Annotated in this window: 52 protein-coding genes and 1 pseudogene (1 of these 53 only partly in view); 29 read left to right on the top strand and 24 right to left on the bottom strand. The window is 57.3% G+C overall.

The window, feature by feature from the left end; all coding sequences use genetic code 11:
- On the top strand, positions 1-414 hold the 3' portion of the coding sequence (locus tag HRQ60_RS12205) for an MMPL family transporter (protein WP_172196107.1). The gene continues 2,013 nt to the left of window position 1, outside the view; 414 of the gene's 2,427 nt are visible here — the last part of the coding sequence; its start codon lies off the left edge, out of view; the stop codon is at positions 412-414.
- Between the two features lie 329 nt (positions 415-743).
- Here HRQ60_RS12205 and HRQ60_RS12200 read toward each other — a convergent pair whose 3' ends face one another.
- From HRQ60_RS12200 to HRQ60_RS12180, 5 genes are all read right to left on the bottom strand, one after another.
- The gene (locus HRQ60_RS12200) at positions 744-1,232 is read right to left on the bottom strand and encodes a hypothetical protein (protein WP_172196106.1); all 489 of its coding nucleotides are present in this window, start codon (positions 1,230-1,232) and stop codon (positions 744-746) included.
- Positions 1,229-1,534 carry a hypothetical protein gene (locus tag HRQ60_RS12195; protein WP_172196105.1) on the bottom strand — a complete coding sequence of 102 codons (306 nt, stop codon included), beginning with the start codon at positions 1,532-1,534 and terminating at the stop codon, positions 1,229-1,231. Before HRQ60_RS12195 ends, HRQ60_RS12200 begins: the two co-directional genes overlap by 4 nt.
- 23 nt (positions 1,535-1,557) lie before the next feature.
- Positions 1,558-2,475, bottom strand: coding sequence for an NAD(P)-dependent alcohol dehydrogenase (locus HRQ60_RS12190; RefSeq protein ID WP_172196104.1), 918 nt, complete (start codon positions 2,473-2,475; stop codon positions 1,558-1,560).
- 94 nt (positions 2,476-2,569) lie between these two features.
- Positions 2,570-3,187 (bottom strand): PH domain-containing protein, encoded by a 618-nt coding sequence (locus HRQ60_RS12185; protein ID WP_172196103.1) that lies wholly within the window; start codon positions 3,185-3,187, stop codon positions 2,570-2,572.
- A 154-nt stretch (positions 3,188-3,341) separates the two neighbouring features.
- Entirely contained in the window at positions 3,342-4,121 is a 780-nt protein-coding gene (locus HRQ60_RS12180) for an SDR family oxidoreductase (protein WP_172196102.1), read from the bottom strand.
- A gap of 223 nt (positions 4,122-4,344) precedes the next feature.
- Here HRQ60_RS12180 and HRQ60_RS12175 point away from each other — a divergent pair, with 223 nt between their 5' ends.
- Entirely contained in the window at positions 4,345-5,610 is a 1,266-nt protein-coding gene (locus HRQ60_RS12175; RefSeq protein ID WP_172196101.1) for an FAD-binding protein, read from the top strand.
- Positions 5,611-5,631: 21 nt separating this feature from the next.
- On the opposite strand, the gene HRQ60_RS12170 is transcribed toward HRQ60_RS12175, so the two are convergent.
- Positions 5,632-6,519, bottom strand: coding sequence for an AraC family transcriptional regulator (locus HRQ60_RS12170; RefSeq protein ID WP_172196100.1), 888 nt, complete (start codon positions 6,517-6,519; stop codon positions 5,632-5,634).
- A gap of 169 nt (positions 6,520-6,688) precedes the next feature.
- Between HRQ60_RS12170 and HRQ60_RS12165 the strand changes: the two genes are divergently transcribed.
- The 4 genes from HRQ60_RS12165 (at position 6,689) to HRQ60_RS12150 (ending at position 9,889) form a co-directional block, all read left to right on the top strand.
- Complete coding sequence (locus HRQ60_RS12165; protein WP_172196099.1) at positions 6,689-7,138, top strand: SRPBCC family protein; 450 nt, start codon at positions 6,689-6,691, stop codon at positions 7,136-7,138.
- A 214-nt stretch (positions 7,139-7,352) separates the two neighbouring features.
- Positions 7,353-8,075: an SDR family oxidoreductase gene (locus tag HRQ60_RS12160; protein ID WP_172196098.1), complete on the top strand. Its 723-nt coding sequence runs from the start codon at positions 7,353-7,355 to the stop codon at positions 8,073-8,075.
- Positions 8,076-8,086: 11 nt separating this feature from the next.
- Positions 8,087-8,509, top strand: coding sequence for a MerR family transcriptional regulator (locus HRQ60_RS12155; protein ID WP_172196097.1), 423 nt, complete (start codon positions 8,087-8,089; stop codon positions 8,507-8,509).
- 219 nt (positions 8,510-8,728) lie between these two features.
- Complete coding sequence (locus HRQ60_RS12150; protein ID WP_172196096.1) at positions 8,729-9,889, top strand: AbrB family transcriptional regulator; 1,161 nt, start codon at positions 8,729-8,731, stop codon at positions 9,887-9,889.
- Positions 9,890-10,023: 134 nt separating this feature from the next.
- Here HRQ60_RS12150 and HRQ60_RS12145 read toward each other — a convergent pair whose 3' ends face one another.
- From HRQ60_RS12145 to HRQ60_RS12125, 5 genes are all read right to left on the bottom strand, one after another.
- Positions 10,024-10,509 (bottom strand): DMT family transporter, encoded by a 486-nt coding sequence (locus tag HRQ60_RS12145; protein ID WP_172196095.1) that lies wholly within the window; start codon positions 10,507-10,509, stop codon positions 10,024-10,026.
- A gap of 37 nt (positions 10,510-10,546) precedes the next feature.
- Complete coding sequence (locus HRQ60_RS12140) at positions 10,547-10,975, bottom strand: DMT family transporter (protein ID WP_172196094.1); 429 nt, start codon at positions 10,973-10,975, stop codon at positions 10,547-10,549.
- Between the two features lie 81 nt (positions 10,976-11,056).
- Positions 11,057-11,371, bottom strand: coding sequence for an ArsR/SmtB family transcription factor (locus HRQ60_RS12135; protein ID WP_172196093.1), 315 nt, complete (start codon positions 11,369-11,371; stop codon positions 11,057-11,059).
- Positions 11,372-11,485: 114 nt separating this feature from the next.
- Entirely contained in the window at positions 11,486-12,562 is a 1,077-nt protein-coding gene (locus HRQ60_RS12130) for an anthranilate phosphoribosyltransferase (protein WP_172196092.1), read from the bottom strand.
- A gap of 83 nt (positions 12,563-12,645) precedes the next feature.
- The gene (locus HRQ60_RS12125; protein ID WP_172196091.1) at positions 12,646-13,230 is read right to left on the bottom strand and encodes an ANTAR domain-containing response regulator; all 585 of its coding nucleotides are present in this window, start codon (positions 13,228-13,230) and stop codon (positions 12,646-12,648) included.
- 331 nt (positions 13,231-13,561) lie between these two features.
- Here HRQ60_RS12125 and nirB point away from each other — a divergent pair, with 331 nt between their 5' ends.
- The 5 genes from nirB to HRQ60_RS12100 all read left to right on the top strand — a co-directional run bounded on the left by nirB (position 13,562) and on the right by HRQ60_RS12100 (position 18,852).
- Positions 13,562-16,042 carry a nitrite reductase large subunit NirB gene (nirB, locus tag HRQ60_RS12120; RefSeq protein WP_172196090.1) on the top strand — a complete coding sequence of 827 codons (2,481 nt, stop codon included), beginning with the start codon at positions 13,562-13,564 and terminating at the stop codon, positions 16,040-16,042.
- Positions 16,039-16,410: a nitrite reductase small subunit NirD gene (gene nirD, locus HRQ60_RS12115; RefSeq protein WP_172196089.1), complete on the top strand. Its 372-nt coding sequence runs from the start codon at positions 16,039-16,041 to the stop codon at positions 16,408-16,410. The genes nirB and nirD overlap by 4 nt, the downstream gene beginning before the upstream one ends.
- A gap of 26 nt (positions 16,411-16,436) precedes the next feature.
- Positions 16,437-17,375, top strand: coding sequence for a formate/nitrite transporter family protein (locus HRQ60_RS12110; protein ID WP_172196088.1), 939 nt, complete (start codon positions 16,437-16,439; stop codon positions 17,373-17,375).
- Positions 17,372-18,136: a uroporphyrinogen-III C-methyltransferase gene (gene cobA / locus HRQ60_RS12105; protein WP_172196087.1), complete on the top strand. Its 765-nt coding sequence runs from the start codon at positions 17,372-17,374 to the stop codon at positions 18,134-18,136. Before HRQ60_RS12110 ends, cobA begins: the two co-directional genes overlap by 4 nt.
- 227 nt (positions 18,137-18,363) lie before the next feature.
- Positions 18,364-18,852 carry a DinB family protein gene (locus tag HRQ60_RS12100; protein WP_172196086.1) on the top strand — a complete coding sequence of 163 codons (489 nt, stop codon included), beginning with the start codon at positions 18,364-18,366 and terminating at the stop codon, positions 18,850-18,852.
- A 127-nt stretch (positions 18,853-18,979) separates the two neighbouring features.
- On the opposite strand, the gene HRQ60_RS12095 is transcribed toward HRQ60_RS12100, so the two are convergent.
- The gene (locus HRQ60_RS12095; protein WP_172196085.1) at positions 18,980-20,704 is read right to left on the bottom strand and encodes a DEAD/DEAH box helicase; all 1,725 of its coding nucleotides are present in this window, start codon (positions 20,702-20,704) and stop codon (positions 18,980-18,982) included.
- A gap of 318 nt (positions 20,705-21,022) precedes the next feature.
- On the opposite strand from HRQ60_RS12095, the pseudogene HRQ60_RS12090 reads away from it, so the two are divergent.
- The 3 genes and pseudogenes from HRQ60_RS12090 to HRQ60_RS12085 form a co-directional block, all read left to right on the top strand.
- Positions 21,023-22,018: pseudogene (locus HRQ60_RS12090) on the top strand (PAS domain-containing protein); the annotation flags it as partial.
- 12 nt (positions 22,019-22,030) lie between these two features.
- Positions 22,031-22,537 carry a methyl-accepting chemotaxis protein gene (locus tag HRQ60_RS24125; RefSeq protein WP_425501671.1) on the top strand — a complete coding sequence of 169 codons (507 nt, stop codon included), beginning with the start codon at positions 22,031-22,033 and terminating at the stop codon, positions 22,535-22,537.
- Between the two features lie 225 nt (positions 22,538-22,762).
- Positions 22,763-24,409: an ATP-binding protein gene (locus tag HRQ60_RS12085; RefSeq protein ID WP_172196083.1), complete on the top strand. Its 1,647-nt coding sequence runs from the start codon at positions 22,763-22,765 to the stop codon at positions 24,407-24,409.
- A gap of 76 nt (positions 24,410-24,485) precedes the next feature.
- On the opposite strand, the gene HRQ60_RS12080 is transcribed toward HRQ60_RS12085, so the two are convergent.
- The gene (locus HRQ60_RS12080; RefSeq protein ID WP_172196082.1) at positions 24,486-25,802 is read right to left on the bottom strand and encodes an N-acetylmuramoyl-L-alanine amidase family protein; all 1,317 of its coding nucleotides are present in this window, start codon (positions 25,800-25,802) and stop codon (positions 24,486-24,488) included.
- A 520-nt stretch (positions 25,803-26,322) separates the two neighbouring features.
- Here HRQ60_RS12080 and HRQ60_RS12075 point away from each other — a divergent pair.
- A complete protein-coding gene (locus HRQ60_RS12075; RefSeq protein WP_172196081.1) occupies positions 26,323-26,658 on the top strand; it encodes a hypothetical protein in 336 nt (111 codons plus the stop codon).
- Between the two features lie 131 nt (positions 26,659-26,789).
- Here HRQ60_RS12075 and pyk read toward each other — a convergent pair whose 3' ends face one another.
- Positions 26,790-28,205, bottom strand: coding sequence for a pyruvate kinase (pyk, locus tag HRQ60_RS12070; protein ID WP_172196080.1), 1,416 nt, complete (start codon positions 28,203-28,205; stop codon positions 26,790-26,792).
- Between the two features lie 287 nt (positions 28,206-28,492).
- Between pyk and HRQ60_RS12065 the strand changes: the two genes are divergently transcribed.
- Positions 28,493-29,281 (top strand): helix-turn-helix domain-containing protein, encoded by a 789-nt coding sequence (locus tag HRQ60_RS12065; RefSeq protein ID WP_172196079.1) that lies wholly within the window; start codon positions 28,493-28,495, stop codon positions 29,279-29,281.
- A 203-nt stretch (positions 29,282-29,484) separates the two neighbouring features.
- Here HRQ60_RS12065 and HRQ60_RS12060 read toward each other — a convergent pair whose 3' ends face one another.
- The gene (locus tag HRQ60_RS12060) at positions 29,485-30,324 is read right to left on the bottom strand and encodes an AraC family transcriptional regulator (RefSeq protein WP_172196078.1); all 840 of its coding nucleotides are present in this window, start codon (positions 30,322-30,324) and stop codon (positions 29,485-29,487) included.
- A 701-nt stretch (positions 30,325-31,025) separates the two neighbouring features.
- On the opposite strand from HRQ60_RS12060, the gene melA reads away from it, so the two are divergent.
- The 7 genes from melA to kdgT all read left to right on the top strand — a co-directional run bounded on the left by melA (position 31,026) and on the right by kdgT (position 38,355).
- Positions 31,026-32,357 carry an alpha-glucosidase/alpha-galactosidase gene (gene melA / locus HRQ60_RS12055; RefSeq protein ID WP_172196077.1) on the top strand — a complete coding sequence of 444 codons (1,332 nt, stop codon included), beginning with the start codon at positions 31,026-31,028 and terminating at the stop codon, positions 32,355-32,357.
- 178 nt (positions 32,358-32,535) lie between these two features.
- A complete protein-coding gene (locus tag HRQ60_RS12050; protein WP_172196076.1) occupies positions 32,536-33,576 on the top strand; it encodes a C40 family peptidase in 1,041 nt (346 codons plus the stop codon).
- Between the two features lie 91 nt (positions 33,577-33,667).
- A complete protein-coding gene (locus HRQ60_RS12045) occupies positions 33,668-34,000 on the top strand; it encodes a hypothetical protein (protein WP_172196075.1) in 333 nt (110 codons plus the stop codon).
- A 316-nt stretch (positions 34,001-34,316) separates the two neighbouring features.
- On the top strand, positions 34,317-35,360 hold the full coding sequence (locus tag HRQ60_RS12040) for a cache domain-containing protein (RefSeq protein WP_172196074.1): 1,044 nt from the start codon (positions 34,317-34,319) through the stop codon (positions 35,358-35,360).
- Complete coding sequence (locus HRQ60_RS24010; RefSeq protein WP_172196073.1) at positions 35,296-36,150, top strand: helix-turn-helix domain-containing protein; 855 nt, start codon at positions 35,296-35,298, stop codon at positions 36,148-36,150. The genes HRQ60_RS12040 and HRQ60_RS24010 overlap by 65 nt, the downstream gene beginning before the upstream one ends.
- Positions 36,151-36,281: 131 nt before the next feature.
- Positions 36,282-37,295: a tripartite tricarboxylate transporter substrate binding protein gene (locus HRQ60_RS12030; protein WP_172196072.1), complete on the top strand. Its 1,014-nt coding sequence runs from the start codon at positions 36,282-36,284 to the stop codon at positions 37,293-37,295.
- Between the two features lie 40 nt (positions 37,296-37,335).
- Positions 37,336-38,355 carry a 2-keto-3-deoxygluconate transporter gene (gene kdgT, locus HRQ60_RS12025; RefSeq protein WP_172196071.1) on the top strand — a complete coding sequence of 340 codons (1,020 nt, stop codon included), beginning with the start codon at positions 37,336-37,338 and terminating at the stop codon, positions 38,353-38,355.
- Positions 38,356-38,464: 109 nt separating this feature from the next.
- Here kdgT and HRQ60_RS12020 read toward each other — a convergent pair whose 3' ends face one another.
- From HRQ60_RS12020 to HRQ60_RS12010, 3 genes are all read right to left on the bottom strand, one after another.
- Positions 38,465-38,758, bottom strand: a complete 294-nt coding sequence (locus HRQ60_RS12020; protein ID WP_172196070.1) for a putative quinol monooxygenase — start codon at positions 38,756-38,758, stop codon at positions 38,465-38,467.
- 35 nt (positions 38,759-38,793) lie between these two features.
- Positions 38,794-39,432, bottom strand: a complete 639-nt coding sequence (locus HRQ60_RS12015; RefSeq protein WP_172196069.1) for a nitroreductase family protein — start codon at positions 39,430-39,432, stop codon at positions 38,794-38,796.
- Between the two features lie 122 nt (positions 39,433-39,554).
- On the bottom strand, positions 39,555-39,980 hold the full coding sequence (locus tag HRQ60_RS12010; RefSeq protein ID WP_172196068.1) for a MarR family winged helix-turn-helix transcriptional regulator: 426 nt from the start codon (positions 39,978-39,980) through the stop codon (positions 39,555-39,557).
- A 223-nt stretch (positions 39,981-40,203) separates the two neighbouring features.
- Here HRQ60_RS12010 and HRQ60_RS12005 point away from each other — a divergent pair, with 223 nt between their 5' ends.
- Both HRQ60_RS12005 and HRQ60_RS12000 read left to right on the top strand, forming a co-directional pair.
- Positions 40,204-40,545 carry a magnetosome magnetite crystal formation protein family gene (locus HRQ60_RS12005; RefSeq protein ID WP_172196067.1) on the top strand — a complete coding sequence of 114 codons (342 nt, stop codon included), beginning with the start codon at positions 40,204-40,206 and terminating at the stop codon, positions 40,543-40,545.
- Positions 40,546-40,634: 89 nt separating this feature from the next.
- Positions 40,635-40,892, top strand: a complete 258-nt coding sequence (locus HRQ60_RS12000; RefSeq protein WP_172196066.1) for a DUF6953 family protein — start codon at positions 40,635-40,637, stop codon at positions 40,890-40,892.
- A 109-nt stretch (positions 40,893-41,001) separates the two neighbouring features.
- Here the strand turns inward: HRQ60_RS12000 and HRQ60_RS11995 are convergent, their stop codons facing one another.
- Both HRQ60_RS11995 and HRQ60_RS11990 read right to left on the bottom strand, forming a co-directional pair.
- Positions 41,002-42,354: a glucoamylase family protein gene (locus HRQ60_RS11995; protein ID WP_172196065.1), complete on the bottom strand. Its 1,353-nt coding sequence runs from the start codon at positions 42,352-42,354 to the stop codon at positions 41,002-41,004.
- A gap of 161 nt (positions 42,355-42,515) precedes the next feature.
- Positions 42,516-44,117 (bottom strand): ATP-binding protein, encoded by a 1,602-nt coding sequence (locus HRQ60_RS11990; RefSeq protein ID WP_172196064.1) that lies wholly within the window; start codon positions 44,115-44,117, stop codon positions 42,516-42,518.
- Between the two features lie 347 nt (positions 44,118-44,464).
- Between HRQ60_RS11990 and HRQ60_RS11985 the strand changes: the two genes are divergently transcribed.
- Together HRQ60_RS11985 and HRQ60_RS11980 are read left to right on the top strand one after the other, a co-directional pair.
- Positions 44,465-47,104: a YhgE/Pip domain-containing protein gene (locus HRQ60_RS11985; protein WP_172196063.1), complete on the top strand. Its 2,640-nt coding sequence runs from the start codon at positions 44,465-44,467 to the stop codon at positions 47,102-47,104.
- A gap of 163 nt (positions 47,105-47,267) precedes the next feature.
- The gene (locus HRQ60_RS11980) at positions 47,268-47,822 is read left to right on the top strand and encodes a TetR/AcrR family transcriptional regulator (protein WP_172196062.1); all 555 of its coding nucleotides are present in this window, start codon (positions 47,268-47,270) and stop codon (positions 47,820-47,822) included.
- 56 nt (positions 47,823-47,878) lie between these two features.
- On the opposite strand, the gene HRQ60_RS11975 is transcribed toward HRQ60_RS11980, so the two are convergent.
- From HRQ60_RS11975 to HRQ60_RS11960, 4 genes are all read right to left on the bottom strand, one after another.
- The gene (locus HRQ60_RS11975) at positions 47,879-49,399 is read right to left on the bottom strand and encodes an HD domain-containing phosphohydrolase (protein ID WP_172196061.1); all 1,521 of its coding nucleotides are present in this window, start codon (positions 49,397-49,399) and stop codon (positions 47,879-47,881) included.
- A gap of 150 nt (positions 49,400-49,549) precedes the next feature.
- Complete coding sequence (locus HRQ60_RS11970) at positions 49,550-49,987, bottom strand: MarR family winged helix-turn-helix transcriptional regulator (protein WP_246281291.1); 438 nt, start codon at positions 49,985-49,987, stop codon at positions 49,550-49,552.
- 244 nt (positions 49,988-50,231) lie between these two features.
- Entirely contained in the window at positions 50,232-50,783 is a 552-nt protein-coding gene (locus HRQ60_RS11965; protein ID WP_172196060.1) for a hypothetical protein, read from the bottom strand.
- A gap of 188 nt (positions 50,784-50,971) precedes the next feature.
- Positions 50,972-51,679 (bottom strand): hypothetical protein, encoded by a 708-nt coding sequence (locus HRQ60_RS11960; protein ID WP_172196059.1) that lies wholly within the window; start codon positions 51,677-51,679, stop codon positions 50,972-50,974.
- Positions 51,680-51,871: 192 nt separating this feature from the next.
- Between HRQ60_RS11960 and HRQ60_RS11955 the strand changes: the two genes are divergently transcribed.
- Both HRQ60_RS11955 and HRQ60_RS11950 read left to right on the top strand, forming a co-directional pair.
- Positions 51,872-53,113, top strand: coding sequence for a DUF445 domain-containing protein (locus tag HRQ60_RS11955; RefSeq protein WP_172196058.1), 1,242 nt, complete (start codon positions 51,872-51,874; stop codon positions 53,111-53,113).
- A 263-nt stretch (positions 53,114-53,376) separates the two neighbouring features.
- Complete coding sequence (locus tag HRQ60_RS11950) at positions 53,377-56,058, top strand: copper amine oxidase N-terminal domain-containing protein (protein ID WP_172196057.1); 2,682 nt, start codon at positions 53,377-53,379, stop codon at positions 56,056-56,058.
- Positions 56,059-56,250 lie beyond the last annotated feature (192 nt).

Here is a 56,250-nt window from a genome sequence, read left to right as displayed (position 1 = left end):
ACCGGTATCCTGTACGGTTTGGCGATGGACTATCAGGTCTTCCTCGTCTCGTCCATGCGTGAATCCTACGTGCACGGGCGCCGGGGCAGCGACAGCGTCATCCACGGCTACGGCCAGGCGAGCCGCGTCGTCGTGGCGGCCGCGATCATCATGGTCGCCGTATTCGCCGGCTTCATCTTCACGCACGACATCATGATCAAGCAGATCGGCTTCGCTCTTGCGGTCGGCATCCTGATCGATGCGTTCGTGATCCGGATGACGCTCGTTCCGGCCGTCATGTCGCTGTTCGGCGACAAAGCGTGGGCGCTGCCGAAATGGCTCGACCGCATCCTGCCGAACCTCGACGTCGAAGGCGACAAGCTGCTCGAAGAGCTGAAGGCCCGGGAAGCGGCGGAAGCCGCGAGAGGACGTTAAGCGAACTTGACCGAACCGTTATAGCGGGAAAAGAACACAAAAAGAGGCCCCGGCACATAAGCCGGGGCCTTCAACGTGTCGAGAAAGTCTGATTCCGAGAGAAGCGAGGAGACGGAGGGAGAAATTCAGTGAAGGAACGATAGTGTTCGCCTTTGAAATCGGGAAAATTCCATTGAAATTTGATCGTTTTTCCCGATTTCAACACGCGGCCGAAACGAATTTCTCCCGCAGCCGACAAGTTTTTCATACGAATGGGACTTTCTCAACGGCCTGAGGCCCCGGCACATAAGCCGGGGCCTCTTTTTGCCTACAACGAAGTGTATTCCAAACTATTCTTCCGTTCTCAACTGTTCAATCATGGGCGATTCGAGGATTTGCTCATGCTCTTTGCCGTCGACCGTGTATTTGATCTTCATTCGGCGGTTGGGGTCGGGCTGTACATGTTCTAACGAAATTTCCAGCACCAACCGACTTTCACCTTCGACTTCGAATCCCCGGATCTCGTCCAGATCGCCCAGGTCTTCCCGGGCGTAGACGCCTACCCCTTTGCTTGGATCGGCCCCATGAAACGTGTAATGGACCTGACCGTCCTCTGTGTCAATCGGCGCCTCGCCCTGCGCAACCAACTCCACGGATTCGATCACTGCCGGCTCTTTGCCCATCCATTCAAACGGAGCCACGATGAAATAGTTCTCTTGATTTTCGAACTCCGAGATCGAGAGATCTCCCCATTTAAATGTGTTGGAATGATTCCCGCCTGCCCCGGAGCATCCCGCCAACAGAAGGATCAAGGCAGTGAACAGGCTGGCTTTTTTCATCTCTCATCCTCCGGTTCCGCGACCTTGAATCCCAGCACCTTCGAAGCTTCTGTCTTAAAAAGCCCGATCCAGGACTGCCAGCTCTCCTCGTCCATCCGCGCCTCCATGCACAATCCGCTCGGTTCGACCGAAGCCGTGATCCGGATCCCGTCTTCTTCTTGACCGAACCAATGCGGGATGCCCTGTACGTATCCGATCCATCCCGGCATCCGCTCGTAAAGTTCGCCGACGGTCTCCCAGACGGCATCGGGCAGATCGTACCGAATATTCAAGCTGCAGTAGTAGGCGTTGATGCTGCGCATGATCGTCTCCCCGGTGTCTTTTTTTATCCCAGCGTCAGGGCTACATTGCCTTTTTTGCGTCCGGTATCCACGTATCGGTGGGCTTCGACAATGTCTTCCAGCCGATAAGTCCGATCGATGACCGGCTTCAATTTGTGTTCTTCGAGCAGGCCTTTGACAAACAGCAGATCGGCTTCTTCCATTTTCGACAGTCGGCTGTTATTAACGAACACGCCGTTCGGCTTCAGGATCTGTCGGCACTGCGCCGGTTTGGCTTTGATGACCGCATCGTACACGATGTCGTAACGGGTGTCCGAAGCCGTGAAATCTTCCGCCGTATAATCGATCACCCGGTCCGCTCCCAGCGACCGGACGAGTTCGATGTTGCTTCGACTGCACACCGCCGTGACTTCCGCTCCGTAATCCTTCGCAAGCTGGATAGCATACGTTCCCAGGCTGCCGGAGGCTCCGTAGATCAGAATATGCTGGCCCGCCTGAATCTGCGCTTTTTGCAAATTTTTCAAAGCAGTCAAGGCTCCCGACGGAACGACGGCCGCTTCTTCGTGGGAGAAGTGGGCGGGCTTTCGGGCAATCATGCCTTTCTTCTGTCCGGTTCCCGGTTCCACGGTTCCGGGCAGGCAGATGTATTCCGCATAACCTCCGCTGAATCCCGTAAGTCCGAATACTTCGTCGCCCGCTTTGAACTGCTGCACGTCTTTCCCTACCGCTTCGATGACACCGGAGATTTCCAGCCCCAGGATCAGGTTTTTGCGGGGATTGAGCATGCCGAACACGATCCTGACCAGAAACGGGTCGGCTCTGCGGATTCGGGTATCGCCGATATGCGCGGTGGCCGCCAAGACTTTGATTAAGACTTCATGATCTTTGGGTATCGGCTTTTCCAGTTCTTTGATCTGCAGGACTTCCGGCGGTCCATAGCGGGTGCAAATCACGGCTCTCATAGAAACCCTCCTAATTGTTTGACAGGATACGGCTTACAGCCAACGGTCAGTCGCTCCGGTTAGGGGAAAAGCAGTATGTAAGGGAGGGTTCTTTTCAGGACAGATACAGTTCAAAAGCCGCGTCGTATTCCTGGGGATGGTATTTGTCGTAGGCGGCGAGCAGCTCTGACTGGGCATGCTGGAGAATGGACCGATATTCCGAACTTGCACTGCCCGTGCCCGAGAGACGGCCTACGGCATCGCGGCTGTGCTCGAAACTGCGTTCGACCAACGCCCAGTGGCGCGCATACTCCGTTTTGGTCATGCCGATCAGGGTGAGGATTTTGTAGAGGGCAATCAGCGGTTCCAGATGGGCTTTGACCACGTCGATCGAGAATACCGGACCCATGGCGAACTTGATCTCCACATCCAAATCCGCCGTGCCCGCCGTTTCCAAGATGACATTCGTAGGCGTATGTTCGAAATAATTGTAGCGCAGAATCTGCCGCTTGCTGCTGATCGCTTTCTCTCCGTCGACATGGATCAGGCCGATGTTGGTGAAGGCGTATTCGTCCTTGGCCGACTTGAGCAGGAAGTAGAGCTTCTCGTTCATTTCGGTAAAAATGTAGGCTTGAGCCTGACAGGTTGCAAAATCGGACGGAGGGATAACCTTACACTTGTCGGACATCCCCGAGAGGTCCGAAGTCACACGTGAGAAAATGTTGCGGGACAAAAGAATTCCACCTTTCGATTTGGGTGCGTTTGGAAACTATTCTAACCGATGCGCCTCAAGATGGAAAGAAAAAGCCGCACCTCCGGTATCGCGTCAGGGTCAACAGACCCGACCCACGAAGAAAGTGCGGTTGGATAATTCTATGGAGGCTTGATTACAGCGCGGAACCGCCGCTTGCGTCTACAAGCTGGCCGGTTATCCATCCGCTGTCCGAAGAGGCCAGGAAAGCGGCGATATCGGCGATGTCTTCGGGCTCGCCCCAGCGGCCAAGCGCGGACATCGCCGCCACACTGGCATTCGTCGCAGGGTCGTTGACTGCGGAAGCGTTCATCTCCGTATTCGTATAGCCGGGCATGATGGCATTGACCGTGATGCCGCGTGCTCCCAACTGCTGGGCCAATGCAACCGTAAACGTGTTGACCGCGCCTTTGGACAAACTGTAAGCCATAGCGGACGGCGATGCGGAGCGGGTGACGAACGAGGAAATATTGATGATCCGGCCGCCGCCTTGCAGTCGGGTTAACGCTTCGCGCGTGACGAAGAACAGGGCTTTCACGTTGATCGACAGTATTTCTTCCAAGATTTCTTCTGTTGTTTCTTCGAAAGGGAGAGCCCGCCCGATCCCTGCATTGTTCACCAAAATATCGAAGGTCTTGGCGCCGGTGTGCTCCTGCAGTTTTTTGTCCAGCATCGTATACAGACGGTGAATTTCGCCCATATGGCTTAACTCGGCCCCAAGTGCAAAAGCCCGGCCGCCTTGTTGGGTAATGAGGTTCACCGTTTCTTGGGCTTCCCGCGTGCTGCGGCCGTAATGGACCGCCACAAGCGCACCTTCCGAAGCCAAACGCAGTGCAATGGCGCGGCCGATTCCTCGGCTGGCGCCTGTAACCAAAGCCGTTTTCCCGCTTAATTTCCCGGTTTCTCCATTGGGCATCCTGGTTGTTCCTTTCGCGGATCGAGTAGGGGTGGCCACCCTGTTTACTTTATACCATGGGGGGCGCTCCTGATTGTTGCCCTTTTACTCGGGTGTCCTCCCGACGACAAGCCGATTCGGCATACGTTTCGTCAGGGTCGGCAAACTTTTATGCGAAAGCCGCCCAATCTTTTTCATCCGTATGCTAACCTGAAACTAGAATATTTCTTAAGGAGGGCATGGAATGGGTTATCAAAACTGGGCCGGCAACTTTACGTACGGCGCAACCGAACGGATCTATCCGGAGAGCATGGAACATCTGCAGCAGCTGGTCAGAGAACACCGTCACATCAAGATTTCGGGCAGCGGGCATACTTTTAATTCAATCACGGACACGCACGGCGTATTTATTTCGCTGCGGCATTGGAACCGTATGCTGGAATTGAACGAGGAGCGCGGGACGGTCACGGTCGAAGGGGGAATCGCGTACGGGGAACTGTGTGCGGCGCTCAGCGAAACCTCTTATGCCCTTCATAACTTGGCCTCGCTGCCCCATATCACGGTCGCGGGCGCTGCAGCCACGGCGACGCACGGTTCGGGCAGCGGCAACGCGAGCCTGGCGGCCGCGGTGGAAGCGATCGAACTGATGGACGCGGACGGAGAGCTGCACACCTTCAGTCGCGGCGACCGGGAGTTTGCCGGCGTCGTCGTGAATCTCGGAGCGCTCGGCATTGTGACGAAGCTGACGTTGAAAGTCGTGCCGGCTTATACCATGAGACAGTTTGTCTACGAAAACCTGCCTTTTTCGCAGCTGGCCGTACACGCGGAAAGCATCTTCTCGGGCGCATACAGCGTCAGCCTGTTCACGGATTGGCAGCAGCCGGGATTTCACCAGGTATGGACAAAATGCCGGGAAGAAGACGGCGCAAGCTATGAAGGCCATGCGGATTATTACGGGGCGGTGCCAGCGTCGGCTCCCCTGCATCCGCTGCCGGACATGCAGACGGAAAACTGCACGGAGCAGCTCGGCAGGCCGGGGATGTGGCATGAACGGCTCGCGCATTTCCGCATGGAGTTTACGCCGAGTGCGGGCCAGGAGCTGCAGAGCGAATACTTGATGCCGCGTGAGCACGTGTACGAAGCGGTTCTTGCCGTTCACGGGCTGCGGGAACATCTTGCGCCGCTTCTGTTTGTCAGCGAGGTACGCACGATCGCCGCGGACGATTTGTGGCTGAGTCCTTTTTACAATCAGCCTTCGGCAGCGCTCCACTTCACGTGGCGGGACGACTGGCAGGCGGTTGAGCGTGTGCTGCCGCTTCTTGAAGAAGCGCTGGCGCCGTTTAACGCCCGTCCGCATTGGGGCAAGCTGTTTACGGTACCGGAAGCTACCCTGCAGGGTCAGTTTGAGAAGCTGCCGCAATTTCGGGAATTGATCGACAAATACGATCCCGACGGAAAGTTCGGCAATGAATTTCTGGATACTTATATTCGCGCGGCTCAAAAACCGTAAAATACATCGAAGCGGGGGCATTCAGCGCTTCATTCCCTGCGCGTACATCTCCGGCGTCACCCCGACCACCGTCTTGAAGTCTTTGCCGAAATGGGTCTGGTCATGGTAGCCGAGTTCGTGCGACAGATGCAGCAGGGTAGGCCGGGAGCCGGCTTGGACGCCCCGATCCAGCGTTTCCGCAGCTTCCTGCAGGCGGTGCAGCCGGATGACCCACTTGGGACTCAGACCGACGCGGCGGTTGAACAAACGCTGAAGCGTACGTTTCTCGATACCGAACCGTTCGCACAGCTGATCGACCTTCGTCAGCTCCCGGTCTCCGGCAATATCGGCCGTGATCCGGTGCAGCAGCTCCGTTTCGGCGTCGGCGCGGGGATTTGCGGCGAGCAGCAGCCTGTCCAGCAGCAGCACCATTTCTTCGCTGCTCCGCAGCCGCAGTTCTTCTTCCAACTCCGTGCCGGTGGCGGCAATGATCCGTTCGACGGGAATCGGCAGGCCGGCGAGCGGCGAGAGCGGTTCTTGCAGCAGCGGATAGAAACCGCCGGGCCGGAATTTGACGCCGAACACTTTGCCTTGTCCCGACAAAGGTTTGGCGAATCTCTCGGTCGAAGGCGTGAAGCAGAACGTGTGCCCCGGCTCGATCACCAGATTGACGCACGGATTGGGCACGACTTCCTGCACATAAGACCGAACGTCCGTTAGATCCCACTCCACCGTCCAGTAATGGCGCACGAACAGAGCCAGTTCCGGGGCGGGATCGTAGCGGAGCAGTCTGAAATGCCGGCATCCGGCCGAAGGATTCAGCACGCCGAGTCCCGGTTCGGACGAATCGTAAAAAGGCGAGCGCACGGACGCCCCGGCGGGCGTGGGAGCGGGGAGGCCGGCTGCGTTGAATGCGTGTGTATCCGTCATTTTGCACCTCCTGGGCAGCTTGGGAAAGTCCGTTCGGGCACCTGTCGTGTTTTTACTAGGCGAATGTTTGTTCCTCATTGTAGACTGATTGTATCACGGCGGACAGGGCGGGCGCGAGAGTCGGAATGCCGGTCCATCTGCCTAACAAACCTGCGGGAGGAATGTGGAAATGAAGCTGGAATATGTGACTTACGTAAACGCATCGCCGGAAAAAGTATGGGAAGCGCTGACGTCGCCGGAAGGCACGAAAGCCGCCTTTTTCGGATCGGAACTCAAGTCGTCGTTCGAGGTGGGCGCTCCGTTCGAATACGTGGGACCCGGCAGTGAAGGAGAGTCGACGCTGCATGTGTACGGAGAAATTCTGGCGTTCGAACCAGGACGCAGACTGAGTTATTCCGAACATCCCGGACCTTCCTATTACGATAACCATGCCGAACTGCTCACCCGGATCACCTTCGAACTGGAACCGTCCGGCGGCTGCACCAAACTGACGCTGGTCAACGACGAATGGAGCGAGAACCATCCGGGGTTTGCCAATTCCAATGGAGCCTGGCCGATGGTGCTCAGCTCGGTCAAGACGTGGTGCGAGACCGGGCAAACGCTCGATTTCGGCTTTTAGAAAAATCAAAATCAAAACATTTCGAAAAAAGGTCCGGGGCGTACATCCCGGGCTTTTTCTGGCTGGTCCGGCCGTTTATGGCTTTCTACCGGGCAGGCGGGCGGAGCGATTCGAATTTTTTGCGAAAAAAAACCTTGACCTGGAGTTTACTCCAAGTAATAGTCTTGGGTGGAGCGGAAGCTTAGAGAAACCTGTGAGGGAGAGATCAACGAATATGCAGAAGCAGACGGTATTGATTACGGGAGCGAACAAAGGCATCGGGTACGAAACGGCCAGACAGCTTGGCAAACAGGGCTATTTCGTATTCCTGGGCGCACGCGACGAACATAAAGGCAGCGAAGCGGTGCGCCGCCTGCGCGAAGAAGGCATCGAAGCCGCCTATATCCGCATCGATGCCGCCGACGCGGCGACAATCGTATCGGCGGCGGAACAAATCGGTGCGCAGACGTCTTCGCTTGATGTGCTGATCAACAATGCGGGTATCGGCGCGGGCGGCAATGTGCCAAGTCAGCAGACGATCGAAGAGATCCGCAGCGTGTACGAGGTCAACGTATTCGGACCGATCCAGATCATCCAGGCCATGCTTCCCCTGCTCCAAAAAGCACCGCTCGGCCGAATCGTGAACGTATCGAGCGGCCTCGGTTCCCTGACGTTCAATAGCGATCCGACCCATGAACATTACGGGGCGAACCCGCTGGACTACAACAGTTCCAAAACGGCGCTGAATGCGGTCACCGTCCTGTTCGCCAAAGAATTCGCCGGCACTTCGCTCAAGATCAACGCCGTGGACCCCGGTTATACGGCGACCGATCTGAACAACAACAGCGGCACCCGGACGGTCGAACACTCCGCCGGTACCGTAGCGCGGCTGGCCCTGATCGGCGAAGACGGACCTTCGGGCGGATTCTTTGACGAGAACGGCGCGATTCCCTGGTAAGCGGTGATCCCATGATCGAAATTCCCGATAAGCCGATGACTATCCGCGAGGCGGCGGAATTGACCGGTCTGACCGAAGATACGCTGCGCTACTACGAGCGTATCGATCTGCTTCCTCCGGCGGAGCGCCGGCCGAATGGACACCGTTTCTATACGGCCGAGCAGGTGCAGAGTATCGTCTTCCTGATGAAGCTCAAATCGATCGGCATGACGCTTGCGCAGATGCAGCAGTTCCGGAAGCTGTCCGACGAAGGAGAGAGTACCCTGTCCGAACGCAAAGCGATCATCGAGGCCTGCTACCGGCAGGTCAACGAAGAGATCGAACATCTGCGGAGCGTGCAGAAGGTATTGGAGTACAAATTAGGCCGCTACGACGAACTGTTGTCGAACCCTTCGCCGGATGACAAAGGCTGCGATCTGTCGACTTACGAATAAGCCTGTCACAAGGCAGTGCCTTCGATCTTCGACGGAAGAAGGCGGTACCTGAACCAAACGCCCGGGCTGTTGCCCGGGCGTTTTTGGCATGCGCATGTAGAGGAAGCGGAAGAGAAAGAAAGCGGCGGAAGAAAAGGGGCAGCGCCGAAGGGTATAATAGAAGGAATGGGTTCACCCGAATAAACCGCGAATTCTGCCGTATGGAAATGAGGAATACGAATGAACACCCTGAAACTCCCCGCAGCAGGTCTATGGCCGCGGTTGGCCGCCGCCCTGCTGATCTCGCTGGCGGGGGCGCTGCTGTTCGAGCGGCTGAGTCTGCCGGTCCCGTGGCTGCTCGGTCCGATGTTCGCGGCGCTGATCGGCTCGAACCTGCTCAAGACGCGCTACGCATGGCCGCCGCCGATCCGCAATGGCGCGCTGATCGTGATCGGCTACACGATCGGTCTTGCGCTGACCGGGCAGGCGCTGCGCGCGATGGGCTCGCAGGTGCCGTACATGATCCTGATGACGTTCCTGCTTCTGCTGCTGTGCGCCGGCATCGCCTACGTCATCGGCCGGCTGTCGGGCACCGACTTCAAGACGTCGCTGCTCGGCAGCGTCCCCGGTGGGCTGTCGCAGATCGTCGTGCTGGCGGAAGAGACCAAAGGCGTCGATCTGACGCTCGTCACGGTTAACCAAGTCGTGCGCCTGCTGCTGATCGTCGTCAGTATTCCGCTGCTGATCTACAGCCCGCTGTTCGGCGAGCAGGCCGGCGATGCCGCGCAGGCCGCCGTTCGGTCGGACGCTTCGTGGAGCGCCCTGTTCCCGAACGCGCTGGCGTACGCTCCGCTCTGCGTGATCCTGGCACTGCTCGGCAAAAAGGTCCGGTTCCCGACCGCCTTCCTGCTCTGCCCGGCGTTCGGGACTGCACTGCTCCAGGCGACCGGCTTCCAGGCGCCGGAGCTGCCGCATGCCCTGACGGCCGCCGCGCAGCTGGCGCTCGGCACTTACGTCGGCACGCTGCTGAAGCCTGCGCAGATGCAGCATAAAGTACGGACGCTGTCGCTGTGTCTGCTCAGCGGCCTGATGTTGATCGCCGGTTCATTCGGCCTGACCGTGCTGCTGACGAAGCTGCAGCCGGTGACGCCGTCAACCGCGCTGCTCAGCCTGGCGCCGGGCGGGATGGACCAGATGGGCGTCATCGCCCATTCGATCGGGGCGGAACTTTCGACCGTGACCGGCTATCAGCTGTTTCGCACGTTCTTTATCTTCTTCGCCATTCCGCCGCTGCTGCGGATGCTGTTCCGGTATACGGATCGCAGAAGCGGAGCAGCCGGCGGGCCACCTGCGCCGGAACCAGTAACGGCGCGCCGTGTAAGACAGGAGTTCGACGATTGAACGCCAAAAAGCACCTTCGGATTTTGAAGGTGCTTTTTATTGTCGAATCGGGCGGCGAATCGCCGATTGCGGGCTGTCGCCCACTCATCGTCGCCAACGGCCGAGCGTCATCTGTCCATTGCCTGCCGCCGATTTCAGGCGGGGTTCGTCCGCGAACGAAGTTCTTTTTCCGCCGCCGAGCGCTTATTGCCCCGGTAGATCAGGTACAAGGCCAGGACCATGAAGAATAGCGCCAGTATTCTTTTGCCGTCGAGATGAATCTCCAGGCTGTTGAACCAGCCGAAATGGTCGATCAGCATGCCTGCGAGCAGCTGGCCGGCGATGCCGGAAATGTTGGCCGCGATGACGCCGATCTTTGGCACGGCCATGACGGTCAGCAGCAGGTAGAGCGTGCCCAGAAAAGCGGCGCTCAGCTGCCATTTCGGCGCGTTCAGCAGGGCGAGCAGATGTCCCTGCCCGAAGAACAGGATGAAGATCGCGAGAAACAGCGTGCCGGTAATGAACGTAAGCAAAGTCGTCTCCAGGGTGCCCGCTTTGCGGCTGAGCGCCCCGTTGATCGAAGACTGCGCGCTCAGCGTGATGCCGCCGAGCAGCGTGAACAAAATCATGAATATTCCCATATGTGGATCCTCCCGGAATTCGTGTTGGTCGACGTTCTTATTGAATGAGCAGCAGCGAGACGGTCATGGCGAGCACGGCGAAGACTTTCTCTTTGTTGACGCGCGTCGGTTCGCTGCCGAGCCAGCCGTAATGTTCGATGACCATGCTCATGATGAGCTGGCCGATAATGACCGCGACCATCGTGACGCCGACGCCGACGAACGGGACGCTGACGACGATCGAAGTGAGGTAGACGACGCCGAGCAGACCGCCGAGCAGCGACCATTTGGGCGCGCGGCGCACATGGGTAATATCGCCTTTTCCGAAAAAGAGCCACAGCAGGCCGACGATGATCGTGCCCATCGCAAAGTTGTAAAAGCTCGTTTCGACCTGTCCGATCGATTTGCCGAGTTCGGCGTAGATCGCCCCTTCAAAGCTGAGGGCCGCGCCGGCGAGAAGAGCCAGCAGATAGTAAATGGGGCGCATAGTAGTTCTCCTTTTTCCAATAATTAAATATCTAGAAAATTCGATATACGAGGTCCGAAAAAAGAACGGACTCTTCGCGGCTCAGAGCTCCGTTCTGATCTGTTCGGCGAACTCCCGGATAAACGGTTCGTTGCGCCGGTAATACGTCCACTGCCCGTAGCGGAACGACTCCAGCAGACCCGCCTTCTGCATCATGTTCAGATAGCTGGACACGGTGGACTGCGACAGTCCGGCCTTTTCCTGAATATCGCCGACACAGACGCCGCCTACGAAATGGATGCCTTTGGGAATATGGGCGCCCTGCGCGGGAAAATGTTTCTCCGGTTCTTTCAGCCAATGAAGCATGCTCAGCCGGGTCTCGTTGGATAAAGCTTTGAAAATATCGATAGTTTTCATACCGCGAATTATATATCGAGATTTCGCGATAAGTCAAGTTCGACGGCCGGGCACGGACCTGCAGCCGCGGCAAAACCGCCGGGAAGCGGCGGTCCGCCCGGCGGTCCGGTAGTGTCAGCCTTTGCGGGCTTCGGCTTGGCGCAGCGGGGAAGAACCGGCCGGGGAAGCTTCCTGCAGCGCCGTTTGCCACGCCGTATACGCCTGCCAAGCCGAACCGTCGTCGAGCAGCGGCTTGGCCGTGTACAAGCCTTCTTCGACCGAGCCGACGGCTCCGGCCAGATGCAGGCGCACCGCGGTGTTCAGCAGCGTCTGATTGTAGTGCGCCATATGTCCGCCGCCCTGAAGCACGGCTTCGAGCGTATCCAGCTGTTTGCGTGCCGTCCAGGCCGCTTCTTCTTCGGGCATCTGCGTATCGAGTCCGTACGTCTCCGGATCGAGCAGATCCAGTTCGCACCGGCCTTCCTCGACCGTATGAATCCGCGTCGGGCGGTGGATGAAGACATCTTCGGAACCTTCGACGCCCTGGACGATCAGCGCTTTGCGGTAGCCGAGCCGGCTGACAAGCCGGGCCAGACGGTCGATGACCGTATTATGGAAGACGCTCAGGATCAGATAAGGGGAGCAGGCGTAATCGACCAGTTTCTCCGCCGTATTCAGCAGCGTGCGCATGCCGAGTTCCTCGCGGATCCCGTGCAGCTGACCGAGCGGCGGACACCATTTGGCGGAATCGGCGAACAGGACGCCGCTCCGGTCTGCGGCCGCAATCGCGTCCGTCCGGCTCAGACGCAGGGGATCGATGCCCGCCGCGCGCAGGATATCGTGAAGGACGACACCGTATTTGGGAGGCAGCGGCGTGGAGCCGTGCAGCGTAACCGGCACGCCTGCGGCCGCCGTGACGAACGCGGTCGGCAGCGACGCCCAGAACGTTTTTTGCCGACCGTCGTACGGACCCGCAAAGTCGATACCGGGCTTCCGGCATTCCCGATAGGCTTGTCCGCGCAGCACGGATACGAAAGCTTCCAGTTCTTCGGCACTTTCGAGCTTGAGCCGCTGGGCGATCAGGAAAGCGCCGGTCTGGGCCGGGGTCGACCGGCCGCCAAGTATCGCTTCGGCAGCTTCCAGCGATTCCCCGTAATTCAGGTCGCGTGCGCCGCGTTTGCCGCGGGCCACTTCTTTGAGCAGATCGATCATTCATGCCGCCTCCTAAGTGCGCTGTCTCCGAGTCCGTGCGAGGGATGCCGCTCCGCGGTCGCGGACGGCCCGAGACGACGGTCTCAGGATTGTTCATGCAGCAGTTGATAGACTTTGACGATGGATGTGGCCACATCCACCATCCGTTTGCGTTCGTTCATGGCCTGTTTGCGCAGCAGATCGTAAGCTTCGGATTCGGAAATGTTTTTGGCTTTGGACAGGATGCCTTTTGCCATATCGATCCATTTGCGTTCATCGAGCCGGGCGAGCAGCTTTTCCCGCTCTTTTTCCCACTGCAGCCTCTCATAGCAGCGCCTGGCGCTGAAATGCAGAATCCAGTGGATCTCGGACGGCTTCATATGAGGGGATAAGATCCCATCGATCCGTACGTCGTCTTCGCAGGCGGATACGGACAGGTTGGCCGTTTCCGATGTGCACCACCAGAGGACGGGAACGGTCTTGCGGGACATCAGCAGCGCGGCCCAGCCGTTCATTTCCGTAATGGGCAGCGCAAGCACGGCGGCATCGGTCTCTCCGACGCGTTCGAACGCTTCTTCGCGCGTATCTGCCGATTCGACGAGATAACCGCATCCGCCGAGCAGCCGGGCCGGTGCGAATTCGTCCGCGGCGGCGTCGGAGAGAGGGTGGACGATCAATAAGCTGTGCATGAACGACGCTCCTTATGTTCAGAATCGTTTCCGCCTCAATCTTTATGTGTTACTTTATATAACACAGAAAACGTGTTTTTGTCGACTATTTTAAAATTTTAAAAATTGTATGTTAAAATTGTTGACGCGAGAATTAAAATCCTTTATAGTCGGACTCAAGATTCAAATTGACCCGGATACAACGATGTGTCCGAACGAAGCGGCAATGGCGCCTGCTCACACCTGAATAAGCAACGGGAAACGTATGTTTTCCGCAGCGGGTGGAGCGGGCTGTTTGTGTTTTTCGGCGGTACCCAATCCCGATTTCCCTCTCTGGAAGGAGCGACTCCATATGACAAACAAGCGCAAAAAATTGGTTCTGGTCGGCAACGGAATGGCAGGCGTCCGCACGATCGAGCATCTGCTCAAGCTGGCACCGGATTTATACGACATTACCATATTCGGCGCAGAGCCGCATCCGAACTATAACCGGATTATGCTGTCTACGGTATTGGCCGGCGGCACCAGCATGGAAGAAATCGTCATCAACGATCTCGACTGGTATCGGGAGAATGGCATTACGCTTCATATGGGCCAGGCGGTTCAGAAGATCGACAGCGAGCAGCGGCGCGTGTATGCCGAAGGCGGCATCGAAGCGGAATACGACGAGCTGATTATGGCTACCGGCTCCAACGCCTTCATGCTTCCGATTCCGGGTGCCGACAAGGAAGGCGTCATCGGCTTCCGTGACATCAAAGACTGCGTGGCGATGCAGGAAGCTTCCCGCAAGCACCGCAAAGCGGCCGTGATCGGCGGCGGTCTGCTGGGGCTCGAAGCGGCGCGCGGCCTGCTGAACCTGGGCATGGACGTTACCGTCATTCATATCAACGAGTATCTGATGGAACGCCAACTGGATCGTCCCGCTTCATTAATGCTGCAAAAAGAACTGGAAGCCCAGGGCATGAAGTTCCTGCTCAAAAAGCAGACGGAATCGGTACTCGGCAAGCAGCGGGCCAAAGGACTGCTGTTCAAGGACGGCAGTATGCTCGAAGCGGATCTGGTCGTCATGGCGGTAGGCATTCGCCCGAATGTGGCTCTGGCGCAGCGCAGCGGTCTTGCCGTAGAGCGCGGCGTCGTGGTCGACGATCATATGCGGACCAATCTGCCCGGCGTATACGCGGTCGGCGAATGTGCGCAGCACCGGGGGATCGCCTACGGGCTGGTTGCTCCGCTGTACGAACAGGGCGCGGTGCTGGCCAAAGGGCTTGCCGGCATCCCCGTCGAAGGGTATGCGGGTTCGGTCACTTCGACCAAACTCAAAGTGTCGGGCGTGGATGTCTTCTCCGGCGGGATCTTCGTGGAACCGGAAGGTGCGCGGGCTCTGCGTTATCAGGACGAGATCGAAGGCGTGTACAAAAAGCTCGTCATCTTGGATAACAAGCTGATCGGTGCCGTGCTGTTCGGGGAAACCGGTGAAGGAGCCGCTTTGTTCTCGCTGATCAAGAGCGGGGAGAGCGTAGCCGGACGCGAAAAAGAGCTGCTGCTCGGATTGTCTGCGGATGCGCTGGCATCCGGCGGCGGGGGCGGAGGTGCGGCGCGGCTGGAAGCGATGGCGGCCGACGAGATTGTCTGCGGCTGCAACGGCGTCTCCAAAGGCGATATCGTCGCGGCGATCGACGGAGGCTGCAACAGCCTCGGACAGATCAAAGGCTGCACCAAAGCTTCCGCTTCCTGCGGCGGCTGCAAGCCGCTGGTGGAAGGCCTGCTTCAGATTTATGCCGGCGACGCGGCCGTAACGGTGAAGGAAGGCATCTGCGGCTGCACGACGCACAGCCGTGACGAGATCGTGGCCGAGATCAAGCGCATGGGCCTGAAGACGGTCAAAGAAGTTATGAACGTACTGGAGTGGAACAACGACGAAGGCTGCTCGAAGTGCCGTCCGTCCCTCAACTACTATCTGGGCATGCTGTGGCCCGCGGAATACAAAGACGAGAAAGAATCCCGTTTCACCAACGAACGCTATCACGCGAATATCCAAAAAGACGGGACCTACTCCGTCATTCCGCGTATCTACGGCGGCGTCACGTCGCCGACCGAGCTGAAGCGGATCGCCGAAGTCGCGGAGAAATTCGAGGTGCCGCTGGTCAAGTTCACCGGCGGACAGCGCCTCGATCTGCTCGGCGTCAAGAAAGAAGACCTGCCGGGTGTCTGGGAAGCGCTGGATATGCCTTCGGGCCACGGTTACGGCAAAGCGCTGCGTACCGTCAAGACCTGCGTCGGCTCGACCTTCTGCCGCTTCGGCACACAGGACGCGATGGGCATGGGCGTCCGGCTCGAGAAAGCGTTCGAGCGCATGAACGCGCCAGCCAAAGTGAAGCTCGCTGTCTCCGGCTGCCCGCGCAACTGCGCGGAAGCGACGGTCAAAGACTTCGGCGTCGTGGCGGTCGACGGCGGCTGGGAGCTGCATGTGGGCGGCAACGCCGGGATCCATGTGCGGGCGACCGACCTGCTCGGTTTCGTGAAAACGGACGACGAGGTCGAAGAATGGGCGAGCGCATTCCTGCAGTATTACCGGGAGAACGCGACGTGGAACGAACGTACCGCGCCGTGGGTGGAACGTGTCGGACTCGAGCATGTCAAACAGGTATTGAGCGACGAAGACGAACGCAAAGCGCTGCATGCCCGTCTGCGCGATACGCTCGACCGGACCGTCGATCCGTGGAAACAGATCGTCAGCGAGCCCGAACTGCGCAAGAACTTCGAACGGCTTCCGGCTCCCCAGTCCCAGAGCGCGAGCGTTCAGGTCGAAACGAAAAAGGAGGAATCCGCATGAGTGAAGCAGCAGGCAAAGTACGTGTAGGCCGATTGAGCGATATCGATCCTCTGGGTTCGCGCCGCCTGAACGTGAACGGACTCGAAATTGCCCTGTTCCGTTTGTCGGACGGCGAGGTGATGGCGGTCGAGAACCGCTGCCCGCATAAAGGCGGGGTGCTGTCGGAAGGGATGGTCTGCGGTCCGGTGGTTCACTGTCCGCTGCACGACTGGCGTATCGATCTTCGCAGCGGCGAAGCGCTTGATCCGGATAAAGGCTGTGTCACGACCTTTGAAACGGAAGTGACGAAGGAAGGGTTCATCTTCCTGACCCTGAACGAACCTATCGAGGGCACGGATGCCGCCGGAGCAGACAGCCATATCGCCTAACCCCTATTCGAAAGCGAGGGATGCCCATGGATTACGTTAAACCGCGTGAAGTGCTGCAAACGATGATCGACACGGGCCAAGCCAAATCGGAACTGACCCGCCTGCAGCTGCTGATTCGGAGCGGGTTGGCGGGAGCCATCCTGGCCTGCGCCACGACCCTTGCCATGACGGCATCCGGACAAACCGGCATTCCGATGGCGGGAGCGATCCTGTTTCCGGTCGGCTTCGTCATTATCGTGCTGTTGGGATTGGAACTGGTAACCGGCAGTTTCGCCCTGATCCCGCTGGCTGTACTGGAGAAGAAAACATCCGTATCGGCGATGCTCAAAAATTACTTCTGGGTGATCGCAGGGCATCTGATCGGCTGCGGCTTGTATGCCCTGGCGTATGTGTTCGTGGCGACCAAGGCCGGAACGGATCTGTCCACTCCCCTGATTGCGACTCTCGTCAGTGCCAGCGAAGCCAAGACGACCGCCTATCAGACGCTGGGTGCGGGCGGTATGCTGCTTGTCTTCGTCAAAGCGGTTCTCTGCAACTGGATGGTGACGCTCGGAGCGGTGATGGCGATGACGTCCAAATCGACCGGAGGCAAGATCCTGGCGATGTGGCTGCCGATCCTGATCTTCTTCGGACAGGGGTTCGAGCACACCGTCGTCAATATGTTCGTTATTCCGGCCGGCATGCTGCTCGGCGCGAACGTAAGCGGCATGGACTGGCTCGTCTGGAGCGGCATTCCGGTGCTGCTGGGCAACTTCGTCGGCGGTGCGCTGCTGACGGGGCTGCTGCTGTACTGGAGTTACAATTCGCGCGGTCAAGGAACGCTTGCTCCGAATGCCGAACCGGCTTCCTTGCCCGCACCGGCCAAAGGAAGCGCCGCGTCCGTCGTTTCCGTATCCGCAATCGCAGGCGGAGCTATTTCCGGGCCTGCCGAGCCGATTCGTACCGTTCTGGAGAAAAGCGTATGAGCCGGGGGCGGATCTCGATCGTCGGCGCGGGACCGGGCGATCCGGAATTGATTACGGTCAAAGCGCTGCGCCGGCTGGAACAGGCCGACGTCGTGCTGTACGACCGTCTCGTCAGCGACGAACTGCTGCGCAGCTGCCTGCCGGGTACGCTCAAGATTTACTGCGGCAAAGCGCCCGGCCGCCATGCTCTGACCCAGGATGAAATCGACCGTCTGATTGTCGATTATGCGAAGGTCGGCCATCATGTGGTCCGGCTCAAAGGCGGCGATCCGTTCATCTTCGGCCGGGGCGGCGAAGAAGCGCTCGCCGCTTCAAGAGCGGGGATCGACTTCGAAGTGATTCCCGGGGTGACTTCCGCCGCCGGAGCTTCGGCTTCGGCCGGCATACCGCTGACGCATCGCGGAACGGCCGCTTCGTTCGCCGTGGTAACGGGAAGCCGCTGCGGCGGAGCCGATACGCCCGTGCGCTGGGACCTGCTTGCGTGCGGAGCCGATACGCTCGCCGTTTATATGGGCGTTTCGAAGTTGGAAGAAATCAGCGGCGAGCTGATCCGGCACGGCCGGGACGCGGATACGCCGGCCGCTCTGATCGAGAATGCCACGACCGAAGCGGAGCGCGTCGTCACGGGAACGCTTGGCACGATCGCCCGTCTGGCTTTGGCCATGAAGGTAAGCAATCCGGCCATGCTGATCGTGGGCGATACCGTCGGCGTTCGCGAGCTGCTGTATCCGGCGAAATTGGGCAGGCAGCAGATCGGATAAGGAAGAAGGGTACGGCAGGCTGCCGTATCCTTTTTTGTTTTGTTCGAATAGGGAGAAGGCCGCTTCCGCAGCCGAAGTCGAGCTTGAAGCGTGCACAGATCCGGGCCGAGCGTATGAGTTTCTGAACAGGACTTGTGATTTCGACTTTCCCCCTTTATGTTGGGAGTAAGACTTGAGCCGATTTGAGCAGGCCCAGGAAAATCATACTCCGAAGGAGCGAGAAGAATATGAGCGAAACGCTGCAAATCCGCGACCATCTGCTGAACGAACTGGAGACAGGCGTCCGCACCAGCGAAGTGCTGATCCGGCTGATCCGTCCCGAGGATTGGAGCTACCGTCCGCAGGGCAATATGCGTTCCCTGCCGGAATTGGTCCGCCATTTGGCGCTTGTACCGCGCAGCGACCTAGCGATCATGCAGGAAGCCGGAGCCGAGGAAGCAGGAGAGATCGAAGTCAGCCTCGACGGGGAGAGCGATCCCGAGCGTCTGGCCGCGGCTCTGCGCGAGAACTTTGAGCTGTACAAGAGCTATCTGGTCTCGCTTACGCCCGAAGACCTGCTGAACCGCTCGACCAAAGCGTTTTATGCCGAAGACTCGCATACCCAGATCCAATGGCAGATCGAAACGCTGACCCATCTGTTCCACCATCGTTCACAGCTGTACAACTATTTGAAGCAGTTGGGACACGAACTTCATTTTTCGATGCTGTATATGTAGCCGGAAGCCGTTTTTTTAACAAAAAAACCCGCTTTCCCCGTCAAGTGAAGGGGAAAGCGGGTTTTGGCATATTCACGTTCATTTACCTGCCGAATCGCAGGCGTTCCCGAACCCGTTTCGAGTCGGTTTAGGCTTTATCGCCGGAGAGGCCGAAGCTGGCCCGATACAGCGTATCGGCTGCCCATTGGCCGTCATTCCACTTTTTGTTGGCCGTAGCGCGGGCCGATGCCGCGCTGCCCGGCTGCGGCCGGCCGCCCGTACGGGGGCGCTGGCCTTCCGAACCGGGACGCGAGCCGTGCTGCGGCGCCTTTTTGGCCGGACGGCTGCGGTTGGCTTCGCCGCCTGCCGGCGTACCGGCCGGTTTGGCGTTCGTGCGGGCCGGTGTGTTGGCCGGACGGCTTTTGGCTGTAGGGGCCGGAGCGTCAGCTTTGGCTGCGGCCGAAGCTGTGCTTGGTTTGGCCGCAGCCTGGGACGGCTGCTTCGAACCGCCCGACTGGGCGGCATTTCGGTTCGCGGGTCTGGACGCGCCCTGCGGCGTTTCGCTTTTCACGGCGGCTTTCGCGGCTGCGGGCTGCGAAGACGGCTTGGCGGTGCGTCCGCCGCCCGATGGGGCGCTGGTTCTGGCGGCATTCTTCGTGCCGGCTGCCGGCTGCGAAGAAGAGCCTTTGCGTCCGCGGCCTCCCTGCTGGGCAGGTTCCGCCGGAGCGGATTGCTCGCCGGTCATCGGATAAGCATGATCCTTGATTTCCGGAATGCTCTTGCCGATCAGCTTCTGGATATCTTTCAGGTACGGCAGTTCTTCCGTTTCGCAGAACGAAATCGAGATTCCGCCGCGGCCCGCGCGGCCTGTACGGCCGATCCGGTGTACATAGGTCTCCGGAATGTTCGGCAGGTTGAAGTTGATGACGTGCGACAGCTCGTCGATATCGATACCGCGTGCGGCGATGTCGGTGGCGACCAGGACGCGGGTCGTGCCGTTCTTGAAGTTGCTCAGAGCCGTCTGGCGGGCGTTCTGCGACTTGTCGCCGTGAATCGCCTGCGCCGAGATGCCGGCACGGTCGAGCAGACGCGCCACGCGGTTTGCGCCGTGTTTGGTGCGTGTGAAGACCAGGGCCGAATCGATCGACTTATCCTGCAGGATATCGTTCAGCAGCTTCTGCTTGTTGGGCTTGTCGACGAGATAGACAGCCTGTTGGATAAGATCGACCGTAGAAGAGACCGGCGTGATTTCGACTTTGGCCGGATTGACGAGCAGCGAATCAACGAGATTTGTGATCTCCGGCGGCATGGTAGCCGAGAAGAACAGCGTTTGTTTCTTGGCCGGGATCCGGGCGAGAATCTTCTGCACATCGCGAATAAAGCCCATATCGAGCATCCGGTCGGCTTCGTCCAGAACCAGAATCTCGATCGAATCCAGATTGACGTGCTTCTGGTTCATGAGATCCAGCAGACGTCCCGGCGTTGCGATCAGAATATCGGTGCCGCGCTGCAGTTCGCGCTCCTGCGGAGTCTGCGAGACGCCGCCGACGATGACCTGGCTGCGCAGATCCGTGTAGCGGGCGTAAGCGCGGATGTTGTCGTAAATCTGGATAGCGAGTTCGCGCGTCGGCGTCAGGATCAGCGAGCGGATCGGACGTTTGCCTCCGGCGGCCGCTTTGGCCGACAGACGCTGAATGATCGGCAGCGAGAACGCCGCCGTTTTTCCGGTACCGGTTTGGGCGCATCCCAATACGTCGCGGCCTTCAAGGGCGACGGGAATAGCCTGCTGCTGAATCGGTGTCGGGGAGGTGTAGTTTTCTTTTTGTAGGGCTTTGAGAATGGAAGGGATCAGGTTCAAATCGTTAAATGTCATGAGAGCTCCTTTTTATATAAAAAAATCTATGGACTACCGCTTTTGAGGAAGCGGGAGATATCGAAAAAAAGACGAAAAAAGCACGAAAAAACTACGAAGTGATGCAACTTACAAGTCTAACACAGAACCTTCAAGATAAACAGTGCCGTTGGGGGAAACCACCGCTTAATCCTTGAATTCTTTTTCGGGGAAGCCTTCTGTCGGTATCATGGGTTATTATAAAATGAATGAGCTTGGCTGCCGGCTTATACCACAATTCAATCAAAAAAAGAGGAAGCTTGCATTCGGCCGCGCCGGAACATAAAAGGGGGATATTCAATGTTGTTTAAAACCGCAGGAACCAGCTCCGCCGCTTCGCTGCTCGAAGCGAGCCGAGAACTCAGAAAATGGGCCGAACAAGGAAGAACCGGAAGCAGACTGGAAACGGAGCACACTTCGGCCGAGATGCGGGAGATCGCGGAGAATGTGAACGCGGCGCTGGAGCTCTCGGCAGCCAAGGTGGCGGACGCCGAACTTCGGCTTGATCTCGTATCCAAAGCGATCGAAGTCGGATTATGGGATATGACGGTCGAAGCCGGCGATCCGGTCAATCCGAACAACACGTTTATCTGGAGCGACGAGTTCCGGCGCATGCTTGGCTACAGCGGTGAAAGCGACTTTCCGAATATTCTCGACAGTTGGGCTTCGCGTCTGCATCCGGAAGAGCAGGAGCGAATTGTCGGCGTGCTGGCCGACCACCTGAATGACCGTACGGGGCGGACACCGTATGACGTTCAATACCGCCTCCTGCTCAAAAGCGGCGAGTACCGCTGGTTCCGCGCGACCGGAACCACGACCCGCGACGAGAGCGGCGTTCCGCTGCGCGTGGTCGGTGCGTTGTTCGATGTCCATGAGAAAGTGCTGCGGGAAAACGAATTGGAACGGCTCGTCACGCGCTATGATCTGATTAACCGGGCTCTTACGGAATCTCCGTGGGATATGACGGTTGTGGCCGGCGACCCGGTCAATCCGAACAACGAGATCTGGTTCTCCGACCAATTCCGCCGCATGCTGGGTTATCAGGGCGAGCAGGAACTGCCGGATGTACTCGACAGCTGGGCGTCCCGTCTGCATCCGGAAGATGCGGAGCCGGCGCAGCGGGGCCTTGCGGATTATCTGAACGATTACAGCGGCCGCGCCGAGCTCGATCAGCAGTACCGTCTCTGCCACAAGGACGGTCAGTACCGGTGGTACCGGGCGAGCGGCGCCGCGATCCGCGACGGATCGGGCGTTCCCCTACGGCTTGCCGGGACGCTGCGCGAAGTGACTTTCGAGAAAAATCAGGAGATGCTGGTCGATCGCGTGACGGAAAAGCTTGGTCTGCTCTCTAGGGCGATCGAAGAAATGAGTTCCGGTATCGATTCGATCTCCGAAGGAGCGCAGGCGATCGTCAATATGCAGAACAAATCGACCAAAGCCGCCAATCGGGCCAAGCACAGCGCGGAAGAAACGCAGGGGATTTCGAGCTTCATCAAGGAAGTGGCCGAACAGACCAACCTGCTCGGTCTGAACGCGGCGATCGAAGCGGCGCGGGCCGGCGAGTTCGGGCGCGGGTTCTCGGTCGTGGCCGAGGAAGTGCGCAAGCTTGCGGTCAACAGTGCGGAAGCGACCGGCAATATCGGCAGCAGCCTGAACGAAATGAAAGAGCAGATCGACCGCATCCTGAACAATATCGGAGCGATGGCCGAGCTGACGGGCGCGCAGGCGGCCATGACCCAGCAGGTGAACGCTTCGGTGGTCGAAATCCGGTCCCAGGCCTCCGACCTGGTGGAGTTTGCCGAATCGCTGCGTTAAGTCGAATAATGCCCAGGCCGACCGAAAACCTTTTTTCGGCAGGCGGGCGGGGATAAGCTCGAAGATAGATGAAAATAATTTGTTTTCATCTGTCTTCGGGCATTTTTTTTGGGCTTTTTTTCAGTTATAGTGTAAGAAATACAGTTACTTACGGCGTCCGGATGGACCGGGCGATTCTTTGACGTGCAGACGTAAATTCAAGTTCGATCGGCCGGAGGTGAAAAAATGACAGGCGGAAATCGGATATTTTTCAAAAATTTCGCCGAGGCGGCCGAGCATGTCGTAAATCTGCTCAGCCGGCGCCTGGCGGCCGAATGTGTGATGGTCGTGTCCAGCGAGGGGCCGGTCAGTACGGTCATCAAAGTATTCAATCGGAGCAAGGAACTTGTCCGGGAAGGACAGGAGATCCGGTTCGAGCCCGAATATTTTGCCAGTTGGACGGATGAGAACTGGGATCGGCCGCTGGTGATTCCGCAGACTTCGCAGCATCCGCTGACCCGCGATCAGCATGCGACGCGCAGCTCGGGCGACTATACCTTGATCGGATTCCCTATTTCTTATCCCGACGGGCGCAAATTCGGCGGTTTGGCCGCTCTTGGCCGACCGGGTGCTTTTTCCGATGACGATCTGCAGCTGTTGACCTCGATGGCGCTGTTTCTGTCGTATATCGCGGAGCTGGAGCGCAGGGTTGATGTCGATCTGGAAAGACTCGGACAACTGACCAAAGACAAGAAAAATATCGAAGAGATTGCCGAAGTCTATCGGGGCGAAGCCCAGGCTGCCCGGCAGTCTACCCAGCAGAAAGCGGACTTTCTGGCTTTTATGACGCATGAGATCCGCAATTCGCTCAACGGCAGTATCGCGATGTCGGAACTGCTGGCCATGACCGAGTTGACGCAGGAACAGCAGGGGTTTCTCGACATGGTGCGTTCCAGCAATGCTTTTCTGCTGACATTGGCCAACAACATTCTGGACTACAGCAAGCTCGAAGCGGGCAAACAAAGCGTGGACGTCTCGCTGTTCGATCCGGCTTCGACGATTGAGGACGTCGCTTCGCTCATGGCGCCCAGAGCTATCGAGAAACGGGTGGAACTGATTCTGGACGTGGAAGAAGGACTTCCCATGTTCGTGCAGGGAGATGCGGGCAAGCTGCGGCAGATCCTGCTCAATCTGCTCGGGAACGCCGTGAAGTTTACGCATGCCGGCCAGATCCTCGTTACGCTGCGTCAGGAAGAGCCGCGGGGCGAAGGCGAAGTCCAGCTCGCCATCTCGGTACGCGATACGGGAATCGGCATAGAATCGGAGCAGTTGGGCGGTTTGTTCCAAACGTACCATCAGGTGCACGGTTCGGACGGAAACCAACAGTACGGCGGAACGGGATTGGGGCTTGTCATTACGCGCAATCTGATCGAATTGATGGGCGGAAGTATCCGGGTGGTCAGCGAGGTTGGGATCGGTACGGAATTTCTGGTCGTGCTGCCGTTTGCGCCTTATTCGGACTTCGATATGGGGCCGTTCGCGCCGCTGCGCCTGGAAGGGCTGCGTATCCTGATCGTGGACGACAATCTATCGGCGCTGTCCGTGCTGGAGCGGCTGCTCCAGGGTTGGGGAGCTCTGCCTTCGGGTGCGCGCTCGGCCGGCGAAGCGTTAAGGCTGCTGGAGACCGGGAGCTTCGATCTGGTACTGCTGGATATGCACTTTCTCGACTTGGTCGGCCCGGTTTCTTCCCGGCCGAACGCGCCGCCGGTCGCGCTGCTCGCTCCGCTGGGTACGGTAGCGGAACAGCCGGGACTTGAAGGCGTCCGCTTTACCGTCTTCAAGCCGCTGCGCCGACTTCAGCTGTACAGCGCGCTGGCGGCAATCAAGCCTTGAATGAGGACCGGAAGAACGCATCGAACCGCCAAAAAAGCCGCTTCCCGTGAAGGAAGCGGCTTTGTCATTTGATCGGTCAGTTCGAGAAATACAGCTGCAGGCCGTCGGCAATCGCTTTGGCCGCACTGCGCTGATAATCGGCGCTTGCGATCGCGCCTTCGTCGGAAGAGTTGGACAGGAAGCCCATTTCCAACAGCACGGCCGGTACGCTGTTTTCGCGGATAACCTTGAAGTTGCCGAAAGCCAGTCCGTTGTTGCGAATCCCCGTACCGTTCTTGAGCGGTGCTTCGATCGCGCGGGCCAGCCCGAGGTCTTTCGACTCGGAGTAGAAGCAGACGAGCGTTCCGTTAGCCGAAGCGCTGAGCGCCGAATTGTAATGGATGCTCACAAAAGCGTCCGCGCCCAATGAAGGAGCCAGCTGTGCGCGCGAAGCCAGGGAAGGACGCTGATCGCTGCCGCTGCGCGTCATTTCGACGCGGGCGCCGCGGGAGACCAGATAGTCTTTCACATACAGGGCCGTCTGCAGGTTCAACTCCTGCTCGACCAGTCCGTACGTGGTGCCGATCGTACCGGGATCGCTGCCGCCGTGGCCCGGATCGAGCACGATCAGTTTGCCCTGCAGACTGCCCGATTGAATCTCGGATGTATCGGCTTTGGGACTGCGGGCCGCCGCTGTGCTGACGCGAACCGCCTTTTGTTTTTGGACGGCCGCTTTGACGGTTGCGCCTCCGCCGCCCTGCAGATACTTCGACGAGAGCCAGCCGTAAGCGCCGTATGAAGTCATGACGCGTGTCCAGCCGCTTTGGCTCTCCAGCACGGTGACGGCATCATTGCGGTTGGCGGAGCCGAGAAATTCGTAGCTTTTGCCCGGGCCGCTGCGGATGATTACCGAATTGGCGGTAACCAGCGCTTTGCCGCCTTCCGAGACGGAAGATCCGCCGGAAGAAGCGGAAGTTTGCGAGACGGAAGGAGCCGAAGAAGACGAAGAAGTGACTACGGTTGCCGAAGCCGCGCTTCCGTCTTCTTTTTTGAGATAATAGCCGGCTACCCAGCCCGAAGTCGACGCATTTTCGACTTTCAGCCAACCGAGGCGTTCATCCGTCACCGTTACCAAGTCGCCGCTATTCAGCGAACCCACTACCGGTGTATCCGGTCCTGCGGTGCTGCGCACATTCAGGGAGTCGGTATGGACTTTGGCCTGGTACGACGCGCTTTCCGCATGAGCCGACTCGGGCGGCAGGAGAAGAAGCCCGCCGATGCCGGCAGCCAGAGTCAGCGAAGCGATTCGGGTAAGGCGAACTGCACGGGATCCGTCCGGATTTCCTGAGGCGCCTTGTGCTTCTTGTTCGCTTGAAAGGCCGTTGGCGAAGCTCTGCCTGGATAATTCGTTCATGTATGTACCTCCGCTTGTTTCGTTCTCATTTTCCATCGATCTGCTTCGATCCATCTGCTCAATCTGTCCTAATGGGGCTTATCTACGCCCATAGTTTCATCTCATCTTACCCATTTGAATCAAAAAAGATGCGATTTTTACGAAAAAGGGTTCATTGTACCCACAAACTTTTTTCGAAAAGCCGTGAAAAAGAAGCAATAGAGCAAATGAAGCGTATTCAAAAAGCGTGAAATTCCTATTTCCCGGTCCGTTTCGCTCGAAATCCCGTTTTCAAACCGTCCGAAGGCTGCACGCCTGCTTGCTTTTAAGAACGGGGGCCGTGCCCTTTTGTTTCGAATAAGGTAGTATTGGGGATAGGTTAAAAGAAAAGTTTTATCCATTTGGCAAAGACCAAGCTTCAAGATGCCGGTGGTTGTTGGCCGAAAAGAATTCTGTATATGGGCTCGATGTACATATGGAGAGTTTCCAGGATGAAGATTGGGTTTTGCCAAATGGAAAAGACAAGAGGAGATGGACTTTGATGAATTGGACCAACGAAAAAGTAACCCATGCCAGCTTTGGCGCAGGAAAAGTAACGGGGAACGGCGAAGGCAAGATCAGCGTGAAATTCGCCGAGGAAACCGGAGAAAAAACGTTCATGTACCCGGAAGCGTTTGAACACTACCTGACGATGAACGATCCGAGCAAGCAGGAGCGTATGGGTATGGAAGTTCGGGAGAAGCAGGAGCAGATTGCCGAAGGAAAACGCGTTGTCGAGCAGGAGCGCGTAGACAAGATCGAACGTCTGGCTGCCGAGAAAGTCGCTGCCCGCAAGAAGCCTACCCGCAAAAAAGCGGCTTCGACCAAAAAAGCCTGATCGTACTTTCGAACAAAAGCACCGCTTGTTTCGATGCATGCCGCCGCTGTGTGCGATGCATCGTTCGATATCAACCAAAAAAACTCTTTCCGCTTGAGCGGAAAGAGTTTTTTGGTTGCGCAAAGCGCGGATTAGACTTGTTGGACTTTCATTACGTTCGTGTTGCCGGCCTGGCCGATCGGGATGCCCGCCGACAGGACGACGGTGTCGCCGGACTTGATGTAGCCGGCTTCGAGCGCGTTTTTGGTCGCGACTTCGAACATTTCGTCGGTGCTCGTTACGGCTTGACCCTGCATCGGCACGACGCCGTACAGCAGGCTCATTTTCGGCAGCGTTTTGGCATTCTGGCTGACTGCGATGATCGGAGCTTTCGGGCGGTATTTCGAGATCATGCGGGCCGTGAAGCCCGATTCCGTCGAAATGATCAGCGCGGCTGCGTCCAGGACGAGCGAAGCGTTTACCGAGCTCTGGCTTACCACTTCGGTAATATCGTTGAGGTGCAGGGCACGTTTGCTGTTGAACTGGACATCGTAGTCGATCATCGTTTCGGCTTTGGCTGCAACGGCCGCCATCGTACGGATCGATTCGAGCGGGTATTTGCCCGCTGCGGATTCACCGGACAGCATGACGCAGTCGGCGCCCTGCAGCACGGCATTCGCCACGTCGCTGACTTCGGAACGGGTCGGACGCGGGTTGACCTGCATCGACTCCAGCATGTGCGTCGCCACGATAACCGGTTTGCCGGCCAGGTTGCACTTGTCGATCATAAGCTTCTGCGCCGCAGGCACGTCCTGCACCGGAACTTCGACGCCGAGGTCGCCGCGGGCAACCATGATGCCGTCGGAAGCTTCGATGATGGCATCGAGGTTATCCATGCCTTCCTGGTTTTCGATCTTGGAGATGATCTGTACGTGCTCCGCGCCTTTTTCGGCAAGAATCCGGCGGATTTCCATGATGTCTTCGCCTTTGCGAACGAAGGAAGCGGCGATGATTTCAACGTTTTCGCTCAGACCGTAGTTGATATGCATCACGTCGCGTTCGGTTACGCCCGGCAGGCTGGTCTTGACGCCCGGCAGGTTCACGCCTTTGCGCGGTTTGAGGCGTCCGCCGTTCAGGATTTTGCATTTGATCTCGCCGCCGTCCACCTGGATCACGTCGAGTGCGATCAGACCGTCGTCGATGAGGATCCGGTCGCCGGCTTTGACATCTTCGTTCAGCTTCGGATAGTTGACCCCGATACGTTCCGCCGTACCGAGCACTTCCGGTTCGGTCGTCAGGATCAGTTCGCTGCCCGCTTCAAGTTGAACGTATTCTTCCAACAGTTTGCCGATGCGGACTTCAGGTCCTTTGATGTCCATCATGATCGGGACGAACGTATTCAGTTCGGCTGCGGCTTGACGGACTTTGCGGATCCGTTCGCTGTGGTCGGCCGGTTCGCCGTGCGCCATGTTCAGGCGGGCAACGGTCATACCGGACTGGATCATTTCTTTGAGCATTTCGACCGTATCGCAAGCGGGTCCCATCGTACATACAATTTTCGTTTTCATCTTCGGGAAAAGCCTCCTCGTTTTCTTGAACTTTGGGGTTGTTGTCCGCCCCGAAGCCCAAGGATGATCACCGGGTTTGGCGTCGGGCAGATCGAGTGCGCTGAAGGGGCCGGGTATGCAAACCGACTCGGTTAACGGACCGGGCCGCTCTCTATTCTATACCCGCTTCCCGCGGATTGATTGGCGCTTTCAACAACCTTTTGTATTTATTGTACCGTCCGCAGGGACAGGATGAAATGACATATAGTACAATGTAGGAAACATAGTACGATAGAAAGGAAGCGCTTATGCCCAGAGTGGAAGACGTCCATCAAGACAATGGGACGCAGTGGTACGAACAAGCCGAGACAGGGCGGGATTGTTACCTGCTGACACTGGCGACTTACGGCAAATGCATTTATTGGGTGGACGGGGAACGGAATATTATGGAACGGGGAGATATACTGCTGATTCCTGCCCACATGCCCTATTATGGAAAAAGCGTACCGACCTTGACCCATACCAAAACGGTTGTCGGGTTTACCGTGTCCTCCGCCGATACGGATGCCCTGCCGCTGCTGCGGCACGAACGACCATACAAACGCCGCCTCGGCCGCTACGAATCCGTGCACGACCGGATCCGGGTGCTGCGTGAGCAGTGGAACGAGCGTCCGTCGTATTACGAATTGATGGCGCAGTCCATTCTGACGGAGCTGCTGATCGATATCAGCCGGGAATTCGACCGCGGACTGATCCAGACCGAGAAGCAGCGGCATGTCGAACACATGAAGCGGTATATCGAGCGCAACTACCGGGAGAAAATCACCAAGGAAGTGCTGGGCGAAGTGATCGGGCGTACCCCGAACTACGCCGCGTCGCTGTTTAAAGAAGTATCCGGACGGACGATCAGCGAATGCGTGCACCGGCAGCGGATGAAGCGGGCGGTCTATATGCTGAACGAATCGCGTCTGAACGCGGCGGAGATTTCGGAATTTCTCGGCTACCGGGACGTCTCGTATTTTTATCGCATGTTCAAAAAGATTACCGGCGGCTCGCCTTCCGAGCTGTTGAAAGACCGGCGAAGAGACGGATATTGACGGTGTAACGCGGGCGCAGCCGTGCGGCTTGCGAAGGGCCGAAGCCGCTGAGGCTTGCTTGGAACAGGCGCGGATCGCCAAATATCGGGCCGGCTCGCCAAGTATCGGGCCGGATCGCTTCTGCAGGGCGATTCCCGCTCTTTGTGCGGGATTGGCGTACCCTGCTTCTGCGGGAGCGATCCGCAGCGAATCGCTCCCGGGGCTCAGGGTTCGGGCTGCTCCCGGTAAGCGCTTGGCGATACGCCGCAGACGCGCTTGAACATCTTGGAGAACAGAAACGGGTCGGGATAACCGACCGACCGGGCCACGTCGCTGACGGACAGCGACGGATTGTGCAGCAGTTCACGCGCCCGGCGCATCCGGTACTGCAGCAGGAAGGTCTGCAGAGGGACGCCGTAGGCGTCCTTGAACAGGCTCGACAGATAGGTCCGGTCGAGCCCCACGGCGCGCGCGATATCCTCCGCGCCGAGCTTGCGGCTGTAGCCGTTCTCGATCACGGCCGCAGCCCGTGACAGATGCGCCTCCCTCGCCCGCGGCGGCGCACCCGGACGCACCGCCGTCGGCGGTGCGCCCCCGACCAGCGCGGCCAGCAGGCGGTAGACTTCCGCCTGCGCCAGCAGGTCGCCGCCGGGCTGCTCGCGTGCCTCGAGCAGCCCGGCATAGAACCGCTCGAACGGCGGCCGATCCGCCGCCGTGTACACGGGCGAGCCGGCCGTCAGCCCGGCCCGCTCCAGCAGCGCGCGCACCTGAAGCCCGCGCAGCCCGACCCAGACGTAGACCCAGGGATCTTCGGGGTCCGCTTCATAATGGACCAGAGTATCGGGCAGGATCAGGAAGCCCTGACCGGGGCCAAGCGGATATTCCCGGCCTTCCGAGCGGAAGAGTCCCCTGCCGCTGTGAATATAATGCAGGATGAAGGCGTCCCGCAGCCCGGGCCCCCAGCAGTGGGCGGGCGCGCAGTCTTCGCGTCCGTAGAACAGCAGCGATACTTCGCTCTGCATACGGGTTTCTTCGGAGGTATGGGTGAATTGTTCGGCGGGCATGCGTGTGCTCCTTTCAATGTGGGTCGGATGCGATTATGGAATGCGATGATTTGGGATTGGGAGTAGATAGGCGGCACAGGCGGCTGTGGCTTTAAAATGTAGTCATGAAGTCAACATTTTCGGCTTTTTTGCTTGTTGGAAAGCGATTTGTTGACTAGATGAACACATTTTGGCCGAAAATCGCCGGAATCCATCGGATTGGCGGGAAAATGTGAGCATAAGGTCAACATTTGGGGGGCTCGGCTTGTATTTGATGCGAAATGTGAGCAAAATGATCGCATTTGGAGAAGCGGGCGGCTGGACGGCGTCTCAAGGTTGAACGAGCGGCCCAGGCCATGCCAGGGCCAGCGGAAGAGCCGGCGAAGAAGCCGCGAAACATCGTCTGATTGGAATCGCTCCCGGGAAAGAATAGCAAGTCGGTTGAATCGTTCCGCCTTTCTATTCTGTTTATTGGAAGTCGCTAATGAAGGCGACGATCTAACCGCTTTTGCCAAATTCGATTGGAATCGCTCCTTGGAAAGGAAAGAAAACCGGTTGACCCATCCGTCTTTCTTTCCTCTGATCATAGTCGCTTAAGGATTTTGGCAAAAGCTATTCTTCATACATTATAACAAACAAACCTGCCATTACTCCATGTCTTCCTGTAAGCGCTACCGTTATAGTAAAAGCAGAAACGGCAGCCAAAAACGGGAGGTAAAAACATGCAAAAGATTACGTTTATCGGCGCGGGGAGTACGGTTTTCGTACGGAATGTGCTGGGGGACATCATGATGACGCCGGCACTTCAAGGGTTCGAGCTGGCTTTGTTCGATATCGATCCGCAGCGGTTGGGCGAGTCGGAGACCTTGCTTCGTGCCATGAAGAAGACGGCAGGCAGCCAGTGCGGAATCCAGGCGTACACCGACCGCAAAGAAGCGCTGCGAGGAGCCAAATACGTCATCAACGCGATCCAGGTCGGCGGTTACGATCCGTGCACGATCACGGATTTCGAGGTGCCGAAGAAATACGGGCTGCGCCAGACAATTGCGGATACGCTGGGGATCGGAGGGCTTTTCCGCAATCTGCGTACGATTCCGGTCATGCTGGATATCGCCGCGGATATGCGCGAAGTCTGTCCGGACGCCTGGTTCCTGAATTACACGAATCCGATGGCGGTGCTGACGAACGTGATGAACACGGCGGGCGGGATCAAAACGGTCGGGTTGTGCCACAGCGTCCAGCACTGCATCCCGTCGCTATTCGAGAATCTGGGCATGGACCAGACGGATGTGCGGGCCAAGATCGCCGGCATCAACCATATGGCCTGGCTGCTCGAAGTGACGCGAGGCGGCGAAGATCTATATCCGGAAATCAAACGGCTCGCCGCCGAGAAGCAGCAGGAGAAGCACGGCGATATGGTGCGCTTCGAGCTGATGAACCGGTTCGGCTATTACGTCACGGAATCATCCGAGCACAATGCCGAGTATCATCCTTACTTTATCAAAAAGAATTATCCCGAGCTGATCGAACGCTTCAACATTCCGCTGGACGAGTATCCGCGCCGCTGCGTGAATCAGATCCGCGAGTGGGGCGAGGTGCGCGACGGCTTGATGCAGAGCGAATCGCTTACCCATGAGCGCAGCGTCGAATACGCTTCGTATATTCTGGAAGCGATGGAGACGGACAAGCCGTTCAAGATTGCGGGCAACGTGATGAACAACGGGTTGATCCCCAATCTGCCGCAGGATGCGTGCGTCGAGGTACCGTGCCTGGTCGACGCTTCGGGCGTGAACCCGACCTATGTCGGTGCCCTGCCTCCGCAGCTCGCTGCGCTCAATCAGACCAATATCAACACGCAGCGATTGACGATCGAAGCGGCTCTGACAGGGAAAAGAGAGCATGTGTACCACGCGGCGCTGCTCGATCCGCATACGGCGGCCGAGCTGTCGATCGACGACATCGTATCGCTGTGCGACGATCTGATCGAAGCGCACGGCGATTGGCTGCCGCAGTTTGCCGGAGAGCGCCGGCAAGCTTCGACGAGCCTCGCCTGACGCAATCGGCTGCATCCGTAGCAGGAAGCCCTCGGGCAAGCCTGCTAGAAGTCCGCAGATTTTTCTGCGGACTTATTTGCCGTTTTCGACTGTTTTTACCCGGAGCTTCTGGTACACTGGGGTCAAATCCAACGTCGGCCTTTTTCAAATCAATACGGAAATGAGGACTTTTACATCCATGAACAGGTACAAAAAAGGCTTCCTGTCGCTGCTCGCCCTGCTGCTGCTTCTGCCGCTGCTTGCGTTTCCCGGAGCACGCGCGGCCGAAGCGGCCGTCTCCGCCAACGGCGGAACGCCCAAGACCCGCACCGTAATCGGCGTCTCGGTCGCCACGCTGTGGAAGTCCCCCGGTCTCGCGCGTTCGATCGACGCTCCTTCGCTTGCGGCGCCGGTCGACATGAAGGCCTGGACGCAGGCCATGAATACGACGGCCAAGCGCAGATGGCTGACCGGCAAGACCGAGACGCAGGCGCTGTACGGCCGCGAAGTGAAGATCGTACAGACGAAAGGAAGCTGGTCGCAGGTTGTGGTAACCGACCAATCGACTTCCAAAAGCCGTTACGGGTACCCCGGCTGGCTGCCTACCGCGCAGCTTCGGACGGTTTCGGCCGGAGAATGGACCGGCACCTCGGCCGCGGAAGTGGTCATAAGCGCGAAGACGACGACTTTGTACAAAGCGGACGGCAAAAGCCGGCTGCTGGATCTCAGTTTCGGCACCCGCCTTCCGGTCGTATCGGCGGCGGGCGAATGGATGCAAGTGCGGACGCCGCAGTACGGGACCGCGCGCGTCTCCGCCAAGGACGTCACAGTCACGGCACCGGGCACACCGGCTTTATCTCCGACAGGTGCGCAGTTGGTCGAGACCGGCAGAGCGTTCCTCGGTCTGCCTTACCTGTGGGCGGGAACATCCGCTTACGGCTTTGACTGCTCGGGCTTCACGGGTGCCATTTATGCGTATTACGGTATCCCGCTGCCGCGCGACGCTTCGGAGCAGGCGCTGGCGGGTAAATCCGTAGCAAAGCCCGATCTGCAGCCGGGCGATCTGATGTTCTTCGCCCATCAGAACGGCAGAGGCAGCGTGCATCACGTCGCGATGTATATTGGGGACGGGAAGATGATGCATTCGCCAAAAGCAGGCAGAACCGTTGAGATCATTCCGATCTCCACCGCCGGGTACGCGAACGAATTCTCCGGAGCAAGACGCTATCTGAACGATTAAAAAAAAGAAACCGATCGCCGGGCTCCCCGTAGTAGAGGGCAAGAGAAGCTTTCCATATGCTTTTATCCCATATCGAACAGGAGAGAATACAATGAAAGTATCGAGAATCTTGATGTTGGTTGCGGCGGCCTGCGAACTGCTGCTGGCGGTCCCCCTGCTGGGCGGCTGGTTCGTTCTGGCAACCGGCTGGGGCGCGCTCGGATTCATGTTCCTGCTGCATCTGGTTACCCTGGTTATGGCGGCCCGCGATCGCGTACCGTATTACGGCCCAATCGTCGGTCTTGTCACTTCCGCGCTTGGATGGGTACCGTTCCTGGGCTGGGCTCTTCACCTGGCAAGCGGTATCGCCCTGCTGGTCAACGCTTTCCACGGCCAGCAGCGCCGTGACGTCGACCGTGCCGATGCGCAGCGCCGTTACTACTAACAGCCTGACCCGGCTTGAACAAAGCCCGATTGCAAAAACGGCTGGGAACTTCCCAAACGAATAGGATTTTCTCGGCAGCCTGAACGCTTCTCCTGACGGAGAAGCGTTTTTTGGCGTTTTGGACAAAATCCGGATCTCTGCAAAAGCGTTTTCCCAAAAAGAAGCGATTCAGCCGTCATAATATGAAGAAACTCACAGGGGAAGCCTGCTGGAATATGGCAAACTGTAAGTATAAAATGTAAAAATTTATACATCAAAATTTGCAGCTATTTATAGATCGGATACGCCGCGATTTTGCAGGGAAGGATGGAAAAGGATGTCCCGTTTTCTTTTTCGATATACGTTCAAGAACAAGCCGCTGCGCCTGATTCTACTGCTCACCGCCGGGCTGTCTGCCCTGGTGCTGCTGGTGGCGCTGTTTTCTTATCACCATTACCGCGAAGCGCTGGATCAGGAGATCAATACGCCGAATGTGGAGCTGCTGCAGATCAATGCCGATGTAACCAACCGCGAAGTGCGTGCAGCGGACAGCGGAGCGGTAGATGCTTCGTTTCACGCTTCGATATTGGCCCTGTTGAACGCTTCGGCCGGAGAGCAGCCCGATTTTGCAAAAGCCGCGCTCGATTATTTGCAAACGTTATCGCTGCAGTCGGAAATTCGCGGAATTGCGGTCGTCGACTTCACGCATGGGTCCGTGCTGTCCAGCGCCTACGGATACCGGACCGACTGGAACCTTGCGCCGGACCGGGGCTGGTCGCCCTGGATTCGGGAAGCGGAGAGCAAGCCTCTGCTGCTGAAACGCAGGACGCTCGAAGAAAAGGGAGCGCCGTCGACCGAACTTCTGTCGGTCGTTCGTCCGGTAGCGCAGAACGGACGGACGATCGGTGCCGTCATCGTCGATCTCGATTATGACGCGTTGTTCTCCAAGATGTACAGGCACCCCAACAGTTATCAATATGTATATGATCTGGACGGTCATCGTATTTATCCCAAGCTGGACGATCCGGTGTCCCAGGGCGAAATGGAGCGCGTTATTGCCCAGATTGATGTCAGACCGTTCGAATACGTGAAGCTGGACGGTCAAGATTATCTGGCCAATCAGGCTTTCTCCGACGTAACCGGCTGGCGTATGGTCTCGCTCGTGCCGATGGATCAGCTGCTCAAAAACGCCAAGATTGCGCGCAACGCTCTACTGTCGCTGGCGTTGGTCTCGGTACTTGCCGACGGGCCCCGAATCGCTTTCGATCGGCGAAGGCACCGCGGATATCGTGCGTGCCCTGCGGGAATTTCTGGGTGTGTCGGTGTCGGCGGGGTGGTCGGGACCGGGGGTTGGGGCGGCGGGTCTCCCGCTGGCGTATGAACAAGCCGGTACGGCGCTGAATGAGCGGCTGTATGAAGGTTACGGACGAGTCCATGCGTATCTTCCGCTCGAACGCCGCCGCCTGAACGGCGAAGAATGGGCGGCCCAAACGGCAGGCATCTTGGAAACGGGAGATGAAGCAAGAGCCGCCGGCTTGATCTCCGGCTGGGTGGATCAACTTCGAAGCGAGCCGGCAGCAGCGGAAGACGTCTATACGGCGGCCGATGCCCTGCTGCGGCGAATGATTCGCCTGGGCATGGACAGCGGACTACCGCTGTCTGCGGAACTGGCCGACTATACCCGCCGCCAGGTCGAAACGCTGGAACTTTCGGAGATCGGCGATCTGCTGGAGCGGCAGGCTCGCCTTGTCGCCGAGGCTTCCGCCGGCCGCCGCTTGTCGAGAGAACGTCGATTGACCGAAGAAATGAAGCAGTATATGCGTGAAAATCTGGCTTTGAATATAGGGGTGCAGGATGTAGCCGAACGTGTCGGGTTGGGCGTTTCTTCCGTCAGCTCCATCTTCAAGGAAGAAACGGGCAGTACCGTTTACGAGTATCTGACCCGACTGCGCATGGAAGAAGCCTGCAGCTTGTTGGAGCATACCGGCATGAAGATTGCGGAGATCGCCCTGCGCACGGGCTACAGCAACGAGAACAGCTTTATCCGCGTGTTTCGCAAGCTCAAAGACGTTACACCGGGCAAATACAGGGAGATCGGCAGATCCTCCAAAGAGTATGCAGATCCTCCAAAATCGCAAAACGGCGTTTCTGGAGAGCGCATGGAAGAATGAACGATTGTCGATACAGGGCGAACGCAGCTAGACTGTGATCAGCGGCCCGTACCGGAGCCTGACGGGCAGAGCGTTCAATCTTCCAAAAAACCTTGTGAAAAAAATCGCAAGAAGATGGGGGTTGAGAACAAATGAAGACAGGTTCGGCACGTACCCTAAAATACGTGGGAGTGGCGCTGCTGCTGGCAGCCTCGATTGCGCTGGGCGTTTCATTGTTGGACCGGACCGGTACGCAGGAAGAAACCGCCGAAGGATTTCCCAACAGGCCGATCACATTGATCGTTCCTTATTCGGCCGGCGGCGGAACGGATACGATGGCCAGAGCGCTGGCCCGATCGGCGGAGCGGGAACTGGGCCAACCGGTAACCGTCGTAAACCGTACGGGCGGAGGCGGAGCGGTCGGATTGATGGAAGGCGCGGAAGCGAGAGCCGACGGTTATACCGTGACTTTTATGGTATCCGAATTGACGATTCTCCCTCATCTGGGCCTGCTGCCGGTCACCTATCGGGATTTCAGACCGATTGCGCAGACCAGCCTCGATCCGTCCGCGATTACGGTCCGTGCCGACGCCAAGTGGACGACCGCTGCCGAATTTTTGGCCGATGCCAAAGCCCATCCGGGCGAAATCAAGATGGGAAATGCCGGAACGGGCAGCATCTGGCATCTGGCAGCCGTCACGCTGGAGCAGGGAACGGGAGCGGAGTTCCGCCATATTCCTTATGAAGAAGCAGGTCCCGCGGTATCCGCTCTGCTCAGCGGCTTTGTGGACGCGGTGCCGGTGAGTCCGGCCGAGGTCAAGCAGGAGGTCCGCGAAGGCAAGCTCCGAACGTTGGTCGTCAATGCCGACGAACGTTCGGAAGCGCTGCCCGAAGTTCCCACCCTGCAGGAAGCCACGGGAATGCGTACCGATTTTGCGGGTACGTTCCGCGGGCTCGGCGTGCCCAGAGAAACACCCGACGCGGCAGCCGCTTTTCTTGAACGCGCTTTCATCAAGGCCGCTCAAGATGAAACTTTCCGGAGCGAGATGGAGAAAAGCGGGTTGGGACGGCGGGTCCAGGGAGGTCAAGCCTTCGGGCAGCAGCTGCAGGAAAGTCACGACCGATTTGCCGAGATGATTCCGGAGCTTGGGCTCAGCCGGAATTAACGGCGAACCGGAACATCCGAAATCGAGGAAGGTGCACAAGATGAAAATCAAAAAAACGATCGACAAGATTCCCGGCGGCATGATGCTGATTCCGCTGTTCCTGGGAGCTTTGATTCACACGCTGTGGGGCGGGGCCGGCGAATATTTCGGTTCTTTCACCAAAGGAATGATGACGGGAACCGTACCTATCCTTGCCGTCTGGTTTTTCTGTATGGGAGCTTCGATCGATGTGCGGGCGACCGGCACGGTACTGCGCAAATCGGGGACGCTTGTCCTCACGAAGATTGCCGTTGCGTGGGTTGTGGCCTTGATTGCCATGCAGTTCCTGCCGGTCGGAGGCATAGAAAAAGGATTCTTCGCCGGATTGTCGGTGCTTGCGCTGATCTCCGCCATGGATATGACCAACGGCGGGCTGTATGCTTCGATTATGCAGCAGTACGGAACAAAAGAAGAAGCCGGGGCTTTTGTATTGATGTCGCTTGAATCCGGTCCGCTGATGACAATGGTCATCCTCGGAAGTACCGGTATGGCCGTATTCGAACCGCATACTTTCATCGGCGCCGTACTTCCGTTCCTGGTAGGCTTTGCACTCGGCAACCTCGACCACGATCTGCGGGCTTACTTTGGCAAAGCGACCCAGACGCTTATTCCGTTCTTCGGCTTCGCGCTCGGGAGTTCGATCGACCTGACCGTCATCTGGAAAACGGGTCTGCTGGGCATTCTGCTGGGTGTTACCGTCATTATCGTGACCGGTATTCCGCTCATGCTGGCCGACCGTTTTATCGGCGGAGGCAGCGGCACGGCCGGACTGGCCGCTTCGAGTACAGCCGGAGCCGCCGTGGCCAACCCGATGATCGTCGCAACGATGAAACCGGAGTTTATGCCGGCGGCGGAAGCGGCGACGGCGCTGGTCGCAGCGTCCATCATTGTCACTTCGATTCTCGTACCGATCCTGACCGCCTACTGGGCGGATCATGTCGCCAAGAAAAAAGGCCTTCGTCCGGGCGCCGGTACCGGTCCGTCGGGCCCGATTGCATCGGCCGCCGACAAACCGGCCTGATCGAGGCCCCCGCAAAAGCGGCATAAAACCGCCCAAAAAGCCCTTCCCGAACCCGGGAAGGGCTTTGGTTTGACGGCCGCTGCAGAGCGGCGTCAGCGCAAGCGGAGTCTTAGGACAGCACTTGTCCTTCAAACGCTTTGAGGTTCAGCGGAGCCGTGAGGTACTCGGCTGCCGTAGCGGCGAAAGCCGTGAAGTGAGCGCTCTTGTTGTGCAGAGCGACCGCATCTTGTCCGGTCCAGACTTCGACCATGGTATAGACGTTTTCCTGACCGACCGCTTTGTGCAGGTCGTACGAAATATTGCCTTCTTCAGCCTGCGAAGCCGTAATCACCGGAGTGATGCCGTTCAGAAAATCGGCTTCTTTGGCCGGATTTATATGGAAAGTGGCGTGAATGATAATCATTGAAATTCCTCCTTGATTCTATTGGAAAGAACGGCTTAGCGCCATTCGGTTGTGCGCGTAATATCCAGACGGGCCGAAGAATGACCTTCTTTGGCCGCTTTGCCGATCGAGATCAGCATGATCGGTACATGGCGTTTCGGATCCATGCCAAACGCTTCGGCCACTTGTTCTTTCTCGTAACCGCCGATTGGGTTGGTGTCGTAACCATGCGCGCGGGCAACCAGCATGAACTGCATGGAGACCAGGCCGGCATCGATCAGGACGGAATCGCGTTTCATTTCAAGCGGCATCGCGTCAAACAGCGGCAGGTAAGCGGCGAGCTGCTGGTTTTTGACGTCTTCCGGCATATAGCCGAGCGCTACGGCTTTACCGAAAATTTCTTCGGCATAATCGGTGAAGTTCAAATCGCCGAACACGGCGACAACAGCCGAAGAAGTCTCAACTTGGTTGCCGTTGAATTTGGCCAGCGGCAGCAGTTGGGCTTTGGCTTCCGGGCTTTCGATCACGACGAAGCGCCAAGGCTGCATATTGACCGACGAAGGAGCCAAAGTCGCTTCTTCGAGCATTTGGGTCATTTCTTCGCGGCTGATCTTAACGGAAGAATCGTAATAACGAACGGAACGACGGCTTTTGAGGACTTCCAGGAAATCTTGGACTTTTTCTACACTGCTCATGGGAGACAGCTCCTTTGGATGAAGTTTGCGGCGTATGCGCCGGTTGGTTGTATACGATGGCTTGCAAAGTGAAGCTTGGTTCCGGCCGGACCGGGAGTGGACTCGCAGCCCGACGGCCCGGATTAAAGGGTCTCGGCGTTGCGATGCATCCGCTCCAGCATGTTCGCCAGCAGCCGGCGTTCTTCGGCGTCGAAGTCGGCCATCAGCTTTTCGGTCAGCAGCGATTTCTCCCGCAGGAACCCGTCGATATGGGCCCGTCCGTGCTCGGTGAGCCGGACAAGCGTAATCCGGTTGTCCTCGGGAGAGCTGCGCCGGGTGACGAAGCCGTTCGCCTCAAGCTGCTTGAGATGGCGAGTGACGGCGGCTCCATCGATCCCGAGCGACTTCTGCAGTGCGGTCTGGCCGATTTCTTCGGCGGCAAACAGTTCCTGCAGCAGTCGGAAGCGGGATGTACTGATACCGGCGCAGTCCGAGAATGCGGTACTGATCCGGGTATTGAGCAGCTGCAGCTTTTCCAGGATGCACGATTCGGGTGTGGTTGGATACATTCGCAGCCTCCCCTTTCTGTTAATCATTGATCCCTCAATGCTTGACCCGTCAATAAATGTAAAACGGATACTGAAAAAAAGCAAGCACCTAATTAAAAAAATATAAATTTGAAATGAAACGCAATACTTTCGCTGACGTATATCGGCTTAGACAACAGGCGACGAGTGTACAAGCGTCCGGGATTCCCACATGCGTTTTTCCAAATCGAGAGGAGATCGAATCATGCACACCCCCAATCCAAACCTGCCAGACCCGCAAGCCGATCCAAGGGATATCGAAGAGAACAAAACGATCGGCGCTCTATCGTATCTTCTGTTCTTCCTGCCGCTGCTGGCCGCCCGCAATTCCCGCTTCGCCATGTACCATGCCAATCAAGGGCTGCTTCTGCTGCTGGCGCTCGTAGCCGGCAATATTGTCCTCAGCATTATTCCGGTTATCGGCTGGCTGCTGATCCCTCTGCTAAATCTGGTCGGATTCGTGTATCTGATCCTCGGCGTCATGAACGCGGTGAACGGCAGAATGAAACCTCTTCCGCTTATGCCCAATATCGAAATTCTGAAGTAAGCACGGAAATCGGAAATCGGGTATAGTAAAAGGAAAAGCCGTTCGTGCCCAAGTTGGCAGAAGTATCGGACTGATGCAGGAGGATTCAAATGAGCGAGGAACAACAAACGGGGGCAGCTGCCCGTCAGGTTGCCGAATGGATGGTCGAAGAGATTCGATTCCGCGGCATTCTGAGGCAGGAAGAAGCGATCGCGCATGTTCGGGAACATTTCGGCGAGGCGTTCATTTTCGTCAATGACAATGGGAACGCATCGCTGGAAAAGGAAGTCAAAAAAGAGTTCCGCAAGCTGCACCGCGGACAAATCGCTTGGGACCGGGACGGGTTTATGTGGGCCTGGATCGGATAGAACGAAGAAAGCCGCCGGAGTTTCCGGCGGCTTTTTGTGTGGCTGGAATGACGTAGACGCGGGAAGGGGAGTGAAGAGACGGACTCTTTTTCTTGACTCCGGATCCGAATTACTCAATCGAGAAAACTTCTTTTTCCAACAGTTCTTCCGGCTTCTGGCCGATCGGATCGCTGTGGAAATAATTGCGGATCAAGCCGTCTTTGGCATAATTGGCGATCGAGATCATGATCATGCCTTGGTCGAGAGCCAGATAGGCTTTGGCGACTTCTTTGGTCTCCATGTTGACGGAGTCGTATAATCCGTATTTGCCCATCATGTCCATCTTTTTCAGGACTTTGATATTTTCGCGGGCCTCTTTCGGGGCGTAATCGAGAGCCAGGAAAGTGGCATGCGCCGTGACCGTCGTGCTGTCTTTGTAGCCCGAGATGCCCAGAGGCGCAGCGGCGAACTCGCTGTATCCGGTCGGCGTGGCGGACGGCGAGAATCCCCATGCCGGATAACCTTTTTCTTTGGCGTAAGCGATCTGCAGGTCCACATGGCGCTGGTTATTCAATCCGAGAGCCCGGGTGCCCAACTCTTTTTCTTTGAGTACCAGGCCCGGCATCAGACCTTCGAACATGCTGCCGCCCCAGCTTGGGACGAACTTGGTGCCTTGATACGTATAATGGCCTTCGAAGACGTCCACTCCGTCGTAATTCACGGTTTCTCCCTCGGGAATTTGCGACTGCCAATCCCATTCTGGCGGCATCGTGCGGTAAATTTTCCACCAGTGCTCTTTCGGAACGTCGCCTTTGCCGATCGCGATGTAGCTGGCTACCCGCGGTTCGGTATAGAACGTTCCGTAATGATGCTCGGTCAGTGCGCCTTTCGCGACGTCGTAACCGCCGCGGAATTGGCCGACTTCGGGATCGTACAGCTTGGCATAGTCCATCTTTTCGACGAGTTTGCTCGTCTGCCCGTTCAGTTCCGGATAAGCCTGACCGACCACGATCAGACCCGCGGACAGCCATCCGTTATCGACCTGGGAGATAAACTGGCCCCAGTCTTTTTTGAGAGAAGCGTCTTCCGTGTTGTACCAGTTGTAGAACAGGCCGTTCCATGTATCCATCTTCTCGAGCGAAGCCAACGTCGTTTTTAACCGGGACAGCGCTTCTTTTTTCGTGATCAGCTTCATCTGTTCGGCGGACACGGTACTCATCATATACATGGAGATATTGGTAGGAGAGGTTCGTTTGGCTTCCTGTTCGCCTGTATCCGTCATTCTGACCTCGTCGGACGTCAAACCCGTTTGGGCATCGGTAAAGTCTGTGAAGTACTTATAAGTCTTTTTGGAGAGCGCTTTCAATTCCGAGGTGAATCCGGCCGGTTTGTCAGAAGTTTGGGCGTAAGCCGCAGGCGTCAAGGACAAATGGGCAATCAGGGCAAAAGCGAGAACCCAGCTGAACGTCTTCACTTTTCTCATGGTGTTCTCCTTCCGGTTTGGTTTGGCAATCAACACTTGTATATACCCTTCTCCAAGCGGCGGTGACGCCGAACAGATAGGACTATCGCGAAATCAAAATAAAGAAAAGGGAATTTCGAATAAATTCAAAATTCTCTTTTCTTTACAGAGGATCAAACGAATCAGTGGGTCCGGAAGCGCACGTAGAAAGCCGTACCTTCCTTGCCGGTCGACAGATCGATCGACGCGCCGTGTTTGTTGGCAATGCTGAAGCAGATCGCCAGACCGAGACCGGAGCCGTTTTCTTTGGTTGTATAGAAAGGCTTCCAGATCTGCTCCACGACATCGGCGGGAATGCCCGGACCGTTGTCTTCGATCACCAGTACGGTACGGTCTTCCTGCATATAGGTCTTCAGCTGAATCCAGCCGTTCTCGCCTGTCGCTTCGAGTGCGTTGCGGACAAAATTCAGGATCAGCTGGGTAATCTGCTTGTCGTCCACTTCGATCGATTCCACCGGAGTGAGATGGGTTGTGATCATCTTGCCGGTCACGGAAGCGTCGGCTTCGATCAAAGGCAGGATCTTGCGGATCAAATCGTTTAGATTCTCGCGCTTGAGTTGGACCATATGGTCTTTGGCAAGCGAGAGGAACTCGGTGATGATCTGATTGGCGCGGTCGAGTTCTTCGATCATGACCTGCAGATAGGCGGGTTCCAGCGTATTCTTGCCCTGCATGAGCATCAGCTGCAGGAATCCGCGGACGGTCGTCATCGGATTGCGCACTTCATGCCCGATGCCGGCGGCCACTTCCCCGACCAGGTGCAGCTGCGACAGACGCTGCAGTTCGTGTTCGTACTGCTTGTGTTCGGTCAGATCGCTGATCATCGTCAGCAGAAGCAGTTCTCCGTTGAAGTCGAGTCGGACCGTCCGGAGGATACAGACTTTCTCTTCCCCGGCATGGTTGGTGAAAGTGATCTCCCGGCTGATGCCTTCCGGAACGGTCGACGATTCATCCGGCTCGGGAATCTGTCTCATCAATTCGTTGCCGCGTATCAATTCGCCGTAGCGGGTATCCATCTCGAGACGCGTAATGCCGAGCAGCAGCAAAAAAGCATCGTTCGCTTCAATCACTTCACGGTCTTCCAGTGTCGTAATAAGCATCGGATGGGGACTTGCGGCGAAGATGGCAGCGAAACGATTCTCCGACGACGACAAGAAACGGTTGGTTTCGGCAAGCACCGCATTTTGTCGTTCCAACTCTTCGAACCGGCCGATTCGCGCGAAAGCGTGTTCCAGCTGAACGGAGATCAGATGCAGCACTTCCAGTTCGGTCGGATCGAACGTATCGCCGGTGCGCGAACCGAAGCCCAGCGCGAACGGACGGTTTTCGTCGAGTACGATCAGAGGGAAGCAGGCATATCGGCGAACGCCCATTTGACGCAGAATCCGCCCGTGAAAATCCGTCGTTTGCTGTACATGTTCTGAAACATAAGGAGCTTTGGACTTGATGACGGTGCCGCAGATGGTCTGGCCTTGATCGAGCGAGAGCAGGGCTTCCGCTTCCGAATCGGTCACACCGCGGTGGTGGATCAGTTGAAGCCGGTAAGGGAACCGCTCTTCCACCCAGTAATTCAACAGCAGATCCACACTGAAATAACGGCTTATGCAATCAAAGACATGCGTCAACAGCTGCGAAGGCGTTTCGCTGAACAGCATGCCTGGCTGAAGTTCCGTCAACACTTGATATTTTAGCTTCAGATCGGTCTCCCCGGTACCCGGATTCAACGAAACTCACCTCATTTGCTCATACTTTCCACATACGGCAATTATAACATCGGTATTGGAGGAAAAGTAAACGACAATCCGCCTGCTTCATAAAAATCATTCAAAAAAATGAAAAAAATCTTATTAATGTAAAAGAAGTTCTACATAGCCGGCCTCTCGCACACGATAAAAGAGAGGGAAGAAAGACTGAAAAACGTTGAAAAGGGATGAAAAGAGTTGTATTTCAATCAAAATGTGATATACTTCTCATCAGTACCGAATGACCCAAATGTTTTTTTGGTCATTTTATAGTCGGATGCTCGATATTCAAACCGCTCGAAGACAGATGGAAAGGGGCAAGACCTACGATGTTCAAATCGGAATGGAAAAATATTTTGAAGCACCGGATGACGATGCTGACCGTAATCGCGATGCTGTTGGTCCCGGGACTGTACGGCCTGTTCTTCCTCTCGGCCTACTGGAATCCTTACGGGCATACGGATCGGTTGTCCGTAGCCGTTGTCAACAGCGATAGCGGAACAAACTACGAAGGCAAGCGGTTGGACGTGGGCAAGGACTTCGTGGAAGGCTTGAAGGACAACGACTCGTTCAAATGGGTCGTCACCGACAAGCAGGAAGCGATCCAGGGCCTGAATCACGAGAAATACATTATGGTGATCGAGCTTCCGAAAGAATTCTCCAAGAATGCTTCGACCCTATTGAACGATAATCCGCAAAAAATGAAACTGGATTATTATACGAATGCGGGCATGGGATATTCGTCGGCGCAGATCGCCAAATCGGCGATTAAGGAAGTCAATGAAGAGATTGCCGAGCAGGTGACCAAAGAGTACGCGACAACCGTATTCGCAAGTCTCAGCGAACTGGTCGACGGGCTCAAAGATGCCGACGACGGAGCGAAGAAGCTGGATGACGGCGCTTCCGACCTGGCGGACGGCTCGCAGAAACTTGCGGACAACCTGAAGAAACTGGCCGCGAGCAGCGTCTCGTTCCAGGAAGGCGTAAGCGATCTGCAGGCAGGTGCCGGAACGCTCGGCGCAGGGATTGTCAGCGCGGCATCCGGCGCGCAGAAGCTGGATGACGGTCTGGGAACTTTGTCGGGCGGCGCACAGAAGCTGGACAGCGGTATCGGTACGCTGTCGGGCGGCGCGCAGAAGCTGGACAGCGGCATCGGCACGCTGTCGGGCGGAGCCAAGAAGCTGGATGACGGTCTGGGTACGCTTCAGACCGGTGCCAACGGACTGCAGAGCGGTGCGGCGAAACTCGGCGAAGGCTTGAACCAGCTCAAAGGCGGCGCGGATACACTGTCCGGCGGCTCCAAGAAGCTGGAGAGCGGAGCGCAGCAGCTGAATCAGGGGCTGGGTCAATCGAACGCCGGATTGCAGCAGCTGCAGGAGCAGCTGACTCCCTTCGCGGCAGGTATGGATCAGCTGAACGCAGCGGTTCAAGGCCTTGGCGGACAAGCTTCGGCGGCCGTCGACCAATTGGGTGCGGCGCAGCAGCAGCTCCAGCAGAAAGCGGCGGCCGTCAAGCAGCAGCAGGAAGCTCTGGCCGCTTATGTTCAGGGAAGTTCCACGATCCCGGATGCCGACAAGCAGAAACTGCTGTCCATGATGGCTGAAGCTTCAGCCGGCTCCGGCGACGCGGCATCGCAGGGCGGAGATTCGTCGAAGCTGCAGCAGTCGCTCGGACAGCTGGATCAGCTGGCATCGAGCACCGCCCAATTAAACGAAGGTGCGCAGCGGATTCAGGCGGCGGTCGGTCAACTGGCCGCCGGACAGGGACAGCTGCTGGAAGGCTCTTCGACTCTGGCAGCGGGGCAGCAGCAGCTGACCGAAGGGCTCGGCACGCTGTCGGCCAAACTGGGCGAAGCCGAGAGCGGATCGAAACAGTTGGTTCAAGGCGCTTCTGCTCTTGCAGGCGGAGTTGGCCAGCTGAAAGACGGTTCGGCCAGTCTGGTGAGCGGCGCGGATCAATTGAAGACCGGCTCGTCGAGCCTGGTCAGCGGGGCGGATCAGCTCAAGACCGGTTCTTCCGCCCTTGTGAGCGGAACCGGGCAGTTGAAAGGCGGCTCGCACGATCTGGTCAGCGGCCTCGGCCAACTGAAGGACGGAGGCGGCCAGCTGGTCAGCGGTTTGAGCAAGCTCGGCGGTGCGACCGGCGAACTGAGAAACGGCGCCGGACAGTTGGCGGACGGCTCGGTAACGCTGAATAACGGCGTCGGCGATCTTAAGGAAGGAACGAACGAGCTGTATACCTCTTTGGCGGACGGCGTCAAAGAAGCCGGCGACGTGAGTACGGACGACAAGACGTACGAAATGTTTGCGCAGCCGGTAGAGCTTCAACATGACGACGTGCACGATGTGACCGAATACGGCGAAGGCTTGGCTCCTTATATGATGACCATCGCGCTGTTTGCCGGGGCGCTCATGTTCTCGTCGGTCTACCCGCTCAAGACGCCGCAGATCCGGCCGCGTTCCGGTTGGGCCTGGTTCCTGAGCAAGTTCAGTGTCATCGTATTCATGGCGGTTCTGCAATCGGCTATTCTGGACGCGGTGTTGATCGGGATTGTCGGTCTGCAGGTACAGAGTCTGTGGCATTTCTACGCGATTACGTTGGTGCTCAGTCTGACCTTCCTGTCGCTGCTGTTCCTGCTGTTCGCGGCTCTGGGCAAAGTCGGTCAGTTCATCGCTTTCCTGATCCTGCTTGCACAGATCGGCGGCAGCGCGGGCACGTTCCCGAAAGTACTGACACCGGACTTCTTCCAGGCGATCAATCCTTATCTGCCGGCCACTTACGGGATTCGCGCGCTGCGCGAAGCAGTCTCGCTCGGCAACGATTGGGGGTACTTCTGGGCGCAGCTTGCCCATGTCGGTCTGTTCGGAGCCGTGTTCCTGGGATTGGCTCTGCTGGTGTTCCTGTTCAGCAATAAACGGATCAAGACGGGGATCGAAGAAGAGCAGGATCTTACGCCGGCTAACGCCTAACGCCGTATGCACCGCCGCGGGCGGCGTGCCTGCCAGTCAGATCGGCGAATAGGCAAAATAGACACGAAAAAGCTTCCCGCGAGCGAGAAATCGGCTTCGCGGGAAGCTTTTTTTGCGGGATAATGGAAGCAGATGCAGAGATCGAGATAACGGAGGGGACAAAATGGAAACCAAGAGACGCCGGATTCTGGAAGGGGCCATGCTGTGTTTCGAACGCTTCGGATTCCGGGGAACGACGATCGGAAGCGTAGCGAAAGCGGCACATGTCAGCAAAAGCTCCATTTACAGCTGTTTTGAAAATAAGGAAGCGCTGCTGATGGCGATCGTCGAAGACATTCTGGAAGACCTGCTGGCGGAATCGGACCGGGTGTGTCTGCCCGGACAGCCGCTGAAGGAAGATATCGACCGCACGTTCGACGCGGTGATCGCGCTGCGGGAACGCCATCGGCTGCTGGTCGGCATCTACCGGGAAGCGCGGCAGTCCGGCGCACACGGGGTGCTGGAGATGCGCAAAGCGCTCGAAGAAGGCATTATCCGGTATATCGAACGGCTGGTACGGCGGCATGAAGCGGACGGGGAAACGTTCCGCCTGGAGCCGAAAGTCATCGCTTTTCTGGTCTACCGCTCGTATTTGCAGCTGATCTACGATTGGGACGATCTGTACGAACCGCTGCCGCCGGAACAAATCAAAAACGCGCTGAACGCTTTTGCCCTGTAGGGCGGCGTTCGGCGCGTTTTTTTGGCTCGGTGACATGAAAAGGCCGGGGTTCCGGACTAGGCTTCCGCCCGATAAGGCTCCGGCTGTTCTTTTTCCTGATAAAAAGCATCGATAAAAATCTGGGCATAATACGGGTCCCACTGGGTGCCTTTGCCTTCGGACAGGATCGAGATCGCTTTCTCGAGGCCCATTCCGCTGCGGTAAGGACGGTCGGAAGTCATGGCATCGAAAGCGTCGGCCACGGCGATGATGCGTCCGAACTTGGGGATCGCATTGCCGGCGAGCCCATCGGGATAGCCCCGTCCGTCGTACCGTTCGTGATGCGAGCGGACCCCCGGAAGCAGAGGTCCCATCATCTCGGCGGGTTCTACGCGTTTGAGGATTTCTTCGCCAAGCGCCGGGTGCTTCTTGATCTGCTCGAATTCGTCGTCGGTCAACCGGCCTTCTTTGAGCAGAACATTGTCCCGAACGCCGATTTTGCCGATGTCGTGCAGCAGAGCCGTTTTGTTCAGCAGATCCAGCTCTTCGTTTTCGAGTCCGGCCCCGCGTCCGATCAGCAGCGAATATTCCGCGACGCGCTGCGAATGACCGGCGGTATAGGTATCCCGGGCATCGAGTGCCGCGGCCAGGGTCGAGAAATAACTCTGGAGCAGCTGTTCGTTGACCTGCTGCCGCTGCGACAGTCCCTGCACCATGTGGTTGAAACCGGAGACGAGGCGGGAGAATTCATCCGAGTACAGATCGGAAGCCCGGACGTCGAGATCGCCGGTCTGGACGGCGCGAAGCGCTTTTTCCAGATTGCCGATCGGCTGGCGGACGCTTCGGCTGAGCAGCCAGGCGCCGAGGGAAGAGAACGCGATGCCCGATACCAGGATCAGCGAAGCCCACTGCCAGTAGTCCTCGACCAGAGGCGAATTCGTAACGGTCAGCCGGATTTGGGTAGCGAGAACGAAAAAGAACAGCGGGAAAGCACCGATCGAGAACGCGCTCAGTTGGAACTTGCGCTGCGTCGAGACGATGACCCGGCCGTCGAGCGAAACCCGCACCCCGTATTTCTGCTCGCCCGTTTCGCTGACCAGCCGAAGCAGGGGGCGAATCGCCTGATCGGTCAGAAAGTATTCGATCAGCGCATGCATACCGGCCACAAGCACCGCGCCGGAAGCGGCGATCCCGATATAATAAAACGGCAGTTCGACCCATCCGATCTGGATAAACAGCAGGGTAAGAAGAACGGCGGGAACGGACAAACCAAACAGATGCGGGCCCATGATCCGCAGCACCGACAGCGCCGGCAGACGGTGGATTTGGACATAGGCGTTCCGAATTTCGTCCAGCGACGGATCATCCTGCTGAAAAAGCCCGCGGATCGGCCGGACCTGCCGGGCGAATGTCAGCAGTTCCAGAGAGATCATAATGAGGAAAGAGACGATAAGTACGATGAAAATGCGGTCAAATCCGCCGATCGGAAGCTTGAGCGCCGAAGAAATGACGGCACCTCCCACGCAGAGAACGGCCAGCACCGACCCGACGATATAGTTGCGCACGAGCCGTCGTAAAAAGCGCCGGTATTCGGTCATTGGAATTCCTCTTTTCTAAACAAAGCTGAAAACAGTGTTCATGCTTGTTATCGGCTGGATACGCGGCGGTCGTTACAGCAAATCGGTCTCCCATGCGCGGGAATGAAGAAAAGCGGAGAGTGAATCTTGTGCGGATAAGGCAAATAGGAGTTATCGATAGCTGTCGACGCTGGTCATCAGTGTTCGAATCGTTTCGTTAAGCGCAGAAATCTGCTCCACGTTCAGACCGCTGGACTCGACCATCGAAGCCGGGATGCAGTTGGCCTGTTCCTGAAGTTCGAGGCCCTTGGCGGTAATGCGTACGGTGACGATCCGTTCGTCCTGCTGCGAGCGGCTGCGCTGCAGCAGACCGGAAGCTTCCATTCGCTTCAGCATCGGAGTCAGCGTACCGGAATCGAGACTGAGCACCTGGCTCAGTTCTTTGATGCTGCTCTCCTGGCGGTCCCAGAGAACGAGAAGAACGAGATACTGCGGATAGGTCAGGTTCAGCTCGTCGAGCAGAGGCCGATACATCCGGAAGATCGCCCGGGAACAGGCGTAGAGCGAGAAACATAAGTGGGAATCCAGGGCAAGTCGTTGTTGGTCCATGAAGGTACCGATCCTCTCAATTATAAAATGGCTCATTCCTTTAGCATTTTATATTTCGAACAACATAATTGCAATAAATTATAGAGGTAAATCGAAATAAAAGGCATACGCCTATATTCGGTAAAGTTCGACAAGAAGTGAAGGGGAGCGGCAGGCAGAAGAGGAAAGCGCAGCAAAAAGCGGGCCGCCGATGCGGCCCGCCGGAAAAAAGCAGAAGAAAAACGGGGCTTTGCAGCCTACACAATTACTGCAGGCCGTCCATGTACTTCTCAAAGCTGCCGATAAACACGTTCAGCTTGGCTTTGCCGGACTTGAGTTTGGCTTGTCCCGCTTTGTAGGTGGTCCAGTTGATCTTGGATCCGTACAGCGACTTCTTGATCAATTCCATCCCTTGAAGCTGGAGCGAAGCTCCCTGCAGATAGTAGGAGTGGATCTTGACCAGTTCTTTGCCGGTCGGCTTGATCTGTTTCAACTGGTAATAGAACTTGCTGTAATTCGGCACCACGACACTGTTGAGCGTCTTGTATACGGATTTGCGGTTCGATTCCGATACCGATTGGATCGAATTGAACGCATCCGCGGCAGTGTCTTCGTACTTCACGATTGCGTCCATGCGATCCGCGTAATCGAGCGCTTCCATCAGTTCGGGACTGAGTTCGACTTCCTGCTCCGGTGCTTGTTCAGGTGCCTGTTCGGCGGGAGCGGATACCGATTGCGCCGCAAAAGCGGAAGCCGGAATCGAGGTGGAACCCAGCAGGGCCAGAGACAGGGACAATGCTCCCCATTTTTTCATCATTCGGACAACCTCCTCTATATGTATCGAAACGGAAGAGAATCCGAAAATTCCGGATTCTCCCTAACTGTGTCCATTATAAGCCCAGCAGGCGCGAATGCATAAAAATTTCCATCATTTGAATCGTTAGACATGGGGAGGCTGGCAGGCTGCGACCGAAGAACCGGTGCAACAGGCAGGGGTGACGGGAATTAGTCCGAAGAAGGGGAAGCGCCTGCGTTCGAACGCATCCCTACCTTGCCGTGCAGGTAATCGAAATCGCCGCGGAGGCGGTCGCGTACGGACTGCTCCTGTTCAAAGGAACCGCGGTTCGCGCGTTCCTGCAGTTCGCTGCGGAGACTTTCTTTGAGGGCGTCGTCCGCCGTTCCGCTTGTCAGCGCCTCAAAACGTTCCTCCCATTCGCTGCCGATCTCGCGTGCGTTCATGACTTCGTAGGCGACAAGTGCCGCGTCCTTGCGAACCGCCGCACTTGCACCGAGCGCGTTAAGCCGGCTGCTCAGGCTGATCTCGTTATGTTCGCGCACCAGCGCGAGCAGCGCCCATTCGTTCTCGTTCAGCTTGGCGGCGATCGCGCCGAGCATGCCCGATTCCTCGACGATCCGGTTGGCGTTGAGTTCGGCATCCAGCAGCGGACCGGTATACCCGCCGATCAGACTGCCGACGGGGCCGCTCATGACGGAGACGATCGAGTCGATCAGATCGTTTGTCAGATGATGCGTGTCTTCTTCGTCGCCCGCGAACCGGAATTCGCGCTCGGAGACGATTTTTCCCGACAGCTTGCGCAGGATCACGGCCTGAAGCACCGAGTATTCGTCCGTTACCGGATGCGTGCGAAAACGGCCGAGTACGGCCTCAAGGGGCTGTTCCTGTTTGAAGGTGATGAATACGATATTGTCCATAACGGTTCCTCATCCTCTCGTCCTGCCCGGCAGTGCCGGATTTGTCGGACTTTGCTACTCTTTTTATAACGTGTTTTTTTGCGTTTCAATCATCCGCTGTACTAAAATGAATAAGGAAGCGCGGGATTTCTGGTGCGCGGACAATGTTTGGACACCCGATATACAATTTCTATAGAAGCAAGGGGGATGACAATGGGATCGAAAAATTTGGCGGGGATCTCGCTGATCGTGATGGCCGCGGGCTTCGTGATCAGCTTGTTTCTGCCTGAAAACGTCTGGACTTTTCTTCTGATCGGCGGTTTCGAAGCCGGTCTCGTCGGCGGTCTGGCGGATTGGTTCGCCGTAACGGCTCTGTTCCGGCATCCGCTCGGCATTCCGATCCCGCATACGTCTCTGCTCTTGAAGAACAAGAGCCGGATTGTCGAATCGCTCGTTTCGGCCATGGAGACGCAGCTGCTCAACAAAGAGAGCATCATCCGGCAGCTGCGCAAGCTCAATTTGATTCGCGGAGCTTCGCGGATGCTGACCCGGATGATGTCCCGCAAGCGGACCCGGGAGCAGGTGCTGGATTACGTGGCCGAAGCGATCGCCAAGCTGCCGCTGGACAAAGCGGTGGAACCGGTACGCGAAGCGGCGGAGAATTATATTCGCGGCGTGGACGCGGCCGGTCTGGCTGACCGGGCGCTGACCAAGCTGCTGAACGACAGCTACGAGATCAAGCTGTTCGATTACGCGTTGAGCGAAGCTAAGACCTGGGCGCAGCGTCCCGAAACCAAAGATACGATGGGGACGCTCGCCATGGACCAACTGTCGAATGCCAAAGTCGGCGGTTTTACCGGGTTTGCTTTTCAGGCATTCGCCGGCATGGTAAACGAAGACAAGCTGGGCTCCATGATCCAGACCATGCTGGTCGCGGGCATCGATTCGCTGCTGGACCCTTATGGCGAACAGCGTCTGGCGATTCTGCGCGAAGTACGCGTGAAGCTGTTCGAAGCCGCGGGCGATGAAGAGAAGCTGGAGTATGTACGCGGACAGGTGCTCGAAGTGCTGCATGAAGACAGCACGGCGGCTTTTATCCGCGAGAATCTGGAGAAGCTGCGTGAATTTGCGCTGGAGAAGACGGCCCAGGAACGCGCCAACGGAGGCCGGATCGTTTTCCGTCTCTATGCGGCCGCGGTACGCGGGATCGCTTCCGAACCGGAGCGGATCGAACTCTGGGAAGAGAAGACGCGCGGAGCGATCATGGAGTTGGCCGAGAACAATCATTACCGGATCGGCCAACTGGTTCGGGATAACGTGGAACGGATGGACGACGAGCAGCTGGTAGAGATGCTGGAGGACAAGATCGGGAAAGATCTGCAGTGGATTCGCGTCAACGGCGCAGTCTGCGGTTTCCTGGTGGGTATCGTGCTTTCGTTGATCCAACTGTTCTAAAAAGCGTCTGGATTTTCCGGGCATCTATACGAAGAAGGTCTGAAAAAGGTGCACCGCGCCTATTTTTCAGGCCTTTTTTTGATAGACGAATTATCGGCTCAATCTCCCGTAGGACGCGGGGTTTATCATAAATTATAAATTTGTTTGGGAGAAATTCGGAAATAATGGCAACCTTTCGAATGTTTCATGCGTCAAATATTAGGAGTAAAGAAAAAGAGGTCCAAAAAAATCCAGCCGAGGTTTCGGAAGGGAGATTGAAAATTATGAAGAAGATCAACAAAATCAGCGCGGCTTTGCTTGCCGGAGCGCTTCTTATGCCTGCGGCACTGCCGCACTCTGCAGACGCAGCGGCATCCAATATCAAAATCTTTATCGACGGGGTAGAGTTGAAATCGACCCAGCCGCCGATCGCCCAGGGCAGCCGGACGCTTGCGCCGCTGCGCAGCATCTTCCAGGGGCTGAATGCCAAAGTCAACTGGAACCAGAAAACGCAGACGATCACCGCCTACAAAGGCAGCAACACGATCGTACTCAAGATCGGTTCGAAGGTCGCCACGGTCAATGGACAAAAAGTTGATCTCGATGTTCCCGCCAAAGCCATCAAAGGCAATACGGTAGTTCCGCTTCGGTTTATCGGCGAATCGCTTGGACAGGATGTACGCTGGAACGCCGCTTCGCAGAGCGTTATCATTACCACTACCGCGGAACTGACGGCGCCTACCGCCGTTACGGCGCGCAGCCTCGGCCAGTACGGAGACGGACGCGACCTGCAGGTATCGTTCAACAAATCTTCGGATGAAGGGTATGTCGATCATTACCGTCTGTTCGTCGTGAAGTCGGGTACGCCGTTCAATGCGTCCATGGCTACTTCGTCCGGCAACAACTACACGACGGTCCTGCCGACAGGCGCCAATCAGAACGTGACCCTGGCGGCGAACGCTACGGACAGCAAAGGTGAAACGCTCAAGTCCGGTCAGGCTTACCAAGTATATGCCGTTGCCGTAGGCAACACGTATGCGGGCGGCCAGATCGAACTGTCTGCGGCTTCTTCCGCCGTCACCTTGAGCGGAGGCACGGCAGCAGGTACCGCGACGGCCGTCAAAGCGACCGATGTAGGCGACTACAGAGACGGACGCGATCTTACGGTCAGCTTCGCGAAAGCCCAAGACGAAACGGGCATTTCCGGCTACCGCGTATTCGTGGTCAAGACGTCCGATGCGGCTTCCTTCAACCAGACTGCGGCGAATGCCGTAGCCGCACAGAACTATACGCCGGTTCCCAAAGGTTCCGCTTCGCCTAGCGTGACGCTGACCGGGCAAAGCCGCGATACTTCCGGCAGCCTGCTCCAAAACGGCGTGCCTTACACGGCCTTCGTAATGGGCGTGAGCGCTTCTAACACGCCGGCAAACAATACGCTGTCGGCCGGATCCGCTTCGGTGACGCTGGCCACTTCCGGTTCCGACGTATCCGCGTCGAACGTAACCGTGAGCGACGTGAGCGATTACGGCGACGGACGCGACCTTCGCGTCATGTTCGACCGCGCCGCAAACGAAGCGAACGTGAATCAGTACCGCGTGATGGTCGTCAAGGATTCGAAAGCTGCCGGATTCAATATCAATTCGGCCAATGCCACAACCAGCGCCAACTATACGGCTATCAATAAAACAGGCTCCAACCTGGTGCAGACGCTGAACGCTTCCGTACGCGATACGGACGGAGACGCTATTCGCAACGGCGTCGCTTACCGCGTGTACGTACTGACTGTAGGTTCGGGCACTTCGACCAGCACCAACGTGCTGTCGGGCGTGTCGCAGCCGATCACGCTGGGCGGCAACAATGTAGGAACCGCGTTGACTCCTGCACTTAGCGATTCCGGCAATTCCGGAGACGGACGCGACCTGCTCGTAACCTTCGGACGCGCATCCGACGAGAGCAGCATCTCGGAATACCGGGTGCTGGTCGTGAAGTCTGCCAGCGCTTCGAACTTCAATCTCTCGTCCGCTCTCGGTGTACCGGCAGCCAATTACACGGTACTGCCGCGGACCGGTTCGAACCAGAGCACGTTCCTGAACTCGTCTACCCGCGACGTGAACGGCGAGCCGATTCGCACAGGCGTTGCTTACCGCGTGTTCGTCCTGTCGGTCGGATCGGGTAACGCGAGCCAAAATGCCAACTTCGCTCTGTCGGGCGTATCCAATCCGGTGACGCTGTCCAACGGTTCCGCCGCTGTCGGCGTAACGGATGTGACGGCAGCAGTCAAGAGCATGACCGGCAATGCCAGTGACGTCGAAGTGACATTCACGCGGGCTTCCAGCGATACGGATGTCAAAGAATACCGCATCCTGGCGGTTCCTTCGAGCCAATCCGGATCTTACAGCCTGGCGAATGCCAATGCGGCTTCTTCTTACACGCCTGTAGCTGCGGCCGGTACCGGTCAGGTTCGTCAGGCACTGACTTCAGGCAGCCGTGATGTAAACGGCAATCCGATCTCGAACAACGGAGCTTACCGCTTCTACGTCCTGACGGTATCCAATAACGGAGACAACCTGCTGTCCGACCGTTCGAACGAAGTGACATTGAGCGAAGCCGGCGCACCGGCGGCAACCAATGTCAGAACGTCCGCCAGCGGCCAGACCGTTACGGTAAGCTTTACGCCTCCGACCAACTCGGCCGGCACCGCTTATTACAACGTGATGCTTGTGCCTACAAACAGCGCTTCCTCGTTTACGGTAGGTCAGGCCAATAACGTATCCGGTGCGAGCCTCAAGTATTCGACCGGCGGCAATGTAACCTTTACGGTCAACAACGACCGTGACGCTTTCAACAAGCCGCTGCAGGCGGGCGTGCAGTATCGCGCCTTTGTCCTCTCGGTTGCCGACGGCGTTCGTGCCACAGGCAACGGACTGTCCGAAAATGTCAACAACGACTTCTCCCTGACCAATTAATCGGGGATAAGCCGGGAACGCCGACCGTACACGCTGCGATTCGTTCCGAAGAAGCTCCCGGACTCTGTCCGGGAGCTTCAGGCTGTCGAGAAAGTCCCATTCGTGTGAAAAGCTTGTCGGCTGCGGGAGAAATTCGTTAGCGGATGCTTACGATGTGCCTTTCTTTGAAAGGCTTTAGGTCGCGTGTTGAAA

Origin of the sequence: Saccharibacillus qingshengii (assembly GCF_013185195.1) — a bacterium.
Classification (GTDB): domain Bacteria; phylum Bacillota; class Bacilli; order Paenibacillales; family Paenibacillaceae; genus Saccharibacillus; species Saccharibacillus qingshengii.
Note: the sequence above shows the minus strand (reverse complement) of the source record. Positions and strands in the feature narration are given on the sequence as shown.

Excerpts from the sequence above, each read along its gene's own strand:
- HRQ60_RS11980 (WP_172196062.1), top strand. The coding sequence starts at position 47,268 with ATGGAAACCAAGAGACGCCGGATTCTGGAAGGGGCCATGCTGTGTTTC.
- HRQ60_RS11970 (WP_246281291.1), bottom strand. The coding sequence starts at position 49,987 with ATGGACCAACAACGACTTGCCCTGGATTCCCACTTATGTTTCTCGCTC.
- HRQ60_RS12045 (WP_172196075.1), top strand. The coding sequence starts at position 33,668 with ATGAAAGTATCGAGAATCTTGATGTTGGTTGCGGCGGCCTGCGAACTG.
- HRQ60_RS12110 (WP_172196088.1), top strand. The coding sequence starts at position 16,437 with ATGGATTACGTTAAACCGCGTGAAGTGCTGCAAACGATGATCGACACG.
- HRQ60_RS24125 (WP_425501671.1), top strand. The coding sequence starts at position 22,031 with ATGCTGGTCGATCGCGTGACGGAAAAGCTTGGTCTGCTCTCTAGGGCG.
- HRQ60_RS11960 (WP_172196059.1), bottom strand. The coding sequence starts at position 51,679 with ATGGACAATATCGTATTCATCACCTTCAAACAGGAACAGCCCCTTGAG.
- HRQ60_RS12040 (WP_172196074.1), top strand. The coding sequence starts at position 34,317 with ATGTCCCGTTTTCTTTTTCGATATACGTTCAAGAACAAGCCGCTGCGC.
- HRQ60_RS12130 (WP_172196092.1), bottom strand. The coding sequence starts at position 12,562 with ATGATCGATCTGCTCAAAGAAGTGGCCCGCGGCAAACGCGGCGCACGC.
- HRQ60_RS12030 (WP_172196072.1), top strand. The coding sequence starts at position 36,282 with ATGAAGACAGGTTCGGCACGTACCCTAAAATACGTGGGAGTGGCGCTG.
- HRQ60_RS12060 (WP_172196078.1), bottom strand. The coding sequence starts at position 30,324 with ATGCCCGCCGAACAATTCACCCATACCTCCGAAGAAACCCGTATGCAG.
- HRQ60_RS12160 (WP_172196098.1), top strand. The coding sequence starts at position 7,353 with ATGCAGAAGCAGACGGTATTGATTACGGGAGCGAACAAAGGCATCGGG.
- HRQ60_RS12065 (WP_172196079.1), top strand. The coding sequence starts at position 28,493 with ATGCCCAGAGTGGAAGACGTCCATCAAGACAATGGGACGCAGTGGTAC.
- HRQ60_RS12005 (WP_172196067.1), top strand. The coding sequence starts at position 40,204 with ATGCACACCCCCAATCCAAACCTGCCAGACCCGCAAGCCGATCCAAGG.
- HRQ60_RS11975 (WP_172196061.1), bottom strand. The coding sequence starts at position 49,399 with ATGACCGAATACCGGCGCTTTTTACGACGGCTCGTGCGCAACTATATC.
- HRQ60_RS11985 (WP_172196063.1), top strand. The coding sequence starts at position 44,465 with ATGTTCAAATCGGAATGGAAAAATATTTTGAAGCACCGGATGACGATG.
- HRQ60_RS12165 (WP_172196099.1), top strand. The coding sequence starts at position 6,689 with ATGAAGCTGGAATATGTGACTTACGTAAACGCATCGCCGGAAAAAGTA.
- HRQ60_RS12175 (WP_172196101.1), top strand. The coding sequence starts at position 4,345 with ATGGGTTATCAAAACTGGGCCGGCAACTTTACGTACGGCGCAACCGAA.
- HRQ60_RS12200 (WP_172196106.1), bottom strand. The coding sequence starts at position 1,232 with ATGAAAAAAGCCAGCCTGTTCACTGCCTTGATCCTTCTGTTGGCGGGA.
- HRQ60_RS12155 (WP_172196097.1), top strand. The coding sequence starts at position 8,087 with ATGATCGAAATTCCCGATAAGCCGATGACTATCCGCGAGGCGGCGGAA.
- HRQ60_RS11950 (WP_172196057.1), top strand. The coding sequence starts at position 53,377 with ATGAAGAAGATCAACAAAATCAGCGCGGCTTTGCTTGCCGGAGCGCTT.
- HRQ60_RS12085 (WP_172196083.1), top strand. The coding sequence starts at position 22,763 with ATGACAGGCGGAAATCGGATATTTTTCAAAAATTTCGCCGAGGCGGCC.
- HRQ60_RS12095 (WP_172196085.1), bottom strand. The coding sequence starts at position 20,704 with ATGACATTTAACGATTTGAACCTGATCCCTTCCATTCTCAAAGCCCTA.
- HRQ60_RS11955 (WP_172196058.1), top strand. The coding sequence starts at position 51,872 with ATGGGATCGAAAAATTTGGCGGGGATCTCGCTGATCGTGATGGCCGCG.
- HRQ60_RS12195 (WP_172196105.1), bottom strand. The coding sequence starts at position 1,534 with ATGCGCAGCATCAACGCCTACTACTGCAGCTTGAATATTCGGTACGAT.
- HRQ60_RS12140 (WP_172196094.1), bottom strand. The coding sequence starts at position 10,975 with ATGCGCCCCATTTACTATCTGCTGGCTCTTCTCGCCGGCGCGGCCCTC.
- HRQ60_RS12180 (WP_172196102.1), bottom strand. The coding sequence starts at position 4,121 with ATGCCCAATGGAGAAACCGGGAAATTAAGCGGGAAAACGGCTTTGGTT.
- HRQ60_RS12000 (WP_172196066.1), top strand. The coding sequence starts at position 40,635 with ATGAGCGAGGAACAACAAACGGGGGCAGCTGCCCGTCAGGTTGCCGAA.
- HRQ60_RS12100 (WP_172196086.1), top strand. The coding sequence starts at position 18,364 with ATGAGCGAAACGCTGCAAATCCGCGACCATCTGCTGAACGAACTGGAG.
- melA (WP_172196077.1), top strand. The coding sequence starts at position 31,026 with ATGCAAAAGATTACGTTTATCGGCGCGGGGAGTACGGTTTTCGTACGG.
- HRQ60_RS12145 (WP_172196095.1), bottom strand. The coding sequence starts at position 10,509 with ATGGGAATATTCATGATTTTGTTCACGCTGCTCGGCGGCATCACGCTG.
- HRQ60_RS12125 (WP_172196091.1), bottom strand. The coding sequence starts at position 13,230 with ATGCACAGCTTATTGATCGTCCACCCTCTCTCCGACGCCGCCGCGGAC.
- HRQ60_RS11995 (WP_172196065.1), bottom strand. The coding sequence starts at position 42,354 with ATGAGAAAAGTGAAGACGTTCAGCTGGGTTCTCGCTTTTGCCCTGATT.
- pyk (WP_172196080.1), bottom strand. The coding sequence starts at position 28,205 with ATGAAAACGAAAATTGTATGTACGATGGGACCCGCTTGCGATACGGTC.
- HRQ60_RS12170 (WP_172196100.1), bottom strand. The coding sequence starts at position 6,519 with ATGACGGATACACACGCATTCAACGCAGCCGGCCTCCCCGCTCCCACG.
- HRQ60_RS12020 (WP_172196070.1), bottom strand. The coding sequence starts at position 38,758 with ATGATTATCATTCACGCCACTTTCCATATAAATCCGGCCAAAGAAGCC.
- HRQ60_RS11965 (WP_172196060.1), bottom strand. The coding sequence starts at position 50,783 with ATGATGAAAAAATGGGGAGCATTGTCCCTGTCTCTGGCCCTGCTGGGT.
- cobA (WP_172196087.1), top strand. The coding sequence starts at position 17,372 with ATGAGCCGGGGGCGGATCTCGATCGTCGGCGCGGGACCGGGCGATCCG.
- nirB (WP_172196090.1), top strand. The coding sequence starts at position 13,562 with ATGACAAACAAGCGCAAAAAATTGGTTCTGGTCGGCAACGGAATGGCA.
- HRQ60_RS12190 (WP_172196104.1), bottom strand. The coding sequence starts at position 2,475 with ATGAGAGCCGTGATTTGCACCCGCTATGGACCGCCGGAAGTCCTGCAG.
- HRQ60_RS12075 (WP_172196081.1), top strand. The coding sequence starts at position 26,323 with ATGAATTGGACCAACGAAAAAGTAACCCATGCCAGCTTTGGCGCAGGA.
- nirD (WP_172196089.1), top strand. The coding sequence starts at position 16,039 with ATGAGTGAAGCAGCAGGCAAAGTACGTGTAGGCCGATTGAGCGATATC.
- HRQ60_RS12135 (WP_172196093.1), bottom strand. The coding sequence starts at position 11,371 with ATGAAAACTATCGATATTTTCAAAGCTTTATCCAACGAGACCCGGCTG.
- HRQ60_RS12015 (WP_172196069.1), bottom strand. The coding sequence starts at position 39,432 with ATGAGCAGTGTAGAAAAAGTCCAAGATTTCCTGGAAGTCCTCAAAAGC.
- kdgT (WP_172196071.1), top strand. The coding sequence starts at position 37,336 with ATGAAAATCAAAAAAACGATCGACAAGATTCCCGGCGGCATGATGCTG.
- HRQ60_RS12010 (WP_172196068.1), bottom strand. The coding sequence starts at position 39,980 with ATGTATCCAACCACACCCGAATCGTGCATCCTGGAAAAGCTGCAGCTG.
- HRQ60_RS12150 (WP_172196096.1), top strand. The coding sequence starts at position 8,729 with ATGAACACCCTGAAACTCCCCGCAGCAGGTCTATGGCCGCGGTTGGCC.
- HRQ60_RS12080 (WP_172196082.1), bottom strand. The coding sequence starts at position 25,802 with ATGAACGAATTATCCAGGCAGAGCTTCGCCAACGGCCTTTCAAGCGAA.
- HRQ60_RS12050 (WP_172196076.1), top strand. The coding sequence starts at position 32,536 with ATGAACAGGTACAAAAAAGGCTTCCTGTCGCTGCTCGCCCTGCTGCTG.